Origin of the sequence: Streptomyces sp. NPDC050418 (assembly GCF_044458745.1) — a bacterium.
GTDB lineage: Bacteria > Actinomycetota > Actinomycetes > Streptomycetales > Streptomycetaceae > Streptomyces.
This window is the reverse complement of sequence record NZ_JBITIG010000012.1, coordinates 223,581-279,838: the sequence shown is the minus strand read 5'-3', so window position 1 is coordinate 279,838 and position 56,258 is coordinate 223,581. Positions and strand designations below refer to the sequence as shown.

Genomic DNA, 56,258 nt, shown 5'->3' with positions numbered 1-56,258 from the left:
CGCGCCCGCGGCGAGGAACTCCTCGAGCAGCCCGGACGAGGGGGCGTGCAGGAAGGTGGCGACGCCCTCGGCCTCCAGCTCGGCGGCCTGCGCGGGGCGGCCGCCCGAGAGGACGGCATGGCTGGGGCGCAGTTCGCGTACGGCGTCGAGCTGGGCGGTACGGACCTCCTCGGGCGCGAAGCCGAGCAGGCCGACGCCCCAGGGGCGGTCGCCGAGCGCCTCGCGCGTGCGCTCCATCAGGGCGCGGGTCTGCTCCTCGCCGGTCTGCGGGAGCGCGAGGAACGGGAGTCCGCCGCCGTCCGCGACGGCCGCGGCGAAGCCGGCCTGGTCGCTGACGTGGGCCATCGGGCCCTGGGCGACGGGCAGTGCGGTACCGAGGGCGCGGCACATGGCGGTGCCGCCGCGCAGGGCCGAGGTGTCGGCGTGCGCGGCCTCGTCGATACCGTTGCGCACCGCTGCGACCGCGGCCGCGACGGTCCCGTACTTCTCGGCGAACCGGGCCGCGAGGAAAGCGTCCTGGCCGAGCGGCAGCGGCTGGTCGCGCAGGGCCGGGGCGAGGCCGGGGCGGCGGCGGTCGAGGACGCGGCGGCCCTCGACGACCACGCTCTCGGAACCGTCCGCGGTCCGCAGGAACCGCGCGACCATGTCGTCGGTGTCGCTCTCCTCCAGGAGGGCGAGCTGCACATCGAGGACGACACCGGCCGCGCCGGCGACGACCGCGGCGGCAGCGGTACGGGGCCCGATTCCGCCGCAGGCCCAGACGGGAACGGTCTCGCCGACCTCCCCCACCACCTGCTGCAGCAGTACGAAGGTCGACAACTCCCCGGCCTCACCGCCGCATTCACTGCCCCGCACGACGATCCCCGCCGCGCCTTCACGCACGGCGTGCGCGGCCTCGGCGGCGCTGCGGACCTCGACGAGGACGGTGGGCGCGGGGACTTCGGGGACGCCCCAGGGGGCGTCGGGGGCGAGCAGGACGGTGTGCGGACCCGCGGGGTCGCGCAGTTCGTCGGGGTCGAGCCCGGGGTGCGCGCCGATCCGCACACCGAAGGCTCCCGGGGCCCAGGCACGGGCGAGCGCGAGGGCCTCGCGGGCCCGGCGCCCGCCACCGCCGAGGTCCAGGACACCGAGCCCGCCGGCCCGGGCAACGGCGGCAACGAGCCGCACGTCCGGCGCACCGAACGGGCTGACGCCGATAACGGTCTGCGTCTGCGTCACGGAAGCGGGCTCCTCTGATAGGCACGAAACAGTACGACAATCCGACTCAAAGCGGAACGTAAGGGATCCCTTGACCCACTGCAATGACCCCCTCGTCGGGGGTGCTTCGCATGGCGTAACAGGGGGAGCTGTTGGGGGTTGAGGGGGCGTCAGGGACGACCGCTCCCTGGGCCCCCCTCGACCGTGGCGGAGACGGCAACCCGGCCCCGGTAACCTTCACCCGCATGAGCGCGCTGAATCTCGATGACTTCGCCGACCTGATCGAGCGCCCCGACGGCGGCGTACGACGCGACGCCGAGGAGCGGCGAGCCAAGTTCGCCGTACCCCCCGGCGCCCTCGGCCGCCTCGACGAGCTCGGCGAGTGGCTCGCGGCGGCCCAGGGCTCCGTACCCGTGAAGCCCGTACGCCGGCCGAAGGTGCTGCTGTTCGCGGGCGATCACGGCATCGCCGAGCTCGGCGTGTCCGCCCGCGAACCGGGCACCGCGCACGAACTGGTGCGCGCCGTGCTCGACGGTTCGAGCCCGGTGGCCGTCCTCGCACGCCACGCCGACGTCCCCGTACGCGTCGTGGACCTCTCGCTCGACGCCGACCCCGCGTCGCTGCCCGCCGAGATCGCCGGCCACCGCGTGCGCCGCGGTTCGGGCCGGATCGACATCGAGGATGCCCTCGCTCCCGAGGAGGCCGAGGCCGCCGTCCGCGCGGGCATGGCCATCGCCGACGAGGAGGCCGACGCCGGGACGGACCTGGTCGTACTCGGCGACCTGAGCGTCGGCGGCACCACCCCCGCCGCGGTCCTGATCGCCGCGCTCTGCGGCACCGACGCGTCCGTGGTGACCGGCCGCGGCGGCCGCCCCATCGACGACCTCGCCTGGATGCGCAAGTGCGCCGCGATCCGCGACACCCTGCGCCGTGCCCGCCCCGTCCTCGGCGACCAGCTGCAGCTCCTGCAGACCGTCGGCGGCGCCGACCTCGCCGCCCTCACCGGCTTCCTGCTGCAGAGCGCGGTCCGGCACACCCCGGTGATCCTCGACGGCGTCGTCTCCGGCGCCGCCGCCCTCGTCGCCCAGCGCGTCGCGTTCCGTGCGCCCGACTGGTGGCTGGCCGGGCAGACCAGCGGCGAGCCGGGCCAGGCCAAGGCCTTCGACCGGCTCGCCCTCGAACCGCTGCTCACCCACGACGTGACCGCGGGCGAGGGCACGGGCGCCCTGCTCGCCCTGCCCCTGGTCCGCTCCGCCGCAGCGCTCGCCGCGGAACTTCCCGTACAGGAAGAGCCCGCACAGGACGAGCTCGTACAGGACGAGCCCGTAGAGGAAGAGCCCGTACAGAAGGACCCCGCCGAGCAGGAGAAGCCCGCCGAAGACGCGGAGTCCGAGCCCGCCTGAGGACCCGTCACCCCTGAACAGCACGGCGCCACCTGACCCCGTAATGCCCGATTCGCCCCATAGGATCCCGTTCCATGGGAGAGGCCGGACGTGAGTCAGGGACCGCCGCCGGAGCACGCGCGGCGGCGCACCGCAGACGGGCGGCGGCGTTCGCCGTCTGGTATCTGCGGGGCGTCGCGTTCCTCAACTTCCTGAGCGCGTTCTGGGTCTCCTTCGCCCAGGACCTGCGCCGCCACAACACCGATGACTTCTTCACCCCGTACCTGCTGACCGCGGGCTTCGCCTCCGGTCTCTTCACGCTCTTCCTCGCCATCACGATGCGCCGCCGCAAGCGCGCCGCCTGGATCCTCAACTCCGTGCTCAGCGGCGCCTTCCTGGCGCTCTTCGCGTTCGCGATGCTCTTCGAGGAGATCCGCCGTCATCCGCAGAACTGGGTGTCGCTCGGTCTGACGGCCCTGTTCGTCGCGGCGCTTGCGCTCGGCCGCAGCGAGTTCTACGCGAAGGGCGACCGCGCCAACCCGAGGCTGGCCGCGATCGTGGGCGCGGGCGGTCTGCTCGGCACCTCGCTGCTGGCCGCGCTCCTGGTCACCGTCACCGACCAGAGCCACAGGGCCGGATTCCTGGAGCGCTGGCGCTACGGCACGGCCCGGCTCGTCTCGCTCGCCGCCGACGAGTCCCATCCGACGATCACCACCCCCGGCTGGGTCGACATCTCGATCAATGTCCTCAGCACGGCCCTGCTGCTCGCGATCCTGTACGCCGCGTTCCGCTCGCGCCGCGCCGTCGACCCGCTGACCGAGGACGACGAGAAGCGGCTGCGCGAACTCCTCGACCGCCAGGGCGAACGCGACTCCCTCGGCTACTTCGCGCTGCGCCGCGACAAGAGCGTGATCTGGTCCCCGAGCGGCAAGGCCGCCGTCGCCTACCGCGTCGTCAGCGGCGTCTCGCTCGCGTCCGGCGACCCGATCGGCGACCCCGAGGCCTGGCCCGGCGCGATCGAGCCGTGGCTGGCCGAGGCGCGCGAGCACGGCTGGGCACCGGCGGTGATCGGGGCGAGCGAGGAGGGCGGCACGATCTACGCGCGGCACGGGCTCGACGCGCTGGAGCTCGGAGACGAAGCGCTCGTGGAGACATGCGCCCGCGGCGGAGCCGCAGATGGACACTTCACGCTGGAGGGGCGTGCGATGCGCACCGTCCGCCAGGCCCACAACCGCGTCCAGCGCGCCGGCTACCGGGTCCGGATCCGGCGGCACGAGGACATCCCGGCCGACGAGCTCACGTATCTCCTCCGGAGGGCCGACGACTGGCGCGACGGCGCCACCGAGCGCGGCTTCTCGATGGCGCTCGGACGGCTGGGTGACCCGCAGGACGGGCGGTGCGTGATGGTCGAGTGCACGGACGGCACGGGCGGGTTGAGGGCGCTGCAGTCGTTCGTGCCGTGGGGCCCGAAGGGGCTGTCGCTGGATCTGATGCGGCGTGACCGCGACGCGGACAACGGCCTGATGGAGTTCATGGTCATCGAACTCCTGCGGCGCTCGGGCGACATCGGCATCGCACAGGTCTCCCTCAACTTCGCGATGTTCCGCTCGGTCTTCGAACGCGGCGCACGGATCGGCGCGGGCCCCGTGCTGCGGATGTGGCGCTCGCTCCTGAGTTTCTGCTCGCGCTGGTGGCAGATCGAGTCCCTGTACCGGGCCAACGCGAAGTACCGGCCCATCTGGGAGCCGCGCTTCCTGCTCTTCGAGAAGAGCGGCGACCTGCTGCGGATCGGGGTCGCGGCGGCCCGCGCCGAGGGGTTCCTGGAAGCTCCCGGGTTGCCCAAGTGGCTGCACCGGCGCCACTTGGAATCCCGCCGGTGAACCTCCTTCGGAAGTTCGTACGGGCGGAATGGGGGGCTCTGTACCGGGCCGTTCGCGACGGCCTCGCGGCCAAGAAATGGCGCGCGATCCCGGTCACGCTGGCGGCGGTCTGCCTCACCGCGCTGCTCCAGTACATCCAGAACCAGGAGTGGGGCTACCAGTTCGTCCAGAACATCGGCTCCGTACGCGCCGAGGAACCCCTCTGGCTCGCGCTCCTGCGCACCCCGCTCTCCCTCTTCGTACCGGCCCTCGACCTGCCGGTGTGGGGAGCGCTCGGCCAGATCCTGCTCGTGTTCGGGATCGCGGAGATCGCGCTCGGCCGGCGGCGGATGCTCGTCATCGGATACGTGGCCACCCTGGCCGGGACGCTGTACGCGCGGTTCGGGATCTGGCTCGGCGAGGACCGGCCGCTCGGGCTGCCCGCCTCGGACGCCCAGGTCGTCGACACGGGCCCGTCGGCCGCGGTGGTGGGCCTGGCCGTGTACGTGTGCTGGCGCTACCGGGCCTGGTGCACGATGGCGCTGGTGATCGGGGCGATGGTCGCCGAGACGCTGATCGACGACAACCTCGCGGGCCGCGAGCATCTCGCCGCGATCGTCGCGGTACTGCTGCTGTGCGCCGTATCCGCGCTGCGTCAGCGCCGGCGCTCGGGCATGTGGTCGGGGCCGGGCGCGGGATCCGGGTCGACCACGGCGCTGCGCCGCGGCTCCGGGTCGAAACGGCCGCCGAGCAGTTCCTGAACCTTGCGCCGCGGCTTCGACCAGCGGCGGTCGTGGTGGAAGGCGCGCAGGGCGCCGCGGGAGCGGGCGCGCGGACGGTTCTTGTAGAAGAGCTTCCACCAGGGCGAACCCGGGCGGGCCAGCCGGATGGCGCCGAACATCGCGACGAACGGCACGACGATGCCGAACATCGCCATCCGCGGCTTGCCCTTGGCGAGCGCGATCAGGGCGAAGAAGAAGTTCGTCGCGGTGTTCATCACGACGAAGACGCGGCTGTGCCGTTCCTCGGTGGTGAGTTCATTGACGCCGAACGGCAGGAAGCCGCCGAGCACCAGCGCGACCAGGGCCGCGGTGAGCACCACGATCTCGACGCTCTTGCGGCCCGCCTCGCTCCAGTACACGTCGTCGAGATGCAGGATCAGCGCGAACTCGTCGAGGACGAGACCGGCCCCGAGCCCGAAGATCACCGCCGAGGCCAGCGAGCCGAAGCTGTGCCGGCCCGCGGCGACGGCACCGAAGCCGCCGATGATCGTGAGGATGATGCCGGGCACCACGTGGTGGATGTGCAGATCGCCGGCCTTCACGTTCCCGAAGGGGCCTTTGCCCGCGCGGATCATCCGCGTGATGATCCGGGTCACCAGGAACGACAGGACGAACGAGACAAGCGCGAGCAGCAGCGGCAGCTTCCCCGGTTCGACGATGTTCCGGTACCACCAGTGACTCACGCCACGGCCTCCCGATATGCCCGCTTCTGTCTGGTAAGGGCCATTTAACGCGCTACGGCGGCGGTTAGCCTGCCGCGGTGACGCAACAGGACCCCGCCCCCCTCTCCGCCGGTGTGCGCTTCGCCTTCGGCACCCTGACCGTCCTGCCGGTACGCGTGGAGCGGTGGGACCGGGCCGCCGCACGCGTCGGCATGCTGTGCGCGCCGCTCGCGGGCCTGGTCGTCGGCCTCTGCTCGGCGGCGGCCGGCGGAGCGCTGCTGCTCCTGGGCGCGGGCCCGCTGCTCGCCGCGGTCGCGACGGCGGCCGTCCCCGCGGTACTCACCCGGGCGCTGCATCTGGACGGGCTCGCGGACACGGCGGACGGCCTCGGCAGCGCGAAGCCGGCCGACGAGGCGCTCGCCATCATGAAGCGCTCGGACATCGGCCCGTTCGGCGTGGTCACCCTGCTGTTCGTCCTGCTCGCGCAGGTCGCGGTGTTCTTCCAGGTGTACGAGGAGCGGGGCTGGGCGGCCGGAGCGGTCGCGGCGACCGTGGCCCACGTCGCGGGCCGCACGGCCCTGACCCTGGCGTCCCGCCCGTCCGTACCCGCCGCCCGGCCGGAGGGCCTGGGCGCGGCGGTCGCCGGAACGGTCCCGCTGCAGTCCGCGGCACTCGTCGCCGCCCTGGTCACCTGCCTCGCGGCCGCGGCCGGTCACGGCACGGTCGGCGTCCTGCACGGGGCACTCGCGGTACTGGGCGCACTCGCCCTCGGCGAACTCCTGCTGCGCCGGTGCGTACGACGCTTCGGCGGGATCACCGGGGATGTGTTCGGGGCGGTGGCGGAGGTGGCGGTGACGGGGGCGTTGGTGGTGTCGGCACTCGGCTGACGGCACGTCCCGCGTGGTGCCCAGCGCCCACCCCGTACCGATAATCCCTGCCGCAGACGCCCCGCAACCACCGCAAGCGTAGGCTCACCAAGGGACACCACCCCGAAAACCAACAGAAGAGAGAACTCACCACCGTGACTGCTCTGAGCCTCAGCACCGCCGCCGCCGTCGGCCTGAAGGCCGACGCACTCGTCGTCGGAGTCGCCAAGGGCGACAAGGGCCCGGTCGTCGCCCCCGGCGCCGACACCGTCGAGAAGGCCTTCGGCGGCAAGCTCGCCACCGTCCTCGAGACCCTCGGCGCCTCGGGCGGCGAGGGCGAGGTCACCAAGGTTCCCGCGCCCGACGGCGTGAAGGCCCCGCTCGTGCTCGCGGTCGGTCTCGGTGCGGCGGCGGAGAAGGACGGATCGTTCGACGCCGAGGCGCTGCGCCGCGCGGCCGGTGCCGCCGCCCGCGCCCTGACCGGTACGAAGAAGGCCGCGTTCGCGCTGCCCGTCGACGGCGACGGTGCGGTGCAGGCGATCGGCGAGGGCGCGCTGCTCGGCGCGTACTCCTTCGACGCGTACAAGGAGAACGGCGCGGCCAAGTCCGCGAAGTCCTCGAAGAAGGACGCCGCCAAGGGCCCGCTCGGCGAGGCCGTGATCCTGGGCTCGCGCGACAAGGCCGCGAAGGCCGCGATCGAGCGCGCCACCGCCGTGGCCGAGGAGCTCAACCGCGCCCGCGACCTGATCAACACCCCGCCGAACGACCTCAACCCGGAGGCCTTCGCGGCCGTCGCGCAGGCTGCGGCCAAGGAGCACGGCCTCAAGGTGCAGGTGCTCGACGAGAAGGCGCTCACCAAGGGCGGCTACGGCGGCATCCTCGGCGTCGGTGCCGGTTCCGCCTCCGCACCGCGCCTGGTGAAGCTCTCCTACACGCACGCCAAGGCGAAGAAGCACCTCGCCTTCGTCGGCAAGGGCATCACGTACGACTCGGGCGGCATCTCGCTGAAGCCGGCCGGCCACAACGAGACGATGAAGTGCGACATGAGCGGTGCCGCCGCCGTGTTCGCCGCCGTCGTCGCGGCCGCCCGTCTCGGCCTCGAGGTCAACGTCACCGGCTGGCTCGCGCTCGCCGAGAACATGCCGTCGGGCTCCGCGACCCGTCCCGGCGACGTCCTGCGGATGTACTCGGGCAAGACCGTCGAGGTCCTCAACACCGACGCCGAGGGCCGTCTCGTCCTGGCCGACGCGCTGGCCAAGGCCTCCGAGGACAAGCCCGACGCGATCGTGGACGTCGCGACGCTGACCGGCGCGATGATGGTGGCGCTCGGCTCGCGCACCTTCGGGATCATGGCGAACGACGACGCGTTCCGTACCTCCGTGTACGAGATCGCCGAGGAGTCGGGCGAGCCGGCGTGGCCGATGCCGCTGCCCGAGCACCTGGTCAAGGGCATGGACTCGCCGACCGCCGACATCGCCAACATGGGCGAGCGGATGGGCGGCGGCCTGGTGGCCGGTCTGTTCCTGCGCGAGTTCGTCGGCGAGGGCATCACCTGGGCGCACCTCGACATCGCGGGCCCGGCCTTCAACGAGGGCGCGCCGTTCGGCTACACGCCGAAGGGCGGCACGGGTACGGCGGTCCGCACGCTCGTCGCCCTGGCCGAGCGCACGGCGGCCGGTGACCTGGGCTGATCTCGCCTGTCCCCCGCGTGACCTGCGGCCCCGGGCCTCGTGCCCGGGGCCGTTCGCGTGCGCCGGGGACCCTTGTGTGATCGATCAAACGTCTTGCACTGTGGCCCGACGTCCCGCTCACGCCCGACAAGTGCGAAGATGGCCTGTGGCAGGACAGGGCCCCCACCACAGGGCCGAAGGTACAAGCGGCCGAACACCAGCCGCCGCGCGGTCAGTGAGGACCGGCGTACGGCGCACAGCATGGAGGACGTGACGTGGCGAACGACGCCAGCACCGTTTTCGACCTAGTGATCCTCGGCGGCGGTAGCGGCGGATACGCCGCGGCTCTGCGCGCCGCTCAGCTTGGTCTGGACGTCGCCCTGATCGAGAAGAACAAGCTCGGCGGCACCTGCCTGCACAACGGCTGCATCCCCACGAAGGCGCTGCTGCACGCCGGTGAGGTCGCCGACCAGACGCGCGAGAGCGCGCAGTTCGGTGTGAAGTCCTCGTTCGAGGGCATCGACATCGCGGCCGTCCACAAGTACAAGGACGACGTGATCTCCGGCCTGTACAAGGGCCTGCAGGGCCTGGTCGCCTCCCGCAAGGTGACGTACATCGAGGGTGAGGGCCGGCTGTCGTCGCCCACCTCGGTGGACGTGAACGGGCAGCGCATCCAGGGCCGCCACATTCTTCTGGCGACCGGCTCCGTGCCGAAGTCGCTGCCGGGTCTGGAGATCGACGGCAACCGCATCATCTCCTCGGACCACGCGCTCGTCCTGGACCGCGTCCCGGAGTCCGCGATCATCCTGGGCGGCGGCGTCATCGGCGTCGAGTTCGCCTCGGCGTGGAAGTCCTTCGGCACCGACGTGACCGTGATCGAGGGTCTGAAGAACCTCGTCCCGGTCGAGGACGTGAACTCCTCGAAGATCCTCGAGCGTGCGTTCCGCAAGCGCGGGATCAAGTTCAACCTCGGCACGTTCTTCCAGTCCGCCGAGTACACCCAGAACGGCGTCAAGGTCACCCTCGCCGACGGCAAGACCTTCGAGGCCGAGGTCCTCCTGGTCGCCATCGGCCGCGGCCCGGTCTCGGCCGGTCTCGGCTACGAGGAGCAGGGCGTCGCGATGGACCGCGGCTACGTCCTGGTCGACGAGTACATGCAGACCAACGTGCCGACCATCTCGGCCGTCGGTGACCTCGTCCCGACCCTCCAGCTCGCGCACGTCGGCTTCGCCGAGGGCATCCTGGTGGCGGAGCGGCTGGCCGGCCTGAAGGTCGTCCCGATCGACTACGACGGTGTGCCCCGCGTGACGTACTGCCACCCGGAGGTCGCCTCCGTCGGTATCACCGAGGCCAAGGCCAAGGAGATCTACGGCGCGGACAAGGTCGTCGCCCTCAAGTACAACCTCGCGGGCAACGGCAAGTCCAAGATCCTCAAGACCGCCGGTGAGATCAAGCTGGTCCAGGTCAAGGACGGTGCCGTCGTCGGCGTCCACATGGTCGGTGACCGGATGGGCGAGCAGGTCGGCGAAGCCCAGCTGATCTACAACTGGGAGGCGCTCCCGGCCGAGGTCGCGCAGCTCATCCACGCGCACCCGACGCAGAACGAGGCGCTCGGCGAGGCTCACCTGGCGCTGGCCGGCAAGCCGCTGCACTCGCACGACTAGCAGCCCTCGGGCCGCCTCGGGCCGCAGGGCCCGGGGCAGTACGGCCCCCACAAACTTCCCCGCACTTTCGTAAGGAGCAACAGAAACCATGGCGGTTTCCGTAACCCTTCCGGCGCTCGGCGAGAGCGTCACCGAGGGCACTGTCACCCGTTGGCTGAAGGCCGAGGGCGAGCGCGTCGAGGCCGACGAGCCGCTGCTCGAGGTGTCGACCGACAAGGTCGACACCGAGATCCCCTCCCCCGTCTCCGGTGTCCTCGCGTCCATCAAGGTCGCCGAGGACGAGACGGTCGAGGTCGGCGCCGAGCTGGCCCTGATCGACGACGGCAGCGGTGCCCCCGCGGCCGCCCCCGCCCCGGCTGCCGCCGAGGCCCCCGCGGCTCCGGCTGCTCCGGCCCCCGTGGCCGAGGCTCCGGCCGCTCCCGCGGCTCCGGCTCCCGCCGCCGCCTCCGCCGGTGGTGCCACGGGCACCGACGTGACGCTCCCCGCCCTGGGCGAGTCCGTCACCGAGGGCACCGTGACCCGCTGGCTCAAGGAGGTCGGCGAGACCGTCGCGGCCGACGAGCCGCTGCTCGAGGTCTCCACGGACAAGGTCGACACCGAGATCCCGTCGCCGGTCGCCGGCGTACTGCTCGAGATCACGGTCGGTGAGGACGAGACCGCCGAGGTCGGCGCCAAGCTCGCCGTCATCGGTGCACCGGGTGCCGCTCCGGCTGCCCCGGCCGCCCCCGCCGCTCCGGCTCCGGCCGCTGCCCCGGCCCCCGTGGCCGCCCCGGCTCCCGTCGCCGCGCCCGCCCCCGTGGCCGCTCCGGCTCCGGTCGCCGCCCCGGCGCCCGCGCCCGTGGCCCCGGCCGCCCCGGCTCCGGCCGCGCCCGCCGCCGCCCAGCCCGTGGACGACGGCGCGTACGTCACCCCGCTGGTGCGCAAGCTCGCCTCCGAGAACGGTGTCGACCTCAGCGCCGTCAAGGGCACCGGCGTCGGCGGCCGTATCCGCAAGCAGGACGTCCTCGCCGCCGCCGAGGCCGCGAAGGCCGCCGCCCCGGTCGCCGCCGCTCCGGCCGCTGCCGCTCCGGCCGCCGCCAAGGCTCCGGCGATCCAGGCCTCCGAGCTGCGCGGTCAGACGGTCAAGATGACCCGCATGCGCAAGGTCATCGGCGACAACATGATGAAGGCGCTGCACGGCCAGGCCCAGCTGTCCTCCATGGTCGAGGTGGATGTCACCAAGATCATGAAGCTGCGGGCCGCGGCCAAGGACTCCTTCGCCGCCCGTGAGGGCGTCAAGCTGTCCCCGATGCCGTTCTTCGTGAAGGCCGCCGCCCAGGCACTCAAGGTCCACGCGGTCGTCAACGCGCGGATCAACGAGGACGACGGCACCATCACGTACCACGACTCGGAGAACATCGGCATCGCCGTGGACTCCGAGAAGGGCCTGATGACCCCGGTCATCAAGGGTGCGGGCGACCTCAACCTGGCCGGTATCTCCAAGGCCACGGCCGACCTCGCCAGCAAGGTCCGCGCGTCGAAGATCACCCCGGACGAGCTGTCCGGCGCGACCTTCACCATCTCCAACACCGGTTCGCGCGGCGCCCTGTTCGACACGATCATCGTGCCCCCGAACCAGGTCGGCATCCTCGGCATCGGCGCCACCGTCAAGCGTCCTGTGGTCATCAACCACCCGGACCTCGGCGAGACGATCGCGATCCGCGACATGGTCTACCTGACCCTGTCGTACGACCACCGTCTGGTGGACGGCGCGGACGCCGCCCGCTACCTGACCACGGTCAAGCAGATCCTCGAGGCCGGCGAGTTCGAGGTCGAGCTGGGTCTGTGACCCCGGCATACGGGCCGCTGATCGGCCCAAATGGGATGACCGCCGTGTAAGGCTCGTCACTCAGTGCCATGTGTGCCCCCGTCCGGACGTTTCCGGGCGGGGGCACCGCCGTATTGTTTGGGGGTCGAGCCCGCGCTCACGCAGGGATCGCGCCCTTCCCGAAGGAGCACGTCATGTCCGCCCCCGTCGTCCAATCTCTGCGCGAGCAGATCCGCGAGCACATCGTGGAGGGGATCGTCAGCGGCCGCTGGCAGCCCGGTGAGCGCATCGTGGAGCGCCGGATCGCGGTCGAGCTGGAGGTCAGCCAGACGCCGGTACGCGAGGCGCTGCGGGAGCTGGAGTCGCTCCGCCTGATCGAGTCGGCGCCCAACAAGGGCGTACGGGTGCGGAACCTGTCCGCGGCCGATCTCGAGGAGTCGTATCCCGTACGAGCGGGTCTCGAGCAGATCGCGGCGGAGCTGGCGGCCGAGAAGCTGGCCGCCGACTGCTCGGCGCTCACGCCCCACGTGGAGGCCCTGTACGTGGCCGACCAGGCCGCGGACGGCACCGCGCAGGTGCGGCACACGGTGGCGTTCCACCGCGAGCTGGTGCGGGCCGCGGGGAACTCCGTGCTGCTCCACACGTGGGAAGGCCTGGGCATCGAGGTCTTCACGGCGCTCTCGATCCGGTGGCTGGGCACGGTCCAGCAGTCGTACGCGGAGGAGCACCAGGCGCTGGTGGAGGCGTTCCTGCGGCGGGATCCGGGAATCGGCCAGATGGTGAAGGACCACGTCCTGGGCTGCGCTCCGGCGCCGGCGGCGGCGGCCGAGTAGGGCCGCCCTTGTCCCGTACGGGGAACTATGGCTGACTGAAACCGGTCACAAGGGGGAGCGCATGGGCAGTTGGGCTGTCGTCGCGCAGTACGCCTACGGCGACGCGTACCAGACCGATTTCGTCCGTCGAGGGCTGGAGAGCAAAGAGCAGGCGCTGGACGAGCTCCGCTCCCTTGTCGCCACCTACCTGCCGACCGCCAACATCATGGAGAAGTGGCGTCGGGTGTACCGCTACGACGACCAGGTGTCCTACCTCGTCGAGATCAAGGGCAAGATCACGACGTGGCAGTGCACCCTGCGGATCGTGGAACGGGTCGAGGTGACCGAGCTGTAGGGAGCATCCCGCCGGCCCGCTCAACTGTGGCGCAGCGCCCCCAAATTAGCGCCCCGAATGCCCGATATGCCAGGCACCCCGTGCCCGTCAAGCTGACACCCCGTGCCGACTTCTCGATAACGAGAAGTTTTTGCCTTCAACGCTTTGATCGATCATCGATCAGCGGCTTACTCTCGACGGCGGACTGCACACAGTCCACGCCCTGTCCTGCCAGCCAGGGCCCATCAACACCCCGTCTCTCCTGACGCACGACCGACGACCGGCCGCCGCGGACAGGAGGAGATCCTGTCCGGAAGGCGGCGAACATGACCGACCCCGTAGGCAAGCTCCCGAGCCAGCTCGACCAGCTGCCGGACCGCGACCCGGAGGAGACCGCCGAGTGGGCGGCCTCCCTGGACGCGGTCAGCGAGCACGCCGGTGCGCACCGCGCCGAATACCTGCTGCGCCGCACCCTGCAGCACGCCGAGGACGCGGGCCTGGCCCTGCCCCGGCTGCTGGAGACGGACTACGTCAACACCATCCCCACCTCCGCCGAGACCCCGGTCGACGGCGACGAGGAGATGGAGCGGAAGATCACCGCGTGGAACCGCTGGAACGCGGCCGCGATGGTCACCCGGGGAAGCAAGTACGGCGTCGGCGGCCACATCGCCACCTTCGCCTCTGCCGCCTGGCTTTACGAGACGGGCTTCAACCACTTCTTCCGCGGCAAGGAGCAGGACGGCTCCGGCGACCAGATCTACGTCCAGGGCCACGCGTCGCCCGGCATCTACGCCCGCGCGTTCCTCGACGGCCGTCTCAGCGAGTCGCACCTCGACCACTTCCGCCAGGAGGCCGGCGGCAAGGGCCTCCCCTCGTACCCGCACCCCCGCCGCCTTCCCTGGCTGTGGGAGTTCCCGACCGTCTCCATGGGTCTCGGCCCGCTGTCGGCGATCTACCAGGCGCGCTTCAACCGCTACCTGACCAACCGCGGCATCAAGGACGTCTCGCAGTCCCACGTGTGGGCCTTCCTCGGTGACGGCGAGATGGACGAGCCCGAGTCGACGGCGGCACTCGCACTCGCGAGCCGCGAGGGTCTGGACAACCTGACCTTCGTCATCAACTGCAACCTGCAGCGCCTCGACGGCCCGGTCCGCGCCAACTTCAAGATCGTGCAGGAGCTGGAGGCCCAGTTCCGCGGCGCCGGCTGGAACGTCGTGAAGTCGCTGTGGGGCAACGCCTGGGACGAGCTCTTCCAGCTCGACACCACCGGCGCCCTGGTCCGCCGCATCCGCGAGGTCCCGGACGCGCAGGTGCAGACGTACCAGACCCGCGACGCCGCGTACATCCGCGAGGACTTCTTCGGCAAGGACCCGGCGCTCGCCGAGATGGCGAAGCTGCTGTCCGACGACAAGATCCTCGAGTGCTTCCACCTGTCGCGTGGTGGCCACGAGCCGCGCAAGGTCTACGCCGCGTACAAGGCCGCGCTGTCCCACAAGGGCGCGCCGACCGTGATCCTGGCGCAGACCGTCAAGGGCTTCACCCTGGGTGAGGGCTTCGCGTCGAAGAACGCGAACCACCAGATGAAGAAGCTCACGAACGACGAGTTCAAGAACATGCGTGACCTTCTCGAGCTGCCCATCAGCGACAGCCAGTTCGCGGACGGCCAGGTGCCCTACGGCCACCCCGGCGCCGACTCCCCCGAGGTCCGCTACCTGCACGAGCGCCGCGCCGCGCTCGGCGGTCCGGCCCCGACGCGCCGTATGCACGCCGTCGGCCCGCTGCCCGCGCAGTCCGAGAAGGCCTTCACGTCCTTCGACAAGGGCTCCGGTTCGCAGTCGGTGGCCACGACCATGGCGTTCGTCCGCCTGGTCAAGGACCTGATGCGCGACAAGGAGACCGGCAAGCGCTGGGTGCCGATCGTCCCGGACGAGGCCCGTACCTTCGGTATGGAGTCGCTCTTCCCGTCGCTCGGCATCTACTCGCCGAAGGGCCAGACGTACGAGCCGGTCGACCGCGACCAGCTGATGTACTACCGCGAGGCCAAGGACGGCCAGATCCTCAACGAGGGGATCACCGAGGCCGGTTCGATGGCCGACTTCATCGCCGCGTCCACCGCGTACTCCACGCACGGCGAGACGATGATCCCGTTCTACATCTTCTACTCGATGTTCGGCTGGCAGCGCACGGCCGACCAGATGTGGCAGCTCGCCGACCAGCTCGGCAAGGGCTTCCTCATCGGTGCCACCGCGGGCCGTACGACCCTGACGGGTGAGGGTCTGCAGCACGCCGACGGCCACTCGCCGGTGATCGCGGCCACCAACCCGGCCTCGCTCACCTACGACCCGGCGTTCGCGTACGAGGTCTCGGCGATCGTCAGGAGCGGTCTGGAGCGGATGTACGGCGAGAAGCCGGAGGACATCTTCTACTACCTGACCGTCTACAACGAGCCCATGCCGCAGCCCGCCAAGCCGGCCGGCATCGACGAGGGCATCGTGCGCGGTCTGTACCGCTTCAACACCTCGGAGTCCGCGGGCCTCACGGTCCCGGCGAACGCGCCGGCGATCCAGCTGCTCGGCTCCGGCACGGCCATCCACTGGACCCTCAAGGCCCAGAAGATGCTCGCCGAGGAGTGGGGCGTGGCCGCCGACGTATGGTCCGCCACCTCGTGGACCGAGCTGCGCCGCGACGCCCTGGAGGCCGACGAGGCCATCCTGCGCGGCGAGGAGCGCGTCCCGTACCTGCGCAAGGCGCTCGACGGCGCCCAGGGTCCGGTGCTCGCGGTCAGCGACTACATGCGCCAGGTCCCGGACCAGATCGCGCAGTGGGTCGAGCAGGACTACACCTCGCTCGGCGCCGACGGCTTCGGCCTGTCGGACACGCGTGACGCGGCCCGCCGTCACTTCGGCATCGACGCCGAGTCGATCGTCGTCGCCGCCCTGGCCCAGCTCGCCCGCCGCGGCGAGGTGCAGGCCACCGCGGTGAAGGAAGCGCGGGAGCGGTACGGCCTGTAAGGCTCCCCGCAGTTCGTACGTACGTCCCCGTCCGGGTTTCCGGGCGGGGACGTACGCGTTCCTCGCGCCTCAGCCGGCCGTCGCGTACAGCTCCCCCAACTCCCCGATGGCGCGGGCGATTTCCTTACGGGCCTCCGCAGGGCCCACCACCTCGACATCGGCCCCGAACTGCAGCAGATGACGGACCGCCTCGACGACGGGGTACGCCACCTCGGCGCGCAGCCACACGTCGGAGCCCGCCTCCGGCTCGGGCGGTGCGGTGAAGTAGCCGCCCGCGATACGGGTCACCATGTCGAGCCGCTCACGGCGCACCCGGACCGTGACGTGGACGTCGGCGCCCCGCTCCTCCACCTCGCGGCGCAGCGCGTGCCACACGTCGCTCAGTCCCACGCCGGGCCGCCGGCGCACCTCCGCGTCCAGGACGCCCACGTGCGCGAGCCGGTCGGCGCGCAGCAGCCGCGGGGCGCGGCGGTGGTCGGCGATCAGGTACCAGGTGCCGGCCTTGGCGACGAGGCCGTAGGGGTCGACGGTGTAGGTGCGCAGCGTGGTCCGGCCGCTGTGGCGGTAGCGCACGCGCAGCCTGCGGTCGCTGAGGACCGCGGCGTACAGCGTCTCCAGGCCGGTTCCGCTCTCCGGGCGGGGCGCGGCGTTCCAGCGGTCGGGTTCGACGAGGATGCGGCGGCTCGTCAGTTCGGCGGCCGGGCGGTGCGGGGCGGGCAGCGCCGCCATCACCTTGCGCAGCGCGGAGGCGAGCGCGTCGTCGAGGCCGAGCGCCTCGTGGGCGCTGCGCGAGGCCAGCACGAACAGGGCGCGTGCCTCGTCCGTGGTGAGCCCGGTGACGTCGGTCCGGAAGCCTGCGAGCAGCCCGATGCCGCCGTCCTTGCCGCGTTCGGCGTACACGGGGATACCGGCGGCCGACAGCGCTTCGACGTCCCGGTAGATGGTGCGCTGCGACACCTCGAGGCGTGCGGCGAGCTCCTTGGCCGGGACGAGGGCGCGGTGCTGGAGCAGCAGCACGATCGAGAGCAGACGGTCGAATTTCACCCGCGCAGAATATGACGGCAGTTGTCATATATGCCCAGCACACTCGGTTCCGTTGACGGCGGCTTCGGCGAAGGAGCAGGACATGGAACACATCGACTTCGAACCCCTTGTGGCGCAGGTGGAAGGACCTGTGCTGCTGCCCGGGCAGGAGAGCTACGACGAGGAGCGCACGGGCTTCAACCTGGCGGTGCACCACAGCCCGGACGTGATCGTCGGCGCCGTACGGCCCCAGGACGTGGCGGCGGCCGTCTCCTTCGCCGCGGCGCACGGTCTGCCCGTCGCGGTGCAGGGCACCGGACACGGCTTCTCGGTGACGGCCGAGGGCGGACTCCTGGTCAGCACCCGCCGGATGGACGGCGTCCGCATCGATCCTCGGACCCGTCGCGCCCACGTCGGGGCGGGCGCCCGCTTCGATCAGGTGGTGCCCGAGGCGGCCCGGCACGGCCTGGCGCCGCTCAACGGCTCCGCGCCCCATGTGGGCGTCGTCGCCTACACGTTGGGCGGCGGTCTCGCCCTGCTCGGCCGCAGCCACGGCTGGGCGGCCGACCGGGTCCTGTCCCTTGACGTGGTGACGGCCGACGGACGGCTGCGCCACGTGACCCCGGACACCGAGCCCGAGTTGTACGGGGGGCTGCTGGGCGGCCGGGACAACTTCGGCATCGTCACCGGCATGGAGTTCGCGCTGGTCCCGGTGGCCCGGCTGTACGGCGGCGGGCTGTACTTCGACCTCCAAGCGACCCCGGGCGTCGTCGAGGAGTACGCGCGGTGGACCGCCACGGTGCCCGAGCAGATGAACTCGTCGCTGGCCCTGATCCCCTTCCCGGACGACCCGCAGGTCCCCGAGCCGCTCCGCGGGCGGCACGTCTGCCACGTACGGATCGCGTTCACCGGCACCCCCGAGGAGGGCGAGCGGCTCGTCGACCGCCTCCGCGCGGCCGGCCCGCGCCTCCTGGAGAGCCTGCGCGACCTGCCGTACGCGGAGAGCGCGAGCATCCACGACGACCCGCCGTTCCCGATGCCGTGGGCCGCCGACAGCGCCTTCCTCACGGACCTGGACGCCGATGCGGCGCACACGCTCCTCGAGCGCACCGGCCCCCTGGCCCCGCTGCCGGTGATCGTCGAACTCCGCCACATGGGCGGCGCGTTGACCCGCAGGCCCGCCCACCCGAACTCGGTGGGCGGGCGCGATGCCCGCTTCATGCTGGCCGTCCTCACGCTCGTACCGGACGACTCCGCGACGGCAGGTGCGCAGGCGTACCTGGACGGCGTCTTCAAGGACCTCGCCCCCTGGACGGCCGGGCGTTTCCTGAACTTCATGGGCCACGGCGAGGGAGCCGGTCCGGAGCGGACCCGCACCGCGTACACCCCGGAGGACCACCGCCGTCTGAGCGCCCTGAAGGCCGTGTACGACCCCGGGAACCTCTTCCGTCTCAACTACAACATTCCGCCGCTGAGTGCCGATGACCGCCAGGCCGACGCCTCTGACGCCTCTGACGCCCCTGACACGCCTGACGCGCCCGTCACCTTCATCAACATCTTCGAAATGACCGCGGGAGACCTCGAACCGTTCATCGCGCAGTGGGAGCGTCGGGCCGCGCTCATGAGCACGAAGGACGGATTCCTCGACTCCCGTCTGCACCGGGCCCGTTCCTCGGCCACGCGCTTCCAGCTCGTCAACGTGTCCCACTGGGAGAGCCAGGAGGCGTGGGAGGCGGCCACGGCGGATCCCGAGTTCCACCGGCGCACCGATGCCGCGTCGCACGATCCGCGGACCCAAGTCACCCCGAATCAGGGCCTGTACGACATCGCCGTCGAGCACGTCCGTACCCCGCCGCGCCCGTGACACCCTGACCCCATGCGCGCAGCCCGCCTCATCAAAATGGTGCTCCTGCTCCAGTCCCGCCCCGCCATGACCGCCGCCGAGCTCGCCGAGGAGCTCGAAGTGTCGGAGCGGACCATCACACGGGACGCCCAGGCGCTCTCCGAGGCCGGGATTCCGGTGTACGCGGACCGGGGGCGGCTCGGCGGGTACCGGCTGGTCGGCGGGTACCGGACGCGGCTGACGGGTCTCGGGCGGTCGGAGGCCGAGGCGTTGTTCCTGTCCGGGGTGCCGGGGGCGCTGCGGGAGATGGGGCTGGAGGACGCGGCCTCGGCCGCGCGGCTCAAGGTGTCCGCGGCTCTGATGCCGTCGCTGCGGGACGCCGAGCAGAATGCGGCGCAGCGGTTCCATCTGGACGCGCCCGGGTGGTACCAGGAGCCGCAGACACCCGGGCTGCTGCCCGTCCTGGCCGACGCGGTGTGGGACGACCGGCGGGTCAGGGCGGTGTACGGGCGTCAGGACGCCGAGGTCGAGCGCGAGTTGGAGCCGTACGGGCTCGTGCTCAAGGCCGGTGTCTGGTACCTGTGCGCGCGGGTTCCCGGGTCGGGGTTCCGGGTGTACCGGATCGACCGCTTCACCGAGGTCACCGCGGACGGCGAACGGTTCGAGCGGGACGAGGAGTTCGATCTGCCCGGGTTCTGGGAGGAGCGGGCGGTGCAGTTCGCCCGGTCCATCCTGCGGGCCGAGGTGCGGCTGCGGCTCTCGGAGGCCGGTGCACGGAGGCTGCCGCACGTCACGGACAAGCAGGCGGCCGCCGAGGCCCTGCAGGCCGCCGGGGAGCCCGATACGGAGGGGCGGGTGACGGTGACGCTCGCGGTGGAGTCCGCGGAGGTCGCGTACACCCAACTCGTCGTCCTGGGGCCGGAGGCGGAGGTGCTGGCGCCGGCCGAGCTGCGGGAGCGGTTCGTGGAGGGGGCGCGCGGGATGCTGCGGTTGTACGGAGAGGGTGGGCGCTCGGCCTGAGGGAGCGGGTGTTCGTACGGAGGGAGCGGGTGCTGAACGCCGCGCCCGCCCCCTCCGTACGAACTCAGCGGTAGTCCTCCGAACGCGGTGTGCCGCCCTTCGCCTCGGCCGCCATGAATCCCCAGACGTCGGGCCGGCTGCCGTCGGTGTCCGTGACGCCGTACGTACGGGCCAGGTCGCCGCTCGACAGCGATGTGCCGTTCCAGCGCGCGCGGTCCGGATCCGCCGCCAGGGCGGCGACGCCGCGGCCCAGATACGTGGGCGACTCGGACAGGTCCCAGAGGTGGTGGTGCTCGATGCCGTCGCGCCACGTCTCCTCGGTGAGCTTGAAGCCGTCGAGCATCTCCTCGGACCGCAGGAAGCCGGGGGTGACCGCGACCGCGCTGCAGCCTTCCTTCTTCAGCTCCTCGCCGAGGAGGAACGCCATCCGGATCGGGCCGTTCTTGGCGAGGTCGTAGTAGAAGTTCTCGCGCATGCCCCGGTTCGAGTCGGCGGTTCCGTCGGTGACCTCGACGACCAGGCCGCCCGGGTTCCTGGTGAGCAGCGGCAGCGCGATGCTCGACGTGATGATGTGGGTCCGCACGCCGAGATCGATCATCCGCAGCCCGCGGTCCAGGTCGACGTCCCACATCTTCGTACCGAAGTCGAGCAGGCTGTTGCCGCCCCAGACGTCGTTGACGAGGACATCGAGCCGGCCCTGCTCGCGGTCGATCCGCTCGACGAGGGCGCGGACCTGGCCGGCCTGGAGATGGTCGGTCGGTACGGCGATGCCGGTGCCGCCCGCCGCGTCCACGAGTTCTGCCGTCTGCTCGATGGTTTCGCCCGGCCGGCCGACTTCGCTGACCTGGGTACGGGTCGTGCGTCCCGTGACGTACACGGTCGCGCCGGCCCGTCCGAGTTCGACGGCGAGCGCACGGCCCGCGCCTCGGGTCGCGCCCGCCACCAGAGCGGTCTTCCCCGCCAGGTCCTTCGTGTCCGTCTTGTCTGTCGCCATCTCTGTCGCCGTCCCTGTCGCCATCTCTGTAGCCATACGAGGAGCGTGACGGGCAATCCCGACATCCTCTGTCCGCCTTTCCGCGCACATTCCCCGCGCGGGCGCCGCGCATAACAAGACCGGCACTCCGCGTGCGTCGTACCGCCGCAGGCCCGATGCTGGATCCGTGATGGACGAGACGGAGTTCTGGGAGCTGATCGACACCAGCCGCGCGGGCGCCGAGGGCGACCCCGAGGACCATGCCGAGCTGCTCGTCGAGCGGCTGCTGCGGCTCGACCCGGACTCCGTGCTCGACTTCGCCCGCCATTTCGAGGCCCGCTACAACCGTGCCTACCGCTGGGACCTGTGGGGCGCGGCCACCGTGCTGCTCGACGGCGCCAGCGACGATGCCTTCGACTACTTCCGCTGCTGGCTCATCGGGCAGGGGCGTGAGGTCTTCGAGGGCGCGCTGCACGACCCCGACTCGCTCGCGGAGCTGCTCGGCGAGTTCGACGAGGAGATCGACGGGGACGGTGAGGAGCTGGGGTACGCGGCGGACGAGGCGTACGAGCAGCTCACCGGTGTCGTCGCCCCGGACCTCGGCATCGCGCCCGCGCCGCCCGAGCCGGAGGGGACGCCGATCGACTTCGAGGACGACGGGGCGCTCGCGCGGTACTTTCCGCGGCTGTGGGAGCGGTTCGCCGCCGAGTGAGGCCGCCCGGGGCGGGGTCCGGGGCTGGCTCCCGTGGCGGGCTCCCGAGGCGGGGTCAGGTGCGCGAGAGCACCAGCAGCGCCACGTCATCGCGAATTGCTTCCGCGAAGCGTGACACGTCGCGCCACACCGCCTCCGTCAGTGCCACCGGGTCGGGCCCGAAGGCTTCCGGGAGCTTGGCAAGACGCTGTTCCAGCGGGTAGTACGTCCCCGACGCGTCACGCGCCTCCGTCACTCCGTCCGTGTGGACGAGCAGCCGGTCGCCGGGCAGCAGGGTGAGGCTGAGGACCGGAGGCGCCGCGTAGGTGGCGAGGTCGAGGCCGAGCGGGGCGCCCGGCAGGACGGGCAGCTCCCTGACGGAGCCGCCGCGGAGCAGGAGCGGAGGCGGGTGGCCGCAGGACAGGACCCGGACCGCGGAACCGTCACGCGGGAACTCCAGAAGCATCGCGGTCGCGAAGAGTTCGTGGTGCGCCGGGTCCGTGGCAGCGGCCGCGGAATCCACCACGAGCCGGCGGTCCAGGCGTGCGGCCACCCCTTCGAGACCCGGCTCGTCGAGGACCGCCTCGCGGAACGCCCCGAGGAGCGCGGCGACCGTGCCCACGGCCGCGAGCCCGTGCCCCTGCACGTCGGCCACCAAGGCCCGTACGCCGTAGGGGCCTTGCCGTACGTCGTACAGATCGCCACCGAGCAGCGTGCCGCGCTGGGCCGCGCGGTAGAGCGCCGCGCACCGCACCGGGCCCACCTGCGGCGTGAGCGGGGGCAGGACCGCGAGCTGGGCGGCCTCCGCGACCGAGCGCACGGTCACGAGCTGGGCGTCACGGCGGCTGCGCCGCCAGGAGATGATCACGCTGAGCACGGCCACGAACAGGACGGTGAGCGCGTCGGCGTTGCCGGGGTGCTCCCAGCGCAGCCCGGGGACCGTGAGCAGCACCAGGACCGCGCCCCCGAACAGGGCGGTGGCGACGGGGCCGTAGGCGAGGGCCGCGAGGGGCGGGGTGGCGGCGAGCAGGAAACCCAGCTCGACGCGGGACGGCGTGACTTCCTGGAGGATCACCAGGGCGACTATCAAGGCGACCGGGAGCAGCCGGAGCCACAGCGGGGTCCGGGGCCGCGCCTCCCCCGGCAGGTACGCGACGTCACCGCCGGGCGCGCCCCGCACCCGCAGATCACTGAGCCGACGACGTCCGGCGCCCGGCCGGGCTGCGGAGTCGGGTGCGGCGGCGCGACGGTTCACACCTGTCACCCTCGCCTGAGCTGTGCGTATGCGCACCCCGAGGGCGGGGCCGCGGGTCAGTCCTCCAGTGACCGGCCCATCAGCACGTCGTCCACATAAGTGCCGCCGAGCAGGAACTCCTCGGGCAGTACGCCCTCGACCCTGAAGCCCTCGGACTCGTACAGCTTGCGCGCGGCGGTGTTGTGCCCGAGGACGCGCAGTGTCATCCGGCGGGCGCCCCGCTCGGCCGCCCAGGCACACGCGGTCCGGATGAGCGCACGGGCCACGCCCCGGCCACGGGCGGACTCGGCGACGGCGATGCCCTGGATCTGACGGACGTGGGTGCTGGCGGGCAGCGGTGTGGGCGGCACGACCCGGATGTACCCGGCGACCTCACCGTCGACCTCCGCGACCAGGTACTGCTCGGGCCCGTGCCGCTCGTCGAAGAACGGCGCGTCCGGCTGCGGCCGCGGCTGCACCGCGTGCAGCGTCGACCAGGTCGCGTGATCGATCCGCGCGAGCGCAGCCTCGTCGGTACGGCGTGCGGAACGTATGAGGGGCGACGGCATCGGGCCACTGTACGGGTGGGGTGTGGGTGGGGGGCAGGGGTGTGTGGGGCGGCCTCGGGCGGAGGCGGGTCACCGGGTGACCTGACGGCCGCCGGGCGGGCAGGATGGGGCCATGACGCAGCCGTCGCAGCTCCGTATCGCCGTCGCCGGTGCCTCCGGTCTCATCGGCACCGCCCTGATCCGCTCGCTCAAGGACGATGGGCACGAGGTGGTGCGCCTGGTCCGGCGCCCGGCCCGTACGGCGGACGAGGCCGAGTGGGATCCCAAGCGGCAGTACGTACACGCCTCGGGGCTCGCGGGATGCGACGCGGTGGTCAATCTGGCCGGCGCGGGCGTCGGCGACCGCCGCTGGAACGCCGCGTACAAGAAGGAGCTGCGGGACAGCCGCGTCCTCGGCACGGCGGCGCTCGCCGAGGCCGTCGCCACGCTCGACGTACCGCCGCGCGTCTTCGTGAACGGCAGCGCGATCGGCTACTACGGCGATACGGGCGGGCGCGCCGTCGACGAGAACGCGCCCGCGGGCGAGGGGTTCCTGCCGGCGATGTGCGTGGAGTGGGAGGAGGCCGCGGGGGCGGCGGTCGAGGCCGGGGTGCGGACGGTGTTCGCGCGCTCGGGTCTGGTGGTGGCGCGCAAGGGCGGGGCGTGGGGGCGGATGTTCCCGCTGTTCAAGGCCGGGCTCGGGGGACGGCTCGGGAACGGGCGGCAGTACTGGAGCTTCATCGCGCTGCACGACGAGGTCGCCGCGCTGCGGCATCTGATCGACACCGAGGACCTGTCGGGCCCGGTGAACCTGACGGCCCCGGAGCCGGTCACGAACCGCGAGGTCACGGCAGCCATGGGCCGCGCCCTGCACCGCCCGACCCTCTTCACGGCCCCGGCCCCCGCACTGCGAGTGGTACTCGGCGAGATGTCCTCGGACGTCCTGTGCAGCCAACGGGTGCTCCCGAAGCGCCTGTTGGCCTCCGGGTTCACGTTCGCGTTTCCGACGATCGACGCGGCGGTGGGGGCGGCGCTCAGGGGATAGCGGAGGCGTTCTGTTCTGCGGCGCCGAAGACCCCGCCCGACCACCGATGCGAGCACCCGGCGCGACCCCATGCCCCTCCCCGCGGCACCCAGTGCCCCGCCCGGCCCGCCCACGCGCCCCCATGCGACCACGCCCTGCCCCCGCGCGGCTACTCCCCGGAGGCGGGCCCGCCTACGCTTCAAGCCGGAACTCCGGTATTCCCCACCGGAGTTGGGGGCAGGCGCCCCCGACGGGTCACGTCATTTCCGGGAGGCACACGTGCTGGACCCCGCGCACCGCGCCGACGCCGACGTCATCATCGTGGGGGCCGGTGTCGCCGGTCTCTCGGCGGCACTGCAGCTGACCACCGCGGGCGTGCGCGCCCTCGTCCTGGAGGCGGCCCCGGACGTGGGCGGGCGGATGGCGACCGAGGACGTGGACGGCTTCCGGCTGGACCGGATCGGACAGCTCCTGTCCACGTCGTATCCGGAACTGCGCCGCACCCCGGGCCTCGACGCGCTCGAACTGCGCCCCTTCTCGCCGGGCGTCCTGGTGCACCACGAGGGCCGTCTGCAGCGCAGTTGGGAGCCGCGGTCCACCCTGCGGACGGGCCCGCCGGCCGGCCGGAGCGCGAGGGGCGCACTCACGGCGGCGCGCGCCCTCGCGAGCGCCCCCCGGGTACGGTCCCGCACGGCCCGCCCGCCGCTCGGCGGCGCCCTGGACCAGGCCCGGCTCGGCGCGGCGCTCACCCGGCTCGCGGCCACCCCGGTGGAGCGGATCCTGGCCCGTCCCGAACTCCCCGCGCTGGATGCCCTGTTGTCCCGCGGCCTGCCATCGCGCACGGTGGAAACGTTCCTGCGCCCCCTGCTCTCGGCGCTCCTGTGCGACCCGGAGCTCACCACGTCGAGCCACTGCGCCGACCTGACCCTGCGCGGCTACGCGCGCGGCCGCCTCTGCGTCCCGGAGGGCGGGGCGCACAACCTGCCGCGGCTGCTCGCGGCGGCACTTCCGCCGGGCACCGTACGGACGGGAGTGAAGGCGGTCGACATGGCGACGACCTCGGTGCGTACCGCCGGGCACGGCGAACTCACCTGCCGCGCCGTCGTCCTGGCCACCGGCGCCCGGCAGGCCGCCGAACTCCTGCCCGGCCTGCGGATGCCCGCCTTCCACCCGGTCACGGTGCTGCACCACACGGCCCCGCACCCGCCGCTCAGCGAACCGGCCCTGATCCTGGACGCGGACCGCTCGGGCCCCGTCGCCCACACCTCCGTCATCAGCGAGGTCGACCCCTCACGCGCCCCCGCCGGACGCCCCCTGATCACCTCGGTGGTCCTCGGGCCGCCGCCCCCGGAGCGCGAGGTCCGCACCCAACTCGCCCGCCTCTACGGCACGTCGACGGCCGCCTGGGAGCTGCTCGCCGTCCACCACGACCCCGAGGCGGTGCCCACGATGCCCGCGCCGCACGACCTGCGCCGCCCCGTGCGGCTCCTGGCCGGGCTCTACGTGTGCGGCGACCACCGCGACACCAGCACGGTCCAGGGCGCGCTCTTCTCGGGCCGCCGCGCGGCCCACGCCCTGCTCCGCGACCTCGGCGTCACTCCGGCGTACACGGAGGAGGACGCCCTGGCCGCGGCCTGAGCGCCCGGGCACCTACCTCACCCCAGCCGCCCCGGGCACCTGCCTCACCCCAGCGCCGCGACGCGGTCCCGGTACCCCCGGACGGGACTCGCGTCGCGGTACGGCTCCAGCCGCCGCTCGAAATCCCGTACATATTCGAGCGCCCGCACGGACCGCATCTCCGAGGCCTGCTGCGCCGCCTCCGCGCCCAGCGCGCAGGCCTGGTCCAGCTCGCCGAGGCCCAGGCGCGCGGTGGCGAGCACGACGCGGCAGAAGAGCCGCGAGCGGGCATAGCCGGGGGCGCGCAGCTGGAGCGAGCGCTCCGCGTTCTGCGCGGACGCGCGGAACTGCTGCAGATCCCGGTGGCAGTGCCCGAACTCGTCGGCCAGCTGCGCCTCGTCGAAGAACCGCGCCCAATACGGCACGTCGTCCCCGGGCCGCGCCCCGTCGAGCGCGCGCTCGGCCCGCACGAGCGAGGCCGTGCAGGCCCGTACGTCGCCGAGCACCCCGTGCCCGCGCGCCTCGACCGAGTGCAGGAGCGCCTGCACGACGGGCGGCGCGGAGGGCCCGATGCCCTGCTGCGCGACCCGCGCGAGCTGCACCGCCTCGCGCCCGTGCCCGAGGTAGACCGCCTGCCGGCTCATGGTCACGAGCACATACGAGCCGTACGCGCGGTCGCCGGCCGCCTGCGAGAGCCGCAGGGCCTGCACGAAGTAGCGCTGGGCGAGGCCGTGCGCGGCGATGTCGTACGAGGTCCAGCCGGCGAGGCGGGTCAGATCCGCCGCGGCGGCGAACAGCCGGCGGCCCGCGGCCTCGCTGTACGTGCCGCGCAGCATCGGTTCGGCCTCGTGCTCCAGGTACCGCACGAGGGCCTGGCGCGCGTGCCCGCCGCCGTAGGCGTGGTCGAGGGCGCGGAAGAGCTCGCCGACCGCGCGCAGGGCCGCGATGTCGCCGCCGCTGACCTTCTGGCCGGGGCCGCGCTCGGTGTGCCGCTGCCGCGGCACCCCGGTCCTGCCCTGCTCGGGGACGCGCGAGGGCGCCTCTCCCCTGCCGACGCGTTCGTCGGCCCGTCCGATCAGCCAGTCACGGCTGGGGACGACGAGCCCGGCGGGCGTGAAGGCGATCTTCCGTAACTCCGCATGGCTGCCGGAGTCCTTGCGCCACAGACCGCTGACGATGTCGACGGCCTCCTCGGGGCTGCCCGCGAATTCGAGACCCGCATAAACGGGCGCACAGGCGTCGAGCCCCAGGTCCTGTGCGGTGAGCCGGCGCCCGAGGCGGCGCGTGAACACCTCGGCGATCAGCGCGGGCGTGGTGCCGCGCGGCTGCTGCCCGCGCAGCCAGCGGGTCACGGAGGTCTTGTCGTAGCGCAGGTCGAGGCCGTGCTCCAGGCCCAGCTGGTCGACCCTGCGGGCCAGACCGGCGTTGGAGAACCCTGCCTCTGCGATGAGCGCGGCGAGCTGGCGGTTGGGGGTGCGCTGCGGAGGTCGTTCCGTCATCGGCTCTGCGGTCTCCTGCCGTTCGGGTCCGGGCGGCGCATGGCGAGGTCGGTGGGCCAGCCGCTGGACGGCGCGAATGTAGCGGGCCCGGCGGGGGGTGTTCGAGGTATGCCGAGGGGTTCATCCGATCGTGTGAGGGAACGCTTTCTTCCCCCACCCCACCGGGCCCCGGCTGTACCGACGCGCACCCTCCGCGGCACAAGGCGCCCCGCACCCGGCAGCCGCCCGCGGTGGCCTCGGCGACGGCATGTCCGAGCCGAGTCGTACAGTTGCCGGAAGGTGACGCGTGCAGCGTGCAGGCAAGTCGAGGCCGGCCCACGCGAACGCACGCAGGAACAGGGAGGCACCGACGTGAGCGAGTTCCGCTTCGTCCGTATGGGATTCGGCGACGAGATGGTCGACTACCAGGTCGCCTGGGACGAGCAGCGCCGCGTGCACGCCGCCCGCTTCGAGGACGCGGTCCCGGACACCTGTCTGCTCCTGGAGCACCCGCCCGTCTACACGGCGGGCCGGCGCACCGCCCCCGAGGAGCGCCCCCTCGACGGCACCCCGGTGATCGACGTGGACCGCGGCGGCAAGATCACCTGGCACGGCCCGGGCCAGCTCGTCGGGTATCCGATCCAGAAGCTGCCCCGCCCGGTCGACGTGATCGCGCATCTGCGCCGCCTGGAGGACGCGATGATCGCGGTCTGCGCCGAGTTCGGCATCACGACCTCGCGCGTCGAGGGCCGCGCGGGCGTCTGGGTGCTCGGCGACCCCGTGGAGGACCGCCCGCGCTTCGGCGGACTCACCCTCGACTTCGACCCGCGCTCCACCGACCCCGAGTTCGACCCGCGGCTGAACGGTCCGGAGTACGCGCCGTCCAACGCGGGCCAGCGCGCCGAGGACCGCAAGATCTGCGCGATGGGCATCCGGGTCGCGAAGGGCGTCACGATGCACGGCTTCGCGCTCAACGTGAACCCGGACACCTCGAACTTCGACAAGATCATCCCGTGCGGCATCCGGGACGCGGGCGTGACCTCGCTCTCGTACGAACTCGGCCGCGAGGTCACGATCGAGGAGGTGCTCCCGATCGCGGAGAAGCACCTGCTCGACATCCTGGGCCACGCCGACCTCAGGCCGCGCGAGGTCGCACCGGCCGTCTGACACCGCGTGCCGCCGCACGGGGTCCGGCGCGTTCCGCCGTACGGGGAATGCGGACGGGCAGCCTGAGGTTGGCCTCGACGCACGGCCGCACAAAGCACGGGCGTACCCTGGTGTACGCCGAAGAATCGAAGCTGTAGGGAGCCCGACGTGTCCGCAGTCGCACCCGACGGACGCAAGATGCTGCGCTTGGAGGTCCGCAACGCGCAGACCCCCATCGAGCGCAAGCCCGAGTGGATCAAGACGCGGGCGAAAATGGGCCCCGAGTACACGAAGATGCAGAACCTCGTGAAGGGCGAGGGTCTGCACACCGTGTGCCAGGAGGCGGGCTGTCCCAACATCTACGAGTGCTGGGAGGACCGCGAGGCCACGTTCCTCATCGGCGGCGACCAGTGCACGCGGCGCTGCGACTTCTGCCAGATCGACACCGGCAAGCCCGAGGCGCTCGACCGTGACGAGCCCCGCCGCGTCGGCGAGTCCGTGGTCACCATGGACCTGAACTACGCCACCATCACCGGCGTCGCGCGCGACGACCTGGAGGACGGCGGCGCCTGGCTGTACGCCGAGACGGTGCGCCAGATCCACCAGCAGACCGCCGAGCGCGCCGACGGCCGCACCAAGGTCGAACTGCTCGCCCCCGACTTCAACGCGGTCCCGGAGCTCCTCAAGGAGGTCTTCGAGTCCCGCCCCGAGGTCTTCGCGCACAACGTCGAGACCGTGCCGCGGATCTTCAAGCGGATCCGCCCCGGCTTCCGTTACGAGCGCTCCCTCGGCGTCATCACCGCGGCCCGCGACTTCGGCCTCGTCACCAAGTCGAACCTGATCCTCGGCATGGGCGAGACCCGCGAAGAGGTCAGCGAGGCGCTGCAGCAGCTGCACGACGCGGGCTGCGACCTGATCACGATCACGCAGTACCTGCGTCCGTCGGTGCGCCACCACCCCGTCGAGCGCTGGGTGAAGCCGCACGAGTTCGTGGAGCTCAAGGAGGAGGCCGAGGAGATCGGCTTCGCCGGCGTCATGTCCGGACCGCTCGTCCGCTCCTCGTACCGAGCCGGCCGTCTGCACCAGATGGCCATCGAGAAGCGGGGCGCGTTCGTCGCCTCGCAGGCGGTCTGAGTTCTGCACACCCTTCGGAGCTTGTGACTTCGCGCACAAGAACCTACTCACGCGTAATACCGCATCGACGCGGCCCGTACGATCCCCGCAGGCAGGGGCTCCGTACGGGCCGCGTCAGGTTTCCGGGCCATTCCGTCAAGGCTTCATTGGTGTTTGACCGACCGGTCACGCGCTGGTAACACCAATCAGTGAGCCTGGGCTTACACCACGTAATACCCGTAGAACTTCATCGAGGGGGACCACCACCATGCAGGCCGCGCCCGTACGCGCCACCGCCATCCCGTCCGTGACCGACGCCCTGCGCGCCATGGAGACGCTCCTCCTCGGCAGCGGACAGCGGACCGCCCGTCGCAATGCGTGGACGTCCGTGCTCGAGGACCGGCGCCGCGCGAAGGACCGTGTCGAGGCTCAGCAGGTCCTGGAAGCCGCAGTAGCGGCCCGCACGTCGTAGTCCGTTCGAAGGGCACGTAAACTTCCAAGCATGGCGAGGAAGGACGACGCAGCGAGCGCTGCGAACGCAGGGCGACTCAAGCAGATCGCCCTCACTTACAAAATGACCCGACGGGCCGATTCGAAGATCGGTCTGATCATTGCCGCGGTGGGAATCGTCACCCTTGGTGTCTTCCTCGCGATCGGCTTCCTGATCGGACACCCGGTCTATCTCGGCATCCTGGGCTTCGTCCTCGCCTTCCTGGCGATGGCGATCGTCTTCGGACGCCGGGCCGAGCGGGCCGCGTTCGGACAGATGGAGGGCCAGCCCGGAGCGGCGGCCGCCGTCCTGGACAACATCGGCCGCGGCTGGCAGACGACGCCCGCGGTGGCGATGAACCGCAGCCAGGACGTGGTCCACCGGGCCGTCGGCAAGGCCGGCATCGTGCTGATCGCCGAGGGCAACCCGAACCGGGTGAAGTCCCTGCTCGCCGCCGAGAAGAAGAAGATGGCGCGCGTCGTGGCCGATGTGCCGGTGCACGACTTCATCGTGGGCAACGGCGAGGACCAGGTCCCGCTGAAGAAGCTGCGCACCACGATGCTGAAGCTGCCCCGCGTCCTGTCCGGACCGCAGGTCACCACGACCAACGACCGGCTGCGCGCGATGGGCGACCTCATGAGCAACATGCCGATCCCGAAGGGCCCGATGCCCAAGGGAATGCGGATGCCACGCGGTGGCGCGAACGGCCGCTGATCTCTCCTCGACCACGTGAACGGGGCGCCCGGATCTTTCCGGGCGCCCCGTTCTTACGTCTGCGCTTCTTCCGTCTGCGCTTCTTCCGTCTGCGTTTCCTACGTCTTCGAGTGGCCGGTCAGATCCGCACCTGCACCGCGCGCGCCAGCCGGTCGTGCAGGCCGCGGCCGTCGCGGTCCCAGATGAGGGCCGGGATCGCGAGGCAGAGCAGGACGCTGCGGACGAGCACGCGGAGGGGACCGAGGCGGTTGCCGTCGTCGGCGAGGACGCGCAGGCCCAGGATGCGCTTGCCCGGTGTGGAGCCGATGGTGCCGACCGTCAGGAGGCTCATGACGAGCAGGACCAGGACCGCCCAGTTGCCGGCCGCCTGGAGGTCACCCTGAGCGAGGAGACCGTATGCGATCAGCAGGCACAGGGCCCAGTCGATGAGGAGGGCGGCGATCCTGCGGCCCGGCCGCGCGATCGAGCCGGGACCGTGCTCGGGCAGACCGAGCTGCTCACCCCGGTAGCCGAACTCGACGCCCATGTCCTCGGCGGTCTGCCGCGGCCCCGAGAGCCACGATCCGATTGCTTGCCTGTTGTCCACGCGTCCACGGTACTGCGCCCCGTTTCGTACGGGACCGGGCGGGTGCTCTCCGGTCGGTCGTACGGGGGTGTGCGGGGGCCTCGTCTCACGGATGCGGCCGCGGAATGAGACGCCGGTCACCTCCGGCCCGGTTAACTTCCGCGAAACAAATGGGTCATGCTTGAGAAATCCCCCGTCCTTATGGTCGGGTCCAGCGTGTGCCACCGCACTGGCCGCACCACGAGCGAGACAGCCCCGGCTCCACCCCGGACCGGGAGTAGGAGGAGCTGGATGTTCCAGAACGCCGACGACGCCAAGAAGTTCATCGCCGACGAGGACGTGAAGTTCGTAGACGTCCGCTTCTGCGACCTGCCGGGTGTGATGCAGCACTTCACGGTGCCCGCGGCGGCGTTCGACCCGGACGAGGAGCTGGCCTTCGACGGTTCGTCGATCCGCGGCTTCCAGGCGATCCACGAGTCCGACATGGCGCTCCGCGCGGACCTGTCGACCGCCCGTGTCGACCCCTTCCGCCGCGACAAGACGCTCAACGTCAACTTCTTCATCCACGACCCGATCACGGGCGAGCAGTACTCCCGCGACCCGCGCAACGTGGCGAAGAAGGCCGAGGCCTACCTCGCCTCCACCGGTATCGCCGACACCGCGTACTTCGGCCCCGAGGCCGAGTTCTACGTCTTCGACTCGGTGCGCTTCGAGACCTCCGCCAACAAGTCGATCTACGAGATCGACTCCGAGGCGGGCGCCTGGAACACCGGCGCGGTCGAGAACAACCGTGGTTACAAGGTCCGCTACAAGGGCGGTTACTTCCCGGCCCCGCCGGTCGACCACTTCGCCGACCTGCGTGCCGAGATCTCCCTGGAGCTGGACGCGCAGGGCCTGCAGGTCGAGCGCCAGCACCACGAGGTGGGCACCGCCGGCCAGGCCGAGATCAACTACAAGTTCAACACGCTGCTCGCCGCGGCCGACGACCTGATGCTCTTCAAGTACATCGTGAAGAACGTCGCCTGGCGCAACGGCAAGACCGCGACCTTCATGCCGAAGCCGATCTTCGGTGACAACGGTTCGGGCATGCACGTCCACCAGTCGCTGTGGACGGGCGGCCAGCCGCTCTTCTACGACGAGGCCGGTTACGCGGGCCTGTCGGACACCGCCCGCTACTACATCGGCGGCATCCTCAAGCACGCCCCGTCGCTGCTCGCCTTCACGAACCCGACGGTGAACTCGTACCACCGCCTGGTCCCCGGCTTCGAGGCCCCGGTCAACCTGGTCTACTCGCAGCGCAACCGCTCCGCGGCCATGCGTATCCCGATCACGGGCTCGAACCCGAAGGCCAAGCGCGTCGAGTTCCGCGCGCCGGACCCGTCCTCGAACCCGTACCTCGCGTTCTCGGCGCTGCTCCTCGCGGGCCTCGACGGCGTGAAGAACAAGATCGAGCCGGCCGAGCCGATCGACAAGGACCTCTACGAGCTCGCCCCCGAGGAGCACGCGGGCGTCCCGCAGGTCCCGACCTCGCTCCCCGCGGTCCTCGACGCCCTCGAGGCGGACAACGAGTACCTGCAGGCCGGCGGCGTCTTCACGTCCGACCTGATCGAGACGTGGATCGACTACAAGCGCACGAACGAGATCGCCCCGATCCAGCTGCGTCCGCACCCGCACGAGTTCGAGCTGTACTTCGACCTCTAAACCGGCGGCTGTCCGCTAGTCCTCCGAAGAGGGCCTTTCCCCTGGCTGACCAGGGGAAAGGCCCTTTTTGCGTTGGCGGGCGGGAAATTTCTTCGGCGAACGCTCGCCATATACCCCCCAGGGGTATATGGTTCTGATCGTCGGACCGAACGGGACGGCAGCAGGAAGATCCGCATCGCACTTTGGGAGACGTCATGAGCGAGCAGCACATCGGACACGGCAGCCACCACTCCGGCCACGCCGACCACAGCGCTCACGCCGGTGCGCAGCCGGGTGGGCTCTCGGTGGCGCAGGACGGGTACACCGTCGAGCTGGACTCGGCGATCCTCCCGGCCGGGGTGCAGACGATCGGGTTCACCGTGGTCGGGGCGGACGGGCGGGCGGTCACCGAGTTCGTGGCCGAGCACGAGAAGGAGCTGCACTTCATCGCCGTACGCCGGGACACGGCCGGCTTCCAGCATGTGCACCCGGTGCGGGACGAGAAGGGGCACTGGACCGTCGAGCTGGACCTGCAGCCCGGTGACTGGCGGTTCTTCACCGACATCCACCCGGCCGGTCACGACGGGACGATCACGCTCGGGATCGACGCCGCGGTCGGCGGGGCGTACGCGCCGCAGCCGCTGCCCGAGGAGACCGGGGTCGCGGTGCTCGGCGAGAAGGGCGAGTACAGCGTGGCGCTGGCCGGCGAGCTGCGGCCCGGGGTGGCGAGCGAGCTGACTCTCACCGTCAGCCGTGACGGCGGCCCGGTCACCGACCTCCAGCCGTACCTTGCCGCGTACGGGCACCTCGTGGCGCTGCGCGTCGGGGACCTCGGCTACCTCCACGTCCACCCCGAGGGTGCGCCCGGTGACGGGGTCACGGCGGCGGGTCCGGGCATCTCGTTCATGGCGGTGGCGCCCACGGCCGGTACGTACCGGCTGTTCCTGGACTTCCAGCACGAAGGGGTCGTACGGACGGCCGAGTTCACCGTGCGGACCGTCAGCGAGTCCGCGCACCACGCCGGTCACGAGGCGCACGCGGGGCACCACGGACAGCACGGGCAGCACGGGCAGCACGGGCAGCACGCGGAGCACGGACACCACGGCCACCACTGACCGGCACAGCAAGGAGTGACAGCGATGCCCAGCAAGAACACCCCCGCCTGTACGGGCGCTTGCACCGCCCGTACCCGCGAAGACCCAGTCATCTGTACGCGCGGGGCCGCCCGGCCTCCACCCGAGCCCCCGCCGACCGCCTCCGAAGGAACCCCGTCATGCGACTCTTCGCCCTCCGCGACTACCGCCACCTCTTCGGCGCCCAGGTCATCGCCCTGTTCGGGACCGGCCTCACCACGGTGGCGCTGGGACTGCTCGCCTACGATCTCGCCGGGCCCCGTGCCGGTCTGGTCCTCGGAACCGCGCTCACCATCAAGATGGTGATGTACGTGGTCATCGCACCGCTCGCCGCCGCGTACGTCGACCGGCTCCCCCGCAGAACCCTCCTCGTCCTCCTCGACGTGATCCGCGCCGCGGTGGTCCTCGCACTCCCGCTGGTCAGCGAGGTCTGGCACATCTACGTACTGATCGGCCTGCTGCAGGCCGGCTCCGCCGCCTTCACGCCGACGTTCCAGGCAGTGATCCCGGACATCGTGACCGACGAGGCCGCGTACACCCGGGCGCTCTCCGCCTCGCAGGTCGCCTCCACGATGGAGAGCCTGCTCAGCCCGGTGCTCGCGGCCGTGGCGCTGACCTTCATGAGCTTCGACAACCTGTTCCTCGGCACGACGGCCGCGTATCTGATCTCCGCGCTGCTCGTCCTGTCGACCCGCATCCCCGACGCGCGGCCCAGCGCCCACACGAAGGCCTGGGACAAGGCGGCCTCCGGAATCCGGACCTTCTTCCGTACGCCCCGGCTGCGCGGCGTGATGGCGCTCAACCTCGTGGTGGCGGCGGCCGGTTCGATCGTCGTCGTCAGCACCGTGAACTACGTACGGGACCGGCTCGGCGGCGGGCAGTCGGACGTCGCGTGGATGCTGGCCTCCTCCGGCAGCGGCACGCTGGTGGCCGCGCTGGTGCTCCCCCGGGTCCTGGACCGGGTGGCCGCGCGGTCGGTGATGCTGACGGGTGCGGGTGTCCTGGTCGGCGGTACGGCCGGTGCGGTGGCGCTGATCCTGTCCGGTGCGGCCACGTGGGCCGGTACGGCGGCCGTCTGGACGGTCATCGGGATCGGCATGGCGCTGATCATCACCCCGACCGGCAAGGTCCTGCGGGCCTCCGTCGAACGGAACGCGATCCCCGAGGTGTTCGCCGCGCAGTTCTCGCTCTCGCACCTGGCGTGGCTCGTCACCTACCCGATCGCCGGGTGGCTCGGCACGAACGCGGGCCTGCCGCTCGCCTGGACCGTCCTCGCGGTCCTCGCGGTGGCGGGAGGGGCCGCCGCCCTCGCCCTCTGGCCGCGCCACGACCGGACGACGGCACCGGCCACGCCGGTCACCGGCACCCTGACCCGCGCGTCCCTGTCGAAGGCCGCGTAACCCTCTCCCACCCACCCCAGCGGGCACCCACCTCGGGTGCCCGCTGTGGCGCTCCGCCGGTGAGCGGAGACCGTGTCGCGGGTGGCCGCGAGGTACGTGGTTTGCTGGGGGCATGTCTACGTCCCGGCTCGATGGTGCCTCCGAGGAACTGCTCGCTCTTGTCTTTGCCGCGCTCGGTCAGGCCGTCGAGGCGCTGCGGGACAGCAAGGGGCAGGAGATGACGACCTTTGTCGTCATCGAGGGGGACGGCGGGCGGGATGTGGTGCGCTGCCGGGCCGACACCTTCGAGCGGGAGACGGAGATCGCGCGGGAGCAGTTGCGCAAAGCCGGGGCGGGCGCCCTGCGCTATGCGCTGGTGCACGACGGGTACTTCACCGTCGGCGAGGAGCGGTCCGAGGCCGTGATCGTGCAGGCGTGGGAGAACGACGGGACGCCGGGGCTGCAGTTCGCCCAGCGGTACGCGGTGGGGCGGCGGAAGCTGCGGCTCGCGTGCGAGACCGTGGGGCATCCGGCGTTCGCGGGTGAGGTGGAGGCGTTGGACGCCTCACCGCAGGACGCCCCCGAGCAGGACACCGTCTAGCGCTCCCCCACCTCACCCCCTGCCTCACCCCCGCCGCGCGAACTCCGCCGCGATGCCCGCCCGGTCCGTGGCGCCCGCGAGGAGCAGGCGGAGCAGGATGCGGGCCTTGTACGGGTCGAGCAGGCCGCCGTTGACCAGGCCGCGGCCCAGGAGGTCGGACTCCGAGCCGGGTGAGCCGTAGGTCGAGGTGAGAACGGAGCCGGCGCCCGTGCGCGAGGTGAGGACCACGGGGATACGGGTGGCCAACTCACCCAGGACCGGGGCGAGTCGGGCCGCCACGTGGCCGACGCCGTACGCCGCCACGACGAGACCCTGGTGGGTGTCGGCCAGGCCCGGCAGCAGCACCCCGTCGTCGTCCAGGGTGACCGTGTGCAGCGCGACGCGGGCCTCCGTCTCGACCGCCGGCAGCGCGGGGTGGCGGACCGGGCGGGTGAGGAGGCGCGGGCGGCCCTCGATGACGTGGCCGAGCGGCCCGGTGTTCGGGGAGGCGAAGGTGGCCGTGCTGGTGGCGTGGGTCTTGCGGGCCCAACGCGGCGCGTGGATCTCGTCGTTGAACACGAGCAGCGCGCCCAGCTCCCGCGCCTCGGGCGCCGCCGCGACCCGTACCGCCGCGAGGAGGTTGGCCGGTCCGTCGGCGCCCGCGAGCGTGGGGTTGCGCATCGCGCCGGTGAGGACCAGCGGTTCGGGGTGCGGCCAGATCAGGTCGAGCAGATACGCGGTCTCCTCCAGGGTGTCCGTGCCCTGGGTGATCACCACGCCACGCGCCCCGGCCTTCACCGCCTGTGCGGCCTCCTCGGCGACGGCGAAGAGCTGGGCGAAGGAGAGGTTGGAGCTGGGGACGGCGTGCGCGTCGCGGACGTCGAGCGCGAAGTCCGACAAGGCCGGTACGGCCGCGGTCAGTTCGGCGCCGGACAGGCGCGGGACGACGCCGTCCACGGGACGGCCCGACATGGCGATGGTGCCGCCGAGTGTGAGGAGCGTGATGTCCCCGCCGTGCGCTTCGGACTCCGGGCCGCCGCTCATTTCAGGCGCTCCTCCAGCTCGGCGAGGTCGGCGACGAACCACGTCTGCGTGCCCCGGTTGCATTCCCGTACGAAATCGCGGAGTGCCTCGCTCGCCTCCACGGCCGCGGTGATGTCGCCGACGACCGCGAGCTTCACCCCGTACTGCACGAACTTCTGGATGACAGCGCCCGCGAGCCGCGTCCGCAGCACGAGGAAGTCGGGTGCGAACCGCTCGACGGGGACGGCGGCCCAGACCGCGCCGCGGTAGCCGGCGTCACCGATGAGGTCGAGGGCGTCCTGTTCGCGGCCGACGGGGTCACCGTCGGCCGCGTAGACCATCACCGGCACGTCTTGGATCAGCTGTACGTCGCTCATGGGGTCGAGGCTAACGGCAGTGGGCCGACCGCAGTCGGCTAGCCGCCGGTCGTCACCGTCCGCTCCTCGGAGAACGCCCCCCAGTTCCCGTCGGGCAGCTTCGCCCGCAGCTTCACGCGGTACGTCTGCCCCTCCTCGCGCGAGATGAAGAAGCTGTGCTTCGCTCGGCCCGCGGGGGCCGAGCCGCCCCACTGGAGGGTGGTCGCCTGGCGGCCGTTGAGATGGATCTCGTACTCGGCGACGTCGCCGCCCGTCCTCGGCTGGTCCCAGGACAGATCCAGGTAGTACGCGCCGTCCGTCTCGTGCGTCGTCACCTTGAAGCCGCCGGGCGCGGTGTCCTCGTCGCCGCCCGCGCCCGGTGCGGTGGTCAGCTTCACCCGGCCGCTGTCCGGGGACGCGTTGTCGGCCGCGTCGCGCGCGCGGACCGTGAAGGTGTAGTCGGTGCCGGGGCGAAGTCCCGTGACCAGGGCGGTCGTCGTCCCGCCGTCCACGCTGTGGATCCGCGATCCGGCCTGGTAGATGTCGTACGAGGTGACGGCCTCGTTGTCGCGCGCGGCACGCCACGACAGGGTGGCCGCGCGCCCGCCGGAGGGCTTGACCGTGAGCTTGCCGGGTGCGGTGGGCGGCTCGGCATCCTTAGGCGCGGGCGCCCGCATGGTGACGGAGACCTCGGGGCTACGGTGCGAGGAGTTCCCTGCCGCGTCCAGGGCGCGGACGCTGAAGACGTACTTCTTCCTGGGCGTCAGACCGGTGAGGTCGACCATGTACGTGGTGCCCGGCAGCTTCCTGACCAGCTTGCCGCCGCGGTAGAGCTCGTAGCCGGTGACCTCGGTGTCGTCGGTCGACTTGTTCCACATGACATGCACCGAAGTGGCGCTGCCCGCGTGGACGGTGAGACCGCGGGGCGCGGTGGGCGGACGGTCGTCGACCGCCTCGGCGTCACCCCCGCAGCCGGTGAGCAGGAGCAGGGCGGCGGCGGTCAGCGCAAGTGGGGGGATGCGGCGCACGGGGGTGCCTTCCGGTCTGCGGCGGGAGGTGGCGTACGGATTCGCTGGGGCGGAACTCGCGGGAGTGGACGCGTGATTGGTCTGGACAACAGGGCCGACTCCGTTGTGACACATGAGACGGGTGCACTTCAAGAGGCCGCCGCGGACAACTGCCGGGCGGGCCGAAGGAGTTCGGCCCGCCCGGCAGTCCGCGCACCCGGTCTCCCGGGGTGGAGCGGTGGTTCAGCGGGTGTAGCGCATCAGCGCACGCACCATGTGGCACGTGGTCTCCGACGGCGGGTGGATGCCGACGAGATCCGCCGTGCTGCGGATGCGGTGGTTGTTGGCCTGCTCGGGCCGGTACACACCCGAGTCGAGCAGGGCTATGGCGAGGCGCATGGCCTTGAGCCGGCGGTTGTGCGAGATGTACCACTCACGGGGCCGGCCCGCGGGCAGCGCCTTCCTGGCGAACGGAACGTAGGGAACATCGATCGGCAGCGTCGTCTGAGCCTTGAGCGCGGCAGGGACCATAAGCAACCTCCTGGGGTGGTCGGGGAGTCATGAGGCGTCCGCCGGAACCCGGCGCACACCTCACGGCCCAATCTCGAACACTGCTTCTATTCTACTGCCCGGCACTGACAAAAGCCCCTGGCCACGCGGGCTTTGGGGCGGTGCGCGCGAGGGTGCGCAGTACGCTCTCGTGCATGGAGATCTGGATCAATCCCGCCTGTTCCAAGTGCCGCAGCGCCCTCTCGCTGCTCGACGCGGAAGGGGCCGAGTACACCGTGCGGCGCTATCTGGAGGACGTGCCCGGCGAGGCCGAGATCGAGGACGTCCTGACGCGGCTCGGGCTCGAACCCTGGGACATCACGCGTACGCAGGAGCCCGTCGCCAAGGAACTGAACCTCAAGGACCGCGAAGCCTGGCCACGGGACGCGAGCGGGCGGGCGCGCTGGATCAAGGCGCTGTCCGAGCACCCGAAGCTGATCCAGCGGCCGATCATCACGGCGGAGGACGGCAGCGCGGTGGTGGCGCGCTCGGAGGAGGCGGTGCGGGACGCGATGGGGCGGGGCTGAGAAGACTCACCGGCTCTGTGACGGATGGTGCCACAGGGGCCGTTGAGCGGAAACGGGCATCCGTTCGTACGTAGGGGCACGCGGGCCCGGGATACCGTCCCGGGCCGACGACAGGAGGAACCCGTGCCCCACACCGCTCACCTCCCCGGAACCGCACCCGAACCCGACTCCGGTCCCACCCCGCCGTCCGGCCGTCGCCGGCGCACGACGGGGCGGGCGAAGAAGATCGCCCTGTTCGTCGGCGCGCTCGCGCTGGGCGGCAGCGCCGCGGCGGTCTTCGCCTCGACCGGGCAGGCCGCGCCGGGCGCCGCCGGTGACCCCGGGGTCTGCCAGGGACTGGCGACCGCGCTCGCCAACAACGAGCGGTTCATCGCCGGGCAGCGGGCCGAGCCCGACGCCCAGTCCGAGGCGCGGATCGCCAACCGGGAAGCGGTGATCGAGGAGATACGGCGCAAGCAGGCGGCGTCGGGGTGCGGGGAGGCCGAGCTACCCGAGGAGCCGCCCGCGGGTGCGGCGCCCACGGAGGAGCCGCCCGCCGGACAGCAACCGCCGGCCGAGGAGCCGCCGGGCGAGGAGCCGCCGGGCGCCGAGCCTCCCGCCGCCGGAGGCGAGGTGGTCTGCGCGGGATCCACGGTCACCCTGTCCGGGGAGGCCGGTGCGCCCGCCGCGTCCAGCGGACAGTTCCCCGTCGGTACGGTCCTCAAGGTCACCAACCTGGACAACGCCAAGTCGACGACGGTCGAGGTCACTTCGGCCTCCGGCAGTTGCGCGCTGCTCAACAACGCGGCCTTCGAGCAGGTCCGCGAGCCGGGCAAGTTCCTGATCCGCAACGCCCGGATCGAACGCGTCGGCTGAGGCCACCTCGGCCCACTCCCCGCCACAGAGGGTCTGGTCCTTTCGGCCAGGGCCCTCACCAGGGCAAATGGTCCCTGAGCAGGAGCCGGACGCCCCCTCCGGATCCGTACCGTTGGCCGCTCCCCCTCCGACCGGGGCGCGGGGACGGTACGGACCGGAGGGAGCGGCCGATGCGGAACTGGATGTTCGGCGGTGTCTACGGCACCGTCCTCGCGAGCGCGCTGCTCGCGGCCCTGCAGAGCGGCGGCGGCCCGTACACGCCGTACTCCGACGCCGCCTGGGTCCTGGTGACCGCGGGCACCGCGGCCCTGGCGCACGGCTACGCGCACCATATGTCCACGCACTCGGTGGGCTCCGGCAGCCACCGTTGGCGGCAGCTCGCGCGGACGCTCGCCGGTGAGTGGCCCGTCGTGACGGCGAGTCTGCCGACCGTGGGGCTGCTCGTCGCGGCGGGTGCGGCGGACTGGCCGGAGGACGATGTGACCGCCCTCGGTCTGGCGCTCAACGCCGCGCTGCTGTTCGGATGGGGTACGTTCGCGGCCAGGCGCGTGGGCTACCGCAGACGGTCCGCACTGGCGATCGGCGGCGCGGACGCGACGCTCGGGGTGCTGATCGCGGCCGCCAACGCGCTGATCAAATAAGGGAGTCCGGGCCGATGATCCCGGGTCCCGTTCCGTACCAGGCGACTTCAGGAGTCCCCCGCGTGATCGGCACACTGCAGTGCACCGTCCTCGACTGCTCCGAGCCCGCGGAGCTCGCCCGTTTCTACGCGGCGCTGCTCGGCGGGGAGATCGACCGGCCCGACCGGCGCTGGGCCACGGACGAGGGCTGGTCGACGCTGCATGTGCCGGACGGGTCCGTGCTGTGCTTCCAGCGGATCCCCGACTACCGTCCGCCGCGCTGGCCGGACCCCGCGCACCCGCCGCAGCTCCACCTCGACATCGGCGTACCGGATCTCGACGCGGCCGAGTCCGTGCTGCTCGCCGCGGGCGGGCGGCTGCTGAGCGGCGGGGACGGTACGCAGCCGTGGCGGGTGTACGCGGATCCGGCGGGGCACGTGCTGTGCCTGGTCCGGGAGGCTCCCGCGACCTGACGGCGTGTGCGGCAGGTCACATCGCGTGCCGTGTCACAGCCCGGCGCTCTGTGTCGTCCCGAGGGTGTACCCACCGGAAACCCCGGAGGGCACACCCACCGGAACACGGCACAAGGAGCCCGCCATGGAACCCCGTCTCAACCTCTTCCAGAACGCGGTCATCGGCCAGAGCGTCAAGCACCTGATCGCCACCAACAAGGTGATCACCGAGTCTGGCCTGTCGCCCGTGACCCGCGAGCTGGCCGTGCTGCGCGCCAGCCAGATCAACGGCTGCTCGGGCTGCATCGACATGCACACCAAGGACGCCGTGGCGGCCGGGGAGAGCCACGTCCGGCTTCATCTGGTCGCGGCCTGGCGCGAGGCCACGGTGTTCACCGACGCCGAGCGCGCGGCCCTGGAGCTCTCCGAGGAGATGACCCGGATCGCGGACGCGGCGACCGGGGTCCGTGACGAGGTCTGGCAGAACGCGGCCAAGCACTTCGACGAGGACCAGCTCGGTGCCCTGGTGATGAGCATCGCGCTGATCAACGCCTTCAACCGGATGAACGTCGCGACCCGCCAGCCCGCGGGGAACTACCAGCCGGGGCAGTACGCCCACTGACCCGTCCACTGCCCCGTCCACCGACCCGGAGGGTCACCGGGCGAGGGCGGCCTCCGCCTGCGCCAGGATCTCGGTGACCCGCAGCCCGAGCCGTACGTCGCACGGGTGGGCGCCCCCGCCGCGTACGCCGTCGAGCAGCGCGTCGATCGCCGTGCCGTACGAGGCGAGCGCGCCGTCGCCCCAGACCTCGGGCAGCTGCACGACGCCCTCGGCACCGCGGAACTCGGCACTCACCCCGCTCGCCCGGTCGGGCGCGGTGAGGCTGAGGACGGTGCTGCTGGAGGCGCCCGAGGCGTGCCGGAGCAGGACGTGGACCGTGTCCAACCGGCCGCGCAGTGCCGTCACTTCGGTGACGTCGCCGAGCACGGGCAGGAGCACGGAGAGCGCGTGCGGGCCGACGTCCCACAGGGCGCCGCGCTCATGGCGCCACGGCGACTCGGCGTACGGGTTCTTCGTGTCGGGCGCGTAAATGGAGCCGACCCAGTCGACGCGGGCGCTGTGCCAGCCGTCGACGCGGGACTGCTCGTCGATCCAGGGCGCGGCCGCCGCGGAGAACCGGAGCGTGAAGAAGACCACCGAGGCCACGTCCGCGGCGGCCTCGGCCAGTTCGCGGGCGCCTTCGACGGTGGTCGCGACGGGCTTGTCGAGCAGAAGGTGGCGGCCCGCGCGGGCGGCGCGCACGGCGAGCGGCGCCTGGACGTCGGGCGGCAGGGCGATGGCGACGGCGTCCACGTCGGCGATCAGCGCGTCCACGTCGTCGTACGCCTGCGTGGACAGTTCCTTCGCGAGCGCGGCGGCCGCCTCGGGGCGCCGGCCCCAGACGCCGGCGAGGGTGATGCCGGGGTGGGCGGCGAGTGCGGGTCCGTGCACGCGGGCCGCCCAGGATCCGGTGCCGAGGAGGCCTACGCGCAGGGGTGCGGTGGTGGAGGTCATGGCAGACCATCATGCGGCACGGGCCGCGGCCGGGATCCGCCGCGTCTCGTATACGGATCCGTCACCGGGCCCGGCGCACGACTTCATGGAGTCCTCGGGGCCGGTGCGCAAGGCGCGTAACACGGGGTTCACAGACGGGCAACGGTCGGGAAATCGCCGATTGCCAAGCTGCGGAGCACGACGCGGGGCCAGAGTCGCTCCCCCGCCCCACCCGCATGCCTGCCCGTAAAGGATGGCGCCCGTGACCTTCAAGGCTGAGTACATCTGGATCGACGGCACCGCGCCGACGGCGAAGCTGCGCTCGAAGACGAAGATACTGACCGCTCCCGTCTCAGGCGTCGCGGACCTGCCGATCTGGGGCTTCGACGGCTCCAGCACCAACCAGGCCGAGGGCCACGCGTCCGACTGTGTGCTCAAGCCGGTCTACTCCTGCCCGGACCCGATCCGCGGCGGCGACGACATCCTGGTGCTGTGCGAGGTCCTCAACACGGACATGACGCCGCACGTCTCCAACACGCGTGCGCAGCTCACCGAGGTCGCGGAGAAGTTCGCCGGGCAGGAGCCGATCTTCGGCATCGAGCAGGAGTACACGTTCTTCGAGGGCGACCGTCCGCTCGGCTTCCCGGCCGGCGGCTTCCCGGCCCCGCAGGGCGGCTACTACTGCGGTGTCGGCGCGGACGAGATCCACGGCCGTGACATCGTCGAGGCGCACCTGGAGAACTGCCTGACGGCCGGTCTCGGTATCTCCGGCATCAACGCCGAGGTCATGCCCGGCCAGTGGGAGTTCCAGGTCGGCCCGCTCGCCCCGCTCGAGGTCTCGGACCAGCTGTGGGTGGCCCGCTGGCTGCTGTACCGCACCGCCGAGGACTTCAACGTCTCCGCGACCCTCGACCCCAAGCCGGTCAAGGGCGACTGGAACGGTGCCGGTGCGCACACCAACTTCTCCACGAAGGCGATGCGCGAGGGGTACGACGCGATCATCACCGCGTGCGAGTCGCTCGGCGAGGGCTCCAAGCCGATGGACCACGTCAAGCACTACGGCGCGGGCATCGACGACCGGCTGACCGGTCTGCACGAGACCGCCCCGTGGAACGAGTACTCGTACGGCGTCTCGAACCGTGGCGCCTCGGTGCGTATCCCGTGGCAGGTCGAGCAGGACGGCAAGGGGTACATCGAGGACCGCCGTCCGAACGCCAACGTCGACCCGTACGTGGTGACGCGGCTGATCGTGGACACCTGCTGCTCGGGTCTGGAGAAGGCCGGCCAGGTCTGATCCCGCCGGACTCTCCGAGGGGCGCCCGCTGTTCGCGGTGGGCGCCCCTCGGCATGTGCGGGCGCCGTCCCTGCGTATCGGGATGCCGGTGCGGCGTGCGAGGCTGACCGCATGCTCGACATCAAGGTGAACACCGAGAACGTGCAGGAGTTCGTGCGGATCTCAGCCGCCGACCTGACCGCGCTGGTCGCGCGGATCGGGGGCCCGGGCGACGAGTTCCTCGTGTGCCGCCGCATCCCGGACCTGCCGGATGAGTTCATCCAGACCGCCCGCACGCGCGGCGAGGGCTTCGCCCTGGAGTACTGCGACGGGAGCACGCTCCACCACACGGATCTCGGCGACGACGAGTCGGACCGGGTGGCGGCGGCGATCGTGGCCTGGGCGCGGCACGAGGAGGGATGGGAGGCCGGCTTCTCCTGGGAGCCGACGCAGCTGCCCGCGTCGGACGAGGTGCCGCAACTGCCGCAGGCCGTACGGGAAGAGGTCGAGGAGTACGTACGGGGACTGCTCGCGCAGGGCTATATCGGGCGCCGCGAGCTCGCCGAGGCCGCGGAGGAGTGGCTGGTCGACGGGAACGAGCGGCCGGTGTCGCCGGCGCAGGCCCGCCTCCTCGTGGACCGGCTGTGGGTGGAGCGCGTGCGGGAGCAGGACGCGTGGGAGGGGGTCACGGACCCCGAGCGGATCGCGGCGGCCTTCACGGCGCTCGACGCCGGCGGGATCACCGCACGCGAGCACTTCACGTGCTGCCGCACCTGCGGGCTCGCCGAGATCCGGGGTGCGGGCGAGGAGGACGCGCGGGGGTTCGTCTTCTTCCACTTCCAGGGCACAGAGGCCGCGGCGGAGCACGGGGATCTGGCGCTCTATTACGGGGGCTTCAAATGCACGCCCGAGTACACGGCAAAGATCGGGCACGAAGTGGTGGCCGCGCTCCAGGAGGCCGGCCTGAGCACGCAGTGGAGCGGCTCCCCCGACGAGGCGATCTGCGTCCAGGATCTGGACTGGCGCCGGCGCCTGGTGGGCTGAACCGGCCGCGAAGGGCTGTTGATCAGGCCAATTGAGGCGGGTCGGCCGTATCAAGGGACGGGAGGGGCCTGCGTCCGGGAGCAGAGGTCTGCTTGAATGGACGTATGGCCGACTACCAGAACTCCGCGAAGGGTCGTTTCGACCTCGAGCCGTTCTGGCCTTCCCGCCAGCATGACGACTTCGACCGTGAGTGTCGCCGCGTGAGGAACGCACCGGCCCTCTAAAGCCGTTCACCGCCCGTCGTGGTCCGGTGCGGCCTTCGGCCGGTGCGAGTGCGTACGTCCTGACACGTCCACTTCGCGTCGAAAGAGCTGACCTCTCATGGCGAACACCCGGATCTCCGCCGCCGTCACGGCCCCTGCCCCCGTCGCCCCTGCGCTCCCTGCCGCAGCCCGCCACCGATTGCGCGCCGTCCACCAGGACGAGGTGGCGGACCTCGTACCGTCGATCGACGTCGCCGACTACCTTCCGCCGGGCGCCACCTGGCTGCCCGCACCCCAGCACACCCTGCCCTCGCTGCCGGGGCGGCCGCCGATGGTCGGATACCTGGTGCTCGTACCGGCCGAGGCGCAGGGCGCGCAGGCGCCGCCGCAGCCGGCGGAGCGCATCCGGATCGACCAGGTGGAGCGGACCGCCGAGGTCGACGGGCGGATGCTGGAACTGACCTACCTGGAGTTCGAACTGCTCGCCCACCTCGTGGCGCACCCGCAGCGGGTCCACACCCGCGACACGCTGGTGCAGACCGTGTGGGGGTACGGGCATGTGGGCGACGGGCGGACCGTGGACGTCCATGTGGCCCGGCTGCGCCGCAAGCTGGGCGCCGAGTACCGCGGGGCGATCCAGACGGTCCGGCGCGTGGGGTACAAGTACACGCCGCCCCAGGCCGGTTGAGGCGGGCAGGGCCGCCTGCCCGATGGCAGGCGGCCCTCCTCGTCCGGGCTATGCGGCCGTACGGGACCGCGCCCGGCCCACCGCGCCCGCGACCGCGTCGGTCACCAGGAACGCGAGCAGGCTCAGGCCGAAGAGCGGCACGTACCAGCCGATGACCGCCGTCACCGCGAGCAGCGGCAGCAGGACGGGCAGCGGCACCTTGCGCCAGGCACCGCGCGGCATCGGGCGGCCCATGCGCAGACCGCCGGACTTCGTCGGACGGCGCAGCCACCACATGCGGTAGCCCCAGACGATCAGGAGCAGGGTGCCCAGCATGAGGCCCGCGAGCAGCAGTTGGTTGGTCAGGCCGAAGAGCACGCCCATGTGCAGGTTGATGCCGAGCGTGGTGAGTTTCGCCAGGAGCGGGTAGTCGGCGAAGCGGACCGTGTCGAGGACCTTGCCGTCCGCCGGGTCGATGGCCACCGAGTCCAGGTGGTAGGGCCAGGCGGTGTCGTTCTGCTTGACGACGTAGCCCTGGCCGTCGGTCGGGACCGTCACCGTGGTGCGGCCGTCGATGCCCTCGCCGCGGGCGATCTCCAGGACGCGGTCGAGACCGATGTCCGCGCCCTGGTGCCCGGCCTTCCCGCCGCCTCCGTGATCGCCGTGGCCGGTGGCGGCGCCTTCGCCCGGGGTGGTCGCGGCGTCGACAGCCGGGGTCGCCCCGCCGAGGCGGTCCTGCAGTTCGCCGATGCTCACGCCCGCGTACTTCGACCAGGTCAGGCCGGTGGCGGAGAGGAAGAGCAGCCCGAGCGCGGCCCACAGGCCGACCGTGCCGTGCCACGACAGGGTGCGGGCGCGGCCCTTCTTCTGGCCGCGGGCCGGTGCGAGGAGGTCGCGGCGGCGGGCCCGGCGGCGGCCGAACCAGAGCAGCAGTCCGCCGAGGACGACCACCCAGAGCCAGCTCGCGGCGAGTTCGCTGTAGTGGCGGCCGGGTTCGCCCAGCTGCAGATGGCGGTGCAGCTCGGAGGTCCAGGCGCGGACGGGGAGGGCGCCGGAGCTGCCGTAGGAGGGGAGTTCGCCGCGGATCTCACCGTTGTACGGGTTCACGAACACGGCGAGCGTCTTGCCCTCGGGCACTTCGGGGCTGTCGAAGAGCACCCGGGTCGTCTCACCGGCCTTCGACGACGGCCACACCGCGGTGACCGTGCCCTCGGGGTGGGCCTGACGGGCGGCGTCGACCTGGCGGGTGAGCGGGATCGTCGAGTCGCCGGCCGGGACCTCCAGTTCATGGCTGTAGACGATCTTCTCGGCCTGGAAGGAGAGCGCGTAGAGAAGACCGCTGGCCGCGGCGACGAAGAGGAAGGGGGCGATGAGGATGCCCGCGTAGAAGTGGAGACGCAGCAGGAGGGGGCGCAGGGCGGTCCAGGCGCCCGGCTTGGTTGCGGGGTCGCCGGAGGGGTCCTCGGCGGGGGACGGGGAAGGTCCGGAGAGTTCCGAAGGGTCCGGTTGATCCGGCTTCGGGCGGTCGTCAATGGCCATGGTGGTCCTCAGGGTTCGCGTGGGCGCGCCACGGCACGGCGGGCGTGCGGGGGCGGGCGACGGCAGGGGTGACTCACCCACCGCCGGAGCGGATCCGCTGGAGGAGCGTCAGACGGCGGTGGGTGCTTGATGCGGTGTGCGCACCCACACGGGAGGCCCGCGCCGGATCACGGCATGGGCGAGTACGGCGTTACGGAGACGGGTCCGGGTCCGCCGGGGGCGGGGCCGGCGCGGGGGCCGCGGGGCGGCGGGGAGCCGTACGAAGGAGAGGGCGAGGCGGAGCGGCGTGAAAGCGAACGCGCCCAGGACCTCGGCGAGTTGGAAGAACGCGGCCTCTCCGCGGGCCAGCCACAGGGCGCACAGCACGGCCGCGACCAGGTGCGCGGCGAGCATGCCGAAGGAGCCGTGGGTGAGGGTGTCGAGGAGGGTGGGCTCGGCGGCCATGCCCGGCATGCCGGGCCGGCGCAGGTGCTCGGCGTGCGGGCCGCCGTTCCCCGAGGCGTGGGCGCCGGTCAGGGTGAACGTGGTGTGCAGCACCGTCTGGACGACGACCATGGCGGCCGCGGTGGAGGGGGTGCCGCGGCGGCGGCCGGCCAGGCACCAGGTGGCGGCCGCGAGCACGGCGAACGCCACCAGAAGGGACGGAAGCGGAAGTTCATCCTCGGACATGGAGGAATGCCCCACACCGGCCACGGCGACGGCGACTGCCGCGAAGAGAGCGGCTCGCAGGGTGCGCAACGGGGCACCTGGGGGGCGGGTCATCGTGCGCCATGGTGCCAGGTGGGGGCTTGTGGGCCAAGGGTGCCCCTTGTGGTGGGGCGCCCGTGAGAGCCGTACGGTCCGAAGGCGGCGCGCGAAATGATCTGCCCTCGGCAGAAGCCCATTCCCACGCCCCCGGCGCCGGGGCACGATCCCCCCATGAAACTTCTCCTTCTCGGTGGTACCGAATTCGCAGGCCGTGCCGTGGCCGAGCGGGCCGTGGCCCGCGGGTGGGACGTCACCGTGTTCCATCGGGGGAACCACTCCGTGCCGGACGGCGTGACCTCGCTCCACGGCGACCGGACCGCCGAGGGCGGGCTCGGGGCGCTGGCCGACGGCGAGTGGGACGCCGTCGTGGACACCTGGTCGAAGGCGCCGTACGCGGTGCGGGACAGCGCGCGGCTGCTCAAGGGGCGCGTCGGGCGCTATGTGTATGTGTCGACGTGCTCCGTGTACACATGGGCGCCGCCCGCGGGGTACGACGAGAGCGCGCCGGTGGTGGACGGGGACCCGGACTCGGCCTCGTCCGACGACTACGCGCAGGCCAAGCGTGGCGCCGAGCTCGCCCTTGAGCGGGAGTTCGGGGCCGAGGGATCGCTGCACGTACGGGCCGGGCTGCTGCTCGGGCCGCACGAGAACGTGGGCCGGCTGCCCTGGTGGCTGGGGCGGATCGCGCGCGGCGGGCCGGTGCTCGCGCCCGGGCCACGGGAGATGCCGCTGCAGTACGTGGACGTGCGGGACATGGCCGAGTGGATCCTCGACGCGATCGAGGGCGGGCTGAGCGGCCCGTACAACATGATGAGCCCGTCGGGGCACTCGACGATGGGGGGACTCCTCGAAGCGCTCGTCGACGTCATCGGCTCGGACGCCGAGCTGCGCTGGACCGAGCCGCAGGTGATCCTCGACGCCGGGATCGAGCCGTGGACCGAGCTGCCGGTGTGGGTGCCGCCGGGCACCGACATGCACGACGCCCTGCACGGCGCGGACGTCGGGCGCGCCGTGGCGACCGGGCTGCGCTGCCGTCCCGTACGCGAGACGGTGGCCGACACCTGGGCGTGGCTGCAGGCCATCGGCGGGGAGGCGCCGCAGCGTCCCGACCGGCCGCGGAAGGGCGTCGATCCGGAGGTCGAGGCGAAGGTCCTGGGGCTGTAGGACGACGACCCCGGGCCGGGGGTGGTGCTGGCACCACCCCAGGCCCGGGGGTCCGGCCCCGTGACCTTGCGCGCCGCCCCCGCCACACTGGTCCCCGGAGTACGGAACACAGGACGGGAGCGGCGGACATGGACCGGACGAAGGCACGCGGGGCGCTGGTCGCCGCGGCACGCGGGCTGGCCCTTGCCCTGCTCGCGCTGATCGGGTCGATCACGCTGTTCGTCCTGTCGGTGGTGTCGATCGCGCTGATCCCGATCGGGATCGGCGTGTTCACCACGCCTTTCGTCCTGGGTTTCGTACGGGCCCACGCCCAGCAGCGCCGGCAGCTCGCCGGTGCGTGGGCGGGCCTCACGATCGCCTCGCCGTACCGGCCGTTCCCCGCCGACCTGCGGCGCGGTGTCGTCGGGCAGGTCGAGCGCTGCAGTCTGCTCCTGAAGGACCCGGCGACCTGGCGTGATCTGCGCTGGCTCGTGACGGACATGACCGCGGGCGCCGTGACGGCGGTGCTCGCGCCCGGGCTGCTGGCCGAAGGGGTCTTCGGGATCCTCATCTTCGCGGGCCTGTGGACCGTGCTCGGGGACTGGTGGTACGCGTTCATCCCGGTGTCCGGCTGGGGCTCGGCCTTCCTCGCCTCGCTGCTCGGCTGTGTCTGGATCACGGTCGGTCTGCTGTACAACCGGTATCTCGTCCAGGCCCACTTCAAGATCGCCGAGGCCTCCCTCGCCCCGGCCCGCGAGGCCGCGCTCGGCGCGCGGATCGACCAGCTCACCGAGTCACGGCATGCCGCGGTGGACGCGTCGGCGGCCGAACTGCGCCGGATCGAACGGGATCTGCACGACGGGGCGCAGGCCCGCCTCGTCGCCATGGGCATGGACCTCGGCACGATCGAGGCGCTCATCGAGAAGGACCCCGCCAAGGCCAGGACGCTGCTCGCGCAGGCCCGGCAGAACTCCGCGGACGCCCTGACCGAGCTGCGCGACCTGGTCCGCGGCATCCACCCCCCGGTGCTCGCCGAGCGCGGCCTCGGGGACGCGGTCAAGGCGCTCGCGCTGCGGCTCCCCCTGCCCACCGACGTGGATGTCGCGCTGGGCGGGCGGTTCGCCGAACCCGTGGAGTCCGCGGCGTACTTCGCGGTGAGCGAGCTGCTCACCAACGCGGTCAAGCACTCCGCGGCCGAACGGATCTGGGTCGACGTGCACCACGCGGACGGCATGCTGCGGATCGCCGTCACCGACAACGGGCGCGGGGGCGCGTCCGTCGGGGCGGGCAGCGGGCTGAGCGGTGTGGAGCAGCGGATCGGTACATTCGACGGTGTCCTGGCCGTCAGCTCTCCCGCGGGCGGTCCCACCATGGTGACCATGGAGATCCCTTGCGCGTACTCCTAGCCGAAGACCTGTTCCTGCTGCGTGACGGCCTGGTGCGGATGCTGGAGGCGTACGACTTCGAGGTGATCGCGGCCGTCGAGTCGGGGCCCGAACTCACCAAGGCCTTCGCGGAGTTGACGCCCGACGTGGCGATCTGCGACGTCCGCCTCCCGCCCTCGCACACCGACGAGGGGCTGCAGTGCGCGCTCGCGGCGCGGCGGGCGCGGCCCGGGCTTCCGGTCCTGATCCTGTCGCAGCACGTGGAGCAGCTGTACGCGCGCGAGCTGCTCGCGGACGGCACCGGCGGGGTGGGCTATCTGCTCAAGGACCGGGTCTTCGACGCGGAGCAGTTCATCGACGCCGTCCGCCGGGTCGCGGAGGGCGGTACCGCGATGGATCCGCAGGTGATCCAGCAGCTCCTCTCACGCCGGCAGTCGGACCGGCCGCTCGGCGGGCTCACGCCGCGCGAGCTGGAGGTCCTCGAGCTGATGGCGCAGGGCCGGTCGAACGCGGCCATCGCGGGGCAGCTCGTCGTCACCGAGCGGGCCATCGCCAAGCACACCTCCAACATCTTCGCCAAGCTGGACCTGCCGGTGTCGGACGACGACAACCGGCGGGTGCTCGCGGTGCTCGCGTATCTGAATCAGGAGCGGTAACGCTGCGCAGGGCGGGGCGCGTTGGGCGGGTTGGACGCCTTGGGCCGGAATTGAGTACGGAGAAAAACACAAACTTCCGGGACGGCTGAAACGACCGGAGATCGTCCGCGTACGAAGCCCCATGGGACGCACTTCACGCAAACGATCGAAACGGGCCCGCCGGGCGGTCGCCGCCTCGGCGGCATTGATCCTGGGGGCCGGCGGCCTGACGATGGCGAATTTCTACGCCTCGGCGGGCGAAGGGCACGGTGAGCCGCCACCGGTTTCCCAGGACGCGAGTTCCGGGCCCCGGATGTCGACCATCGACTGCCCCGATGTCACCGGGCAGCTACAGGACGTACCCGAGGCGGCGCGGCCCGCGGTCGACCGTGAACTGGCCGCCCTGGACTCCCAGATCACCCAGGCGTACGAGAAGTTCGCGCAGGGTCAGCAGGATGTCCTCGGGCCGCTGGAGGAACAGCGGCGCGGCACGCTCGGCGCGATCTCGCAGGCGATACGGGACGCGGGCGGGCAGCCGCCCGAGGGACTCGACTCCAACGCGCCGTGCACGTTGCGGGCCGACGACTCGCAGCCCGGGGACGGCACGGGCCAGGACGGCGGGCAGAGCCAGGAGCCCCAGGACCCGGGGCAGAGCGAGGATCCCGGTCAGGGCGAGGGCGGCGAGGCGCCGGACAACGGCGGGCAGGCCGGCAACGGTCCCGCGGCGGACGACTTCGTGCCGATCGAGGACGTCGAACCGAATGTGGCCAAGGTCCGCAAGCAGCGCGGTGCGTCCCGCGGAACGTTCGAGACCCGCTGCGGAACGAACGAGAACGGGAAATTCAACCCGGACAACGTGATTGCCGCTCCAGGTGTGAGCAATGGCGCCCACCATATGCACGATTACATCGGAAACCAGGCGACGGATGCCTTCGCCAGCGATGACGACCTTGCCAACGGAGAGACGAGCTGCCGTAATCAGCGCGACAAATCCACGTACTACTGGCCGGTCCTCAGGGTGCAGAACGGACAGGACGAGAACGACGCCGGAGCCGACGGCGGCGGCAACGACAAGAATGTCGGCGAAATCCAGACGCCCGACCAGGTCACCCTGAAATTCGTGGGCAGTCCCACCGGCCGGGTCGTCGCGATGCCGCGCTTCCTGCGGATCATCACCGGTGACGCCAAGGCCTTCACCAACGGCAACGCGAACGCCAACGCGTCCTGGAGCTGCACCGGATTCGAGAACCGGCAGCTGAAGGACAAGTACCCGCTCTGCCCCGAGGGTTCGAAGGTCGTGCGCACCTTCAAGTTCCAGTCGTGCTGGGACGGCCAGAACACGGACAGCGCCAACCACCGCACGCATGTGGCCTTCGCCGACGCGAGCGGCCGCTGCCCGCAGGGCTTCCGGGCCATTCCGCAGCTGGTGCAGCGGATCGTCTACGACGTGGCGCCCGAGCCGAACTTCGCGGTGGACTCGTTCCCCGAGCAGCTGCACAAACCCGTCACCGACCACGGCGACTTCATCAACGTCTTCGCCGACCGTGAGATGCGGCGCCTGGTGAACTGCATCAACCGCGGTGACCGCTGCCGCTGACCCGGACCACCCCTCTCCCCCCACAGCCTTGGGCCCCGTCCCCCACCGGGGCCCAAGGCAACGGCCTGCGCGGCCGGTTCAGTGCTGATGGCCGGAGTCCGGCTCCGCGGAGCTCCCCTGCTCCCCGGAACCGCTCCCGCCGTCGTGACCGCCTTCGTGTCCGCCCTCCCCTTCACCACTACTCCCCGAGTGGTGTGCGGCGCGTTCCACGGTCCCGCCGAGCCGGCCGCGCAGAGACACGACCACCTTCTCCTCGCCGCTGGCGACCCACTTGCGGCCCACCAGATACGTACCGCCGTAGTCGTTCGCCTCGTTGATCCACTCGCGCTGGCCGCGGTCCGTCGCGAACGTGGTGAGGATGAAACGGCCCTCGCCGTTACGGCAGTTGGCCTGCCGCAGCTCGGCGGCGTCGGTCTGCACGTTGGGCTCGCAGTCCGCCTTGCCCGCGATCTCCTCAAGTGTGCCCGTGACGGTCTCGGGCACCGGCTTCCTCTCCTCGCCGCCGCAGCCCGTGACCAGGGCGAACACGACGGCGGCACAGGCCAGTTGCGCTATGTGGGGGCGTTTACGCATGGTCCCATCGTGCACCCGCGCCCCTTTCCGCACAGGCCATTCGTGGCATCCCTTTCGGCGAGCGGCCATACTGGCGCGCGGTGTCTCAGCGGATGCCTCAACGGGGGAACGGACGGACAGCGATATGGCGTACGGCGTGGACCTGCCGGGGCGGATCGGCCCCTACACCGTCGAGCGCGAACTGGGCGCGGGCGGCATGGGGACGGTGTACCGGGCGCGGTCGCGCGGCGGGCGGACCGTCGCGGTCAAGGTGGCACGGCCCGAGCTGGCCGGCGATCCGCACTTCCGTGCGCGGTTCCGCGCCGAGGTCGAGGCGGCGCGCAAGGTCGGCGGCTTCCACACGGCGCAGGTAGTCGACGCCGACCCCGAGGCGGACACGCCCTGGCTCGCGACGGCGTACGTGCCGGGGCCGACGCTCTCCGAACTGATCGGCACGCGGGGCGCGATGGACGAGGAGCGGCTGCGGGCGCTCGGGGCCGCGCTCGCGGAGGCGCTGCAGGCCATTCACGGCTGCGGCCTGGTCCACCGCGACCTCAAGCCGGGCAACATCATCATGGCCGAGGACGGACCGCGCGTCCTCGACTTCGGCATCGCCCGAGCGGTCGAGAACACCCGCCTGACCTCGACCGGAGCGGCCTTCGGCACGCCCGGTTTCCTCGCGCCCGAGCAGGCGCAGGGACTCGAAGTGGGGCCCGCCGCGGATGTGTTCGCGCTGGGGGCGGTGCTGGTGGCGGCGGCAGGGGGCAGCGCGTTCGGCGGGGGTACGCCGATGGGGCTGATGTACCGGTCGGTGCACGAGACGGCGGATCTGTCCGCCGTACCGCCCGGGGTGCGAGAGGTGGTCGCCGCGTGTCTGGCGAAGCCGCCGGGTGAGCGGCCCACACCGGAGCGGCTGCTGGATCTGTTCGCGCCGGTGACACCGCCGACCGCCTCGCCGCAGGTTCCCGCGCATCCGCCGACGGTGGCGGTGCGTCCCTCACGGACGGCGGACGCGGCGACCGCCGACGGGATCCACCACCTGGCCACGCGCGCGGCCTCTGCCTCTGCAGGAGGCACAGCGACGGGCACGGGTACGGCCACCGGTGCCGGCACGCCATCCTCACCCGCCCGTGCCACACCGGCCACACGAGCCACACCCGCCGCCCCCGGCGCCTCACGGACCCGGCGGAACGTCACCCTGGCGGTGGTGCTCGTGGCCTGCGCGCTTCTCGCCGGTTATCTGGCGCGCGGGCAGGGCGGGAGCGGCGGTGACGACGAGAACTTCCCGGAGGCCGCTTACAAGATCGAGCGGCCGGAGGAACTCCTCGACGGCGCCTACAAATTGGAGGGAGCGCCCTTCATGTCGGGGCCGACGAAGCTCGATGACACCGCGACGCGGCGAGACGGGTTCGAGATGTCCTCCGACTACAAGGGAACCAAGAAGTCCGGCTTCGACACTCTGAGGATCTCTGCCGAGTACGGACTGTTCACGGAGCCGGGCGCCAGGATGAAAGCCATGGCCGACGAACTGAGCGAGTCGGAGGACGTGACGGCGTCCGAGGAGCCCTGGGAGAAGATCACCGTCCCCGGGTCGAAGGCACAGATCAGTTGCCGGGGGAGCGTGTGCGCCTGGGCCGACGCCAACACCATTGCCATCCTCGAGTTCGGGGGGTACGACGCGACGAAGCTGGCAGCACAGGAGACCGCCGGGATCCGCGACGAGATCCGCCGTCCGATCACCACGTCGGGTTCCTGAGCCGTTTGTCGGGCACCCGGGCCGCATTCGAGTGACCATCCCACGACTCACTCGTTCTGCTGAACGTGAGTTCTCCGGATGTCGTCACCCGTCGCCCCGCCAAGGACCCCGCCCCGGCCGTCCCCTCCGTCGATGTCGAGCAGGCCGAGGCGGCCATCGTCGAGCACTACCCGCGGCTCGTCCGGATCGGGTATCTCGTGCTGCCGCCGTCGCTCGGCCGCAACCGCCGTGTCCTGACCGCGCATTCGCTGGCCCAGCGGGCCCTCCCCCGGGGCCGCACCCCGGGGGACGCGCCCGTGTTTCCGCAGCAGCGCGCGGGCGGGCGGCAGGGGGATCCGGGGTACGCGTATGTGCGGCTGAAGGTGCTGCGCGGCGCGCTGGACGCGGGGCTGCCGCTGCGGCGCCGGGGGTGGCCGCGGCGGGCGCAGTTCCCGCCGCTGCTGCCGCAGGTGTGGGGGCTGCGGCTGTTCCCGCGGTCCGGGGGCGCCGATGAACTC

General features: G+C 71.8%; 53 protein-coding genes (2 of these 53 cut by a window edge). 37 read left to right on the top strand and 16 right to left on the bottom strand.

Going from position 1 to position 56,258, the window contains the following annotated elements; translation table 11 throughout:
* On the bottom strand, positions 1-1,218 hold the 5' portion of the coding sequence (locus tag ACIBI4_RS28295; RefSeq protein ID WP_399206916.1) for an SDR family NAD(P)-dependent oxidoreductase. 5,571 nt of this gene lie to the left of the window's left edge; 1,218 of the gene's 6,789 nt are visible here — the first part of the coding sequence; it begins with the start codon at positions 1,216-1,218; its stop codon lies beyond the left edge, outside the window.
* Between the two features lie 224 nt (positions 1,219-1,442).
* On the opposite strand from ACIBI4_RS28295, the gene cobT reads away from it, so the two are divergent.
* From cobT to ACIBI4_RS28280, 3 genes are all read left to right on the top strand, one after another.
* The gene (gene cobT / locus ACIBI4_RS28290) at positions 1,443-2,600 is read left to right on the top strand and encodes a nicotinate-nucleotide--dimethylbenzimidazole phosphoribosyltransferase (protein WP_399206915.1); all 1,158 of its coding nucleotides are present in this window, start codon (positions 1,443-1,445) and stop codon (positions 2,598-2,600) included.
* Between the two features lie 74 nt (positions 2,601-2,674).
* Positions 2,675-4,459, top strand: a complete 1,785-nt coding sequence (locus tag ACIBI4_RS28285; protein WP_399206914.1) for a phosphatidylglycerol lysyltransferase domain-containing protein — start codon at positions 2,675-2,677, stop codon at positions 4,457-4,459.
* A complete protein-coding gene (locus ACIBI4_RS28280; protein WP_399206913.1) occupies positions 4,456-5,199 on the top strand; it encodes a hypothetical protein in 744 nt (247 codons plus the stop codon). Before ACIBI4_RS28285 ends, ACIBI4_RS28280 begins: the two co-directional genes overlap by 4 nt.
* Here the strand turns inward: ACIBI4_RS28280 and ACIBI4_RS28275 are convergent.
* Complete coding sequence (locus ACIBI4_RS28275) at positions 5,094-5,903, bottom strand: hypothetical protein (RefSeq protein WP_399206912.1); 810 nt, start codon at positions 5,901-5,903, stop codon at positions 5,094-5,096. The genes ACIBI4_RS28280 and ACIBI4_RS28275 overlap by 106 nt on opposite strands.
* Positions 5,904-5,980: 77 nt before the next feature.
* Between ACIBI4_RS28275 and ACIBI4_RS28270 the strand changes: the two genes are divergently transcribed.
* The 7 genes from ACIBI4_RS28270 to aceE all read left to right on the top strand — a co-directional run bounded on the left by ACIBI4_RS28270 (position 5,981) and on the right by aceE (position 16,046).
* On the top strand, positions 5,981-6,769 hold the full coding sequence (locus ACIBI4_RS28270) for an adenosylcobinamide-GDP ribazoletransferase (RefSeq protein WP_399206911.1): 789 nt from the start codon (positions 5,981-5,983) through the stop codon (positions 6,767-6,769).
* 134 nt (positions 6,770-6,903) lie between these two features.
* Positions 6,904-8,439 (top strand): leucyl aminopeptidase, encoded by a 1,536-nt coding sequence (locus tag ACIBI4_RS28265; protein ID WP_399206910.1) that lies wholly within the window; start codon positions 6,904-6,906, stop codon positions 8,437-8,439.
* A gap of 254 nt (positions 8,440-8,693) precedes the next feature.
* Positions 8,694-10,082 (top strand): dihydrolipoyl dehydrogenase, encoded by a 1,389-nt coding sequence (gene lpdA / locus ACIBI4_RS28260; RefSeq protein WP_399206909.1) that lies wholly within the window; start codon positions 8,694-8,696, stop codon positions 10,080-10,082.
* A gap of 88 nt (positions 10,083-10,170) precedes the next feature.
* Complete coding sequence (gene sucB / locus ACIBI4_RS28255; RefSeq protein WP_399206908.1) at positions 10,171-11,910, top strand: 2-oxoglutarate dehydrogenase, E2 component, dihydrolipoamide succinyltransferase; 1,740 nt, start codon at positions 10,171-10,173, stop codon at positions 11,908-11,910.
* A gap of 173 nt (positions 11,911-12,083) precedes the next feature.
* Complete coding sequence (locus ACIBI4_RS28250; RefSeq protein WP_399206907.1) at positions 12,084-12,722, top strand: GntR family transcriptional regulator; 639 nt, start codon at positions 12,084-12,086, stop codon at positions 12,720-12,722.
* A 61-nt stretch (positions 12,723-12,783) separates the two neighbouring features.
* The gene (locus ACIBI4_RS28245) at positions 12,784-13,056 is read left to right on the top strand and encodes a hypothetical protein (protein ID WP_399206906.1); all 273 of its coding nucleotides are present in this window, start codon (positions 12,784-12,786) and stop codon (positions 13,054-13,056) included.
* Positions 13,057-13,361: 305 nt separating this feature from the next.
* Positions 13,362-16,046, top strand: a complete 2,685-nt coding sequence (aceE, locus tag ACIBI4_RS28240) for a pyruvate dehydrogenase (acetyl-transferring), homodimeric type (protein ID WP_399206905.1) — start codon at positions 13,362-13,364, stop codon at positions 16,044-16,046.
* 69 nt (positions 16,047-16,115) lie between these two features.
* Here the strand turns inward: aceE and ACIBI4_RS28235 are convergent, their stop codons facing one another.
* Entirely contained in the window at positions 16,116-17,090 is a 975-nt protein-coding gene (locus ACIBI4_RS28235) for a helix-turn-helix transcriptional regulator (protein ID WP_399206904.1), read from the bottom strand.
* An 82-nt stretch (positions 17,091-17,172) separates the two neighbouring features.
* Here ACIBI4_RS28235 and ACIBI4_RS28230 point away from each other — a divergent pair, with 82 nt between their 5' ends.
* Together ACIBI4_RS28230 and ACIBI4_RS28225 are read left to right on the top strand one after the other, a co-directional pair.
* Complete coding sequence (locus tag ACIBI4_RS28230; protein ID WP_399206903.1) at positions 17,173-18,933, top strand: FAD-binding protein; 1,761 nt, start codon at positions 17,173-17,175, stop codon at positions 18,931-18,933.
* A 12-nt stretch (positions 18,934-18,945) separates the two neighbouring features.
* Positions 18,946-19,932, top strand: a complete 987-nt coding sequence (locus ACIBI4_RS28225; RefSeq protein WP_399206902.1) for a helix-turn-helix transcriptional regulator — start codon at positions 18,946-18,948, stop codon at positions 19,930-19,932.
* A 64-nt stretch (positions 19,933-19,996) separates the two neighbouring features.
* Here the strand turns inward: ACIBI4_RS28225 and ACIBI4_RS28220 are convergent, their stop codons facing one another.
* On the bottom strand, positions 19,997-20,926 hold the full coding sequence (locus ACIBI4_RS28220; protein WP_399206934.1) for an SDR family oxidoreductase: 930 nt from the start codon (positions 20,924-20,926) through the stop codon (positions 19,997-19,999).
* A 169-nt stretch (positions 20,927-21,095) separates the two neighbouring features.
* Between ACIBI4_RS28220 and ACIBI4_RS28215 the strand changes: the two genes are divergently transcribed.
* Entirely contained in the window at positions 21,096-21,617 is a 522-nt protein-coding gene (locus tag ACIBI4_RS28215; protein WP_399206933.1) for a DUF4240 domain-containing protein, read from the top strand.
* Between the two features lie 55 nt (positions 21,618-21,672).
* Here ACIBI4_RS28215 and ACIBI4_RS28210 read toward each other — a convergent pair whose 3' ends face one another.
* Positions 21,673-22,851 (bottom strand): PP2C family protein-serine/threonine phosphatase, encoded by a 1,179-nt coding sequence (locus tag ACIBI4_RS28210; RefSeq protein WP_399206901.1) that lies wholly within the window; start codon positions 22,849-22,851, stop codon positions 21,673-21,675.
* Between the two features lie 56 nt (positions 22,852-22,907).
* Positions 22,908-23,399 carry a GNAT family N-acetyltransferase gene (locus tag ACIBI4_RS28205; RefSeq protein ID WP_399206900.1) on the bottom strand — a complete coding sequence of 164 codons (492 nt, stop codon included), beginning with the start codon at positions 23,397-23,399 and terminating at the stop codon, positions 22,908-22,910.
* A gap of 112 nt (positions 23,400-23,511) precedes the next feature.
* On the opposite strand from ACIBI4_RS28205, the gene ACIBI4_RS28200 reads away from it, so the two are divergent.
* Positions 23,512-24,423 (top strand): TIGR01777 family oxidoreductase, encoded by a 912-nt coding sequence (locus ACIBI4_RS28200; RefSeq protein WP_399206899.1) that lies wholly within the window; start codon positions 23,512-23,514, stop codon positions 24,421-24,423.
* Between the two features lie 258 nt (positions 24,424-24,681).
* Positions 24,682-26,040, top strand: a complete 1,359-nt coding sequence (locus tag ACIBI4_RS28195) for an FAD-dependent oxidoreductase (RefSeq protein ID WP_399206898.1) — start codon at positions 24,682-24,684, stop codon at positions 26,038-26,040.
* A gap of 44 nt (positions 26,041-26,084) precedes the next feature.
* On the opposite strand, the gene ACIBI4_RS28190 is transcribed toward ACIBI4_RS28195, so the two are convergent.
* A complete protein-coding gene (locus tag ACIBI4_RS28190; RefSeq protein WP_399206897.1) occupies positions 26,085-27,518 on the bottom strand; it encodes a regulator in 1,434 nt (477 codons plus the stop codon).
* Between the two features lie 351 nt (positions 27,519-27,869).
* Between ACIBI4_RS28190 and lipB the strand changes: the two genes are divergently transcribed.
* The 4 genes from lipB to ACIBI4_RS28170 all read left to right on the top strand — a co-directional run bounded on the left by lipB (position 27,870) and on the right by ACIBI4_RS28170 (position 30,960).
* Complete coding sequence (lipB, locus tag ACIBI4_RS28185) at positions 27,870-28,664, top strand: lipoyl(octanoyl) transferase LipB (protein ID WP_399206896.1); 795 nt, start codon at positions 27,870-27,872, stop codon at positions 28,662-28,664.
* A gap of 147 nt (positions 28,665-28,811) precedes the next feature.
* Positions 28,812-29,777, top strand: a complete 966-nt coding sequence (lipA, locus tag ACIBI4_RS28180; protein WP_399206894.1) for a lipoyl synthase — start codon at positions 28,812-28,814, stop codon at positions 29,775-29,777.
* A gap of 247 nt (positions 29,778-30,024) precedes the next feature.
* Positions 30,025-30,228 carry a hypothetical protein gene (locus tag ACIBI4_RS28175; RefSeq protein ID WP_399206893.1) on the top strand — a complete coding sequence of 68 codons (204 nt, stop codon included), beginning with the start codon at positions 30,025-30,027 and terminating at the stop codon, positions 30,226-30,228.
* A gap of 30 nt (positions 30,229-30,258) precedes the next feature.
* Positions 30,259-30,960, top strand: a complete 702-nt coding sequence (locus tag ACIBI4_RS28170; protein ID WP_399206892.1) for a DUF4191 domain-containing protein — start codon at positions 30,259-30,261, stop codon at positions 30,958-30,960.
* Positions 30,961-31,078: 118 nt separating this feature from the next.
* Here the strand turns inward: ACIBI4_RS28170 and ACIBI4_RS28165 are convergent, their stop codons facing one another.
* Entirely contained in the window at positions 31,079-31,546 is a 468-nt protein-coding gene (locus ACIBI4_RS28165; RefSeq protein ID WP_399206891.1) for an RDD family protein, read from the bottom strand.
* A 270-nt stretch (positions 31,547-31,816) separates the two neighbouring features.
* Here ACIBI4_RS28165 and glnA point away from each other — a divergent pair, with 270 nt between their 5' ends.
* The 4 genes from glnA (at position 31,817) to ACIBI4_RS28145 (ending at position 36,318) form a co-directional block, all read left to right on the top strand.
* Positions 31,817-33,226, top strand: coding sequence for a type I glutamate--ammonia ligase (glnA, locus tag ACIBI4_RS28160; protein WP_399206890.1), 1,410 nt, complete (start codon positions 31,817-31,819; stop codon positions 33,224-33,226).
* Between the two features lie 194 nt (positions 33,227-33,420).
* Positions 33,421-34,320, top strand: coding sequence for a hypothetical protein (locus tag ACIBI4_RS28155; protein ID WP_399206889.1), 900 nt, complete (start codon positions 33,421-33,423; stop codon positions 34,318-34,320).
* Between the two features lie 158 nt (positions 34,321-34,478).
* Positions 34,479-35,738, top strand: a complete 1,260-nt coding sequence (locus ACIBI4_RS28150; protein WP_399206888.1) for an MFS transporter — start codon at positions 34,479-34,481, stop codon at positions 35,736-35,738.
* A gap of 112 nt (positions 35,739-35,850) precedes the next feature.
* Entirely contained in the window at positions 35,851-36,318 is a 468-nt protein-coding gene (locus ACIBI4_RS28145) for a hypothetical protein (RefSeq protein ID WP_399206887.1), read from the top strand.
* 24 nt (positions 36,319-36,342) lie between these two features.
* On the opposite strand, the gene ACIBI4_RS28140 is transcribed toward ACIBI4_RS28145, so the two are convergent.
* The 4 genes from ACIBI4_RS28140 to ACIBI4_RS28125 all read right to left on the bottom strand — a co-directional run bounded on the left by ACIBI4_RS28140 (position 36,343) and on the right by ACIBI4_RS28125 (position 39,214).
* Positions 36,343-37,341 (bottom strand): asparaginase, encoded by a 999-nt coding sequence (locus ACIBI4_RS28140; protein ID WP_399206886.1) that lies wholly within the window; start codon positions 37,339-37,341, stop codon positions 36,343-36,345.
* The gene (locus ACIBI4_RS28135; protein WP_399206885.1) at positions 37,338-37,697 is read right to left on the bottom strand and encodes a DUF4180 domain-containing protein; all 360 of its coding nucleotides are present in this window, start codon (positions 37,695-37,697) and stop codon (positions 37,338-37,340) included. Before ACIBI4_RS28135 ends, ACIBI4_RS28140 begins: the two co-directional genes overlap by 4 nt.
* Before the next feature lie 38 nt (positions 37,698-37,735).
* Positions 37,736-38,704 (bottom strand): fibronectin type III domain-containing protein, encoded by a 969-nt coding sequence (locus ACIBI4_RS28130; RefSeq protein ID WP_399206884.1) that lies wholly within the window; start codon positions 38,702-38,704, stop codon positions 37,736-37,738.
* A gap of 222 nt (positions 38,705-38,926) precedes the next feature.
* A complete protein-coding gene (locus tag ACIBI4_RS28125) occupies positions 38,927-39,214 on the bottom strand; it encodes a hypothetical protein (RefSeq protein ID WP_399206883.1) in 288 nt (95 codons plus the stop codon).
* A gap of 173 nt (positions 39,215-39,387) precedes the next feature.
* Between ACIBI4_RS28125 and ACIBI4_RS28120 the strand changes: the two genes are divergently transcribed.
* From ACIBI4_RS28120 to ACIBI4_RS28100, 5 genes are all read left to right on the top strand, one after another.
* Positions 39,388-39,759: an arsenate reductase family protein gene (locus ACIBI4_RS28120; protein ID WP_399206882.1), complete on the top strand. Its 372-nt coding sequence runs from the start codon at positions 39,388-39,390 to the stop codon at positions 39,757-39,759.
* Positions 39,760-39,984: 225 nt separating this feature from the next.
* A complete protein-coding gene (locus tag ACIBI4_RS28115; protein WP_399206932.1) occupies positions 39,985-40,614 on the top strand; it encodes a hypothetical protein in 630 nt (209 codons plus the stop codon).
* Between the two features lie 170 nt (positions 40,615-40,784).
* Positions 40,785-41,255 (top strand): hypothetical protein, encoded by a 471-nt coding sequence (locus ACIBI4_RS28110; RefSeq protein WP_399206881.1) that lies wholly within the window; start codon positions 40,785-40,787, stop codon positions 41,253-41,255.
* 62 nt (positions 41,256-41,317) lie between these two features.
* On the top strand, positions 41,318-41,707 hold the full coding sequence (locus ACIBI4_RS28105; RefSeq protein WP_399206880.1) for a VOC family protein: 390 nt from the start codon (positions 41,318-41,320) through the stop codon (positions 41,705-41,707).
* Between the two features lie 124 nt (positions 41,708-41,831).
* The gene (locus ACIBI4_RS28100) at positions 41,832-42,308 is read left to right on the top strand and encodes a carboxymuconolactone decarboxylase family protein (protein ID WP_399206879.1); all 477 of its coding nucleotides are present in this window, start codon (positions 41,832-41,834) and stop codon (positions 42,306-42,308) included.
* A 33-nt stretch (positions 42,309-42,341) separates the two neighbouring features.
* On the opposite strand, the gene ACIBI4_RS28095 is transcribed toward ACIBI4_RS28100, so the two are convergent.
* Positions 42,342-43,241 (bottom strand): Gfo/Idh/MocA family protein, encoded by a 900-nt coding sequence (locus ACIBI4_RS28095; protein WP_399206878.1) that lies wholly within the window; start codon positions 43,239-43,241, stop codon positions 42,342-42,344.
* 241 nt (positions 43,242-43,482) lie between these two features.
* Here ACIBI4_RS28095 and glnII point away from each other — a divergent pair, with 241 nt between their 5' ends.
* From glnII to ACIBI4_RS28080, 3 genes are all read left to right on the top strand, one after another.
* Positions 43,483-44,514 (top strand): glutamine synthetase, encoded by a 1,032-nt coding sequence (glnII, locus tag ACIBI4_RS28090; RefSeq protein WP_399206877.1) that lies wholly within the window; start codon positions 43,483-43,485, stop codon positions 44,512-44,514.
* A 111-nt stretch (positions 44,515-44,625) separates the two neighbouring features.
* A complete protein-coding gene (locus ACIBI4_RS28085; RefSeq protein WP_399206876.1) occupies positions 44,626-45,537 on the top strand; it encodes a DUF6891 domain-containing protein in 912 nt (303 codons plus the stop codon).
* Positions 45,538-45,858: 321 nt separating this feature from the next.
* Positions 45,859-46,428: a winged helix-turn-helix domain-containing protein gene (locus tag ACIBI4_RS28080; protein ID WP_399206875.1), complete on the top strand. Its 570-nt coding sequence runs from the start codon at positions 45,859-45,861 to the stop codon at positions 46,426-46,428.
* Between the two features lie 48 nt (positions 46,429-46,476).
* Here ACIBI4_RS28080 and ACIBI4_RS28075 read toward each other — a convergent pair whose 3' ends face one another.
* Both ACIBI4_RS28075 and ACIBI4_RS28070 read right to left on the bottom strand, forming a co-directional pair.
* On the bottom strand, positions 46,477-47,946 hold the full coding sequence (locus ACIBI4_RS28075; protein WP_399206874.1) for a PepSY-associated TM helix domain-containing protein: 1,470 nt from the start codon (positions 47,944-47,946) through the stop codon (positions 46,477-46,479).
* Positions 47,947-48,054: 108 nt separating this feature from the next.
* Complete coding sequence (locus ACIBI4_RS28070; RefSeq protein ID WP_399206873.1) at positions 48,055-48,708, bottom strand: hypothetical protein; 654 nt, start codon at positions 48,706-48,708, stop codon at positions 48,055-48,057.
* A gap of 156 nt (positions 48,709-48,864) precedes the next feature.
* Here ACIBI4_RS28070 and ACIBI4_RS28065 point away from each other — a divergent pair, with 156 nt between their 5' ends.
* The 4 genes from ACIBI4_RS28065 (at position 48,865) to ACIBI4_RS28050 (ending at position 53,453) form a co-directional block, all read left to right on the top strand.
* Positions 48,865-49,857 carry an NAD-dependent epimerase/dehydratase family protein gene (locus ACIBI4_RS28065; protein ID WP_399206872.1) on the top strand — a complete coding sequence of 331 codons (993 nt, stop codon included), beginning with the start codon at positions 48,865-48,867 and terminating at the stop codon, positions 49,855-49,857.
* 128 nt (positions 49,858-49,985) lie between these two features.
* Positions 49,986-51,242, top strand: a complete 1,257-nt coding sequence (locus ACIBI4_RS28060) for a sensor histidine kinase (RefSeq protein ID WP_399206871.1) — start codon at positions 49,986-49,988, stop codon at positions 51,240-51,242.
* Entirely contained in the window at positions 51,227-51,877 is a 651-nt protein-coding gene (locus tag ACIBI4_RS28055; protein ID WP_399206870.1) for a response regulator, read from the top strand. The genes ACIBI4_RS28060 and ACIBI4_RS28055 overlap by 16 nt, the downstream gene beginning before the upstream one ends.
* Before the next feature lie 121 nt (positions 51,878-51,998).
* A complete protein-coding gene (locus ACIBI4_RS28050; protein WP_399206869.1) occupies positions 51,999-53,453 on the top strand; it encodes a DUF1996 domain-containing protein in 1,455 nt (484 codons plus the stop codon).
* A gap of 78 nt (positions 53,454-53,531) precedes the next feature.
* On the opposite strand, the gene ACIBI4_RS28045 is transcribed toward ACIBI4_RS28050, so the two are convergent.
* Entirely contained in the window at positions 53,532-54,026 is a 495-nt protein-coding gene (locus ACIBI4_RS28045; protein ID WP_399206868.1) for a hypothetical protein, read from the bottom strand.
* A gap of 124 nt (positions 54,027-54,150) precedes the next feature.
* Here ACIBI4_RS28045 and ACIBI4_RS28040 point away from each other — a divergent pair, with 124 nt between their 5' ends.
* Positions 54,151-55,761 (top strand): serine/threonine-protein kinase, encoded by a 1,611-nt coding sequence (locus ACIBI4_RS28040; RefSeq protein ID WP_399206867.1) that lies wholly within the window; start codon positions 54,151-54,153, stop codon positions 55,759-55,761.
* A 65-nt stretch (positions 55,762-55,826) separates the two neighbouring features.
* Positions 55,827-56,258 carry the beginning of a hypothetical protein gene (locus ACIBI4_RS28035; protein ID WP_399206865.1) on the top strand. The gene runs 1,518 nt beyond the window's last position, so 432 of the gene's 1,950 nt are visible here — the first part of the coding sequence; the start codon lies at positions 55,827-55,829; its stop codon lies off the right edge, out of view.

What these genes read in the sequence shown, in the direction of transcription:
- ACIBI4_RS28050 (WP_399206869.1), top strand. Translation starts at nt 51,999, where the DNA reads ATGGGACGCACTTCACGCAAACGATCGAAACGGGCCCGCCGGGCGGTC.
- ACIBI4_RS28175 (WP_399206893.1), top strand. Translation starts at nt 30,025, where the DNA reads ATGCAGGCCGCGCCCGTACGCGCCACCGCCATCCCGTCCGTGACCGAC.
- ACIBI4_RS28190 (WP_399206897.1), bottom strand. Translation starts at nt 27,518, where the DNA reads ATGACGGAACGACCTCCGCAGCGCACCCCCAACCGCCAGCTCGCCGCG.
- ACIBI4_RS28125 (WP_399206883.1), bottom strand. Translation starts at nt 39,214, where the DNA reads ATGGTCCCTGCCGCGCTCAAGGCTCAGACGACGCTGCCGATCGATGTT.
- ACIBI4_RS28285 (WP_399206914.1), top strand. Translation starts at nt 2,675, where the DNA reads ATGGGAGAGGCCGGACGTGAGTCAGGGACCGCCGCCGGAGCACGCGCG.
- ACIBI4_RS28225 (WP_399206902.1), top strand. Translation starts at nt 18,946, where the DNA reads ATGCGCGCAGCCCGCCTCATCAAAATGGTGCTCCTGCTCCAGTCCCGC.
- ACIBI4_RS28150 (WP_399206888.1), top strand. Translation starts at nt 34,479, where the DNA reads ATGCGACTCTTCGCCCTCCGCGACTACCGCCACCTCTTCGGCGCCCAG.
- ACIBI4_RS28095 (WP_399206878.1), bottom strand. Translation starts at nt 43,241, where the DNA reads ATGACCTCCACCACCGCACCCCTGCGCGTAGGCCTCCTCGGCACCGGA.
- ACIBI4_RS28205 (WP_399206900.1), bottom strand. Translation starts at nt 23,399, where the DNA reads ATGCCGTCGCCCCTCATACGTTCCGCACGCCGTACCGACGAGGCTGCG.
- ACIBI4_RS28065 (WP_399206872.1), top strand. Translation starts at nt 48,865, where the DNA reads ATGAAACTTCTCCTTCTCGGTGGTACCGAATTCGCAGGCCGTGCCGTG.
- ACIBI4_RS28070 (WP_399206873.1), bottom strand. Translation starts at nt 48,708, where the DNA reads ATGACCCGCCCCCCAGGTGCCCCGTTGCGCACCCTGCGAGCCGCTCTC.
- ACIBI4_RS28110 (WP_399206881.1), top strand. Translation starts at nt 40,785, where the DNA reads ATGCGGAACTGGATGTTCGGCGGTGTCTACGGCACCGTCCTCGCGAGC.
- ACIBI4_RS28085 (WP_399206876.1), top strand. Translation starts at nt 44,626, where the DNA reads ATGCTCGACATCAAGGTGAACACCGAGAACGTGCAGGAGTTCGTGCGG.
- aceE (WP_399206905.1), top strand. Translation starts at nt 13,362, where the DNA reads ATGACCGACCCCGTAGGCAAGCTCCCGAGCCAGCTCGACCAGCTGCCG.
- sucB (WP_399206908.1), top strand. Translation starts at nt 10,171, where the DNA reads ATGGCGGTTTCCGTAACCCTTCCGGCGCTCGGCGAGAGCGTCACCGAG.
- ACIBI4_RS28250 (WP_399206907.1), top strand. Translation starts at nt 12,084, where the DNA reads ATGTCCGCCCCCGTCGTCCAATCTCTGCGCGAGCAGATCCGCGAGCAC.
- cobT (WP_399206915.1), top strand. Translation starts at nt 1,443, where the DNA reads ATGAGCGCGCTGAATCTCGATGACTTCGCCGACCTGATCGAGCGCCCC.
- ACIBI4_RS28145 (WP_399206887.1), top strand. Translation starts at nt 35,851, where the DNA reads ATGTCTACGTCCCGGCTCGATGGTGCCTCCGAGGAACTGCTCGCTCTT.
- ACIBI4_RS28200 (WP_399206899.1), top strand. Translation starts at nt 23,512, where the DNA reads ATGACGCAGCCGTCGCAGCTCCGTATCGCCGTCGCCGGTGCCTCCGGT.
- ACIBI4_RS28060 (WP_399206871.1), top strand. Translation starts at nt 49,986, where the DNA reads ATGGACCGGACGAAGGCACGCGGGGCGCTGGTCGCCGCGGCACGCGGG.
- ACIBI4_RS28245 (WP_399206906.1), top strand. Translation starts at nt 12,784, where the DNA reads ATGGGCAGTTGGGCTGTCGTCGCGCAGTACGCCTACGGCGACGCGTAC.
- ACIBI4_RS28215 (WP_399206933.1), top strand. Translation starts at nt 21,096, where the DNA reads ATGGACGAGACGGAGTTCTGGGAGCTGATCGACACCAGCCGCGCGGGC.
- glnA (WP_399206890.1), top strand. Translation starts at nt 31,817, where the DNA reads ATGTTCCAGAACGCCGACGACGCCAAGAAGTTCATCGCCGACGAGGAC.
- ACIBI4_RS28075 (WP_399206874.1), bottom strand. Translation starts at nt 47,946, where the DNA reads ATGGCCATTGACGACCGCCCGAAGCCGGATCAACCGGACCCTTCGGAA.
- ACIBI4_RS28080 (WP_399206875.1), top strand. Translation starts at nt 45,859, where the DNA reads ATGGCGAACACCCGGATCTCCGCCGCCGTCACGGCCCCTGCCCCCGTC.
- ACIBI4_RS28170 (WP_399206892.1), top strand. Translation starts at nt 30,259, where the DNA reads ATGGCGAGGAAGGACGACGCAGCGAGCGCTGCGAACGCAGGGCGACTC.
- ACIBI4_RS28135 (WP_399206885.1), bottom strand. Translation starts at nt 37,697, where the DNA reads ATGAGCGACGTACAGCTGATCCAAGACGTGCCGGTGATGGTCTACGCG.
- ACIBI4_RS28220 (WP_399206934.1), bottom strand. Translation starts at nt 20,926, where the DNA reads ATGGCGACAGACAAGACGGACACGAAGGACCTGGCGGGGAAGACCGCT.
- ACIBI4_RS28045 (WP_399206868.1), bottom strand. Translation starts at nt 54,026, where the DNA reads ATGCGTAAACGCCCCCACATAGCGCAACTGGCCTGTGCCGCCGTCGTG.
- ACIBI4_RS28120 (WP_399206882.1), top strand. Translation starts at nt 39,388, where the DNA reads ATGGAGATCTGGATCAATCCCGCCTGTTCCAAGTGCCGCAGCGCCCTC.
- ACIBI4_RS28040 (WP_399206867.1), top strand. Translation starts at nt 54,151, where the DNA reads ATGGCGTACGGCGTGGACCTGCCGGGGCGGATCGGCCCCTACACCGTC.
- ACIBI4_RS28230 (WP_399206903.1), top strand. Translation starts at nt 17,173, where the DNA reads ATGGAACACATCGACTTCGAACCCCTTGTGGCGCAGGTGGAAGGACCT.
- ACIBI4_RS28155 (WP_399206889.1), top strand. Translation starts at nt 33,421, where the DNA reads ATGAGCGAGCAGCACATCGGACACGGCAGCCACCACTCCGGCCACGCC.
- ACIBI4_RS28100 (WP_399206879.1), top strand. Translation starts at nt 41,832, where the DNA reads ATGGAACCCCGTCTCAACCTCTTCCAGAACGCGGTCATCGGCCAGAGC.
- ACIBI4_RS28140 (WP_399206886.1), bottom strand. Translation starts at nt 37,341, where the DNA reads ATGAGCGGCGGCCCGGAGTCCGAAGCGCACGGCGGGGACATCACGCTC.